41 protein-coding genes and 2 pseudogenes (2 of these 43 cut by a window edge) are annotated in these 57,671 nt (G+C 70.2%); 30 read left to right on the forward strand and 13 right to left on the reverse strand.

Going from position 1 to position 57,671, the window contains the following annotated elements:
• The 5 genes from AB0J66_RS19645 to AB0J66_RS19665 form a co-directional block, all read left to right on the forward strand.
• On the forward strand, positions 1–1,104 hold the 3' portion of the coding sequence (locus AB0J66_RS19645; RefSeq protein ID WP_364662284.1) for a S53 family peptidase. The gene continues 831 nt to the left of window position 1, outside the view; the window shows 1,104 of its 1,935 coding nt (coding positions 832–1,935); its start codon lies off the left edge, out of view; its stop codon occupies positions 1,102–1,104.
• 459 nt (positions 1,105–1,563) lie between these two features.
• Complete coding sequence (locus AB0J66_RS19650; RefSeq protein ID WP_364662287.1) at positions 1,564–1,773, forward strand: hypothetical protein; 210 nt, start codon at positions 1,564–1,566, stop codon at positions 1,771–1,773.
• Between the two features lie 145 nt (positions 1,774–1,918).
• Positions 1,919–4,159, forward strand: coding sequence for a protease pro-enzyme activation domain-containing protein (locus tag AB0J66_RS19655; RefSeq protein WP_364662289.1), 2,241 nt, complete (start codon positions 1,919–1,921; stop codon positions 4,157–4,159).
• 459 nt (positions 4,160–4,618) lie between these two features.
• Complete coding sequence (locus AB0J66_RS19660) at positions 4,619–4,915, forward strand: hypothetical protein (RefSeq protein WP_364662292.1); 297 nt, start codon at positions 4,619–4,621, stop codon at positions 4,913–4,915.
• A gap of 95 nt (positions 4,916–5,010) precedes the next feature.
• Positions 5,011–5,331, forward strand: a complete 321-nt coding sequence (locus AB0J66_RS19665; protein ID WP_364662295.1) for a hypothetical protein — start codon at positions 5,011–5,013, stop codon at positions 5,329–5,331.
• A gap of 59 nt (positions 5,332–5,390) precedes the next feature.
• On the opposite strand, the gene AB0J66_RS19670 is transcribed toward AB0J66_RS19665, so the two are convergent.
• Positions 5,391–5,759, reverse strand: a complete 369-nt coding sequence (locus tag AB0J66_RS19670) for a hypothetical protein (RefSeq protein WP_364662298.1) — start codon at positions 5,757–5,759, stop codon at positions 5,391–5,393.
• 720 nt (positions 5,760–6,479) lie between these two features.
• Between AB0J66_RS19670 and AB0J66_RS19675 the strand changes: the two genes are divergently transcribed.
• Together AB0J66_RS19675 and AB0J66_RS19680 are read left to right on the forward strand one after the other, a co-directional pair.
• Complete coding sequence (locus tag AB0J66_RS19675; protein WP_364662299.1) at positions 6,480–6,884, forward strand: hypothetical protein; 405 nt, start codon at positions 6,480–6,482, stop codon at positions 6,882–6,884.
• A 275-nt stretch (positions 6,885–7,159) separates the two neighbouring features.
• Positions 7,160–7,591: a hypothetical protein gene (locus AB0J66_RS19680; protein ID WP_364662302.1), complete on the forward strand. Its 432-nt coding sequence runs from the start codon at positions 7,160–7,162 to the stop codon at positions 7,589–7,591.
• Between the two features lie 31 nt (positions 7,592–7,622).
• On the opposite strand, the gene AB0J66_RS19685 is transcribed toward AB0J66_RS19680, so the two are convergent.
• A complete protein-coding gene (locus tag AB0J66_RS19685; RefSeq protein ID WP_364662305.1) occupies positions 7,623–8,609 on the reverse strand; it encodes an NADP-dependent oxidoreductase in 987 nt (328 codons plus the stop codon).
• On the opposite strand from AB0J66_RS19685, the gene AB0J66_RS19690 reads away from it, so the two are divergent.
• Positions 8,566–9,561, forward strand: a complete 996-nt coding sequence (locus AB0J66_RS19690) for a helix-turn-helix domain-containing protein (RefSeq protein WP_364662308.1) — start codon at positions 8,566–8,568, stop codon at positions 9,559–9,561. The two genes, AB0J66_RS19685 and AB0J66_RS19690, sit on opposite strands and share 44 nt — an antisense overlap.
• 65 nt (positions 9,562–9,626) lie before the next feature.
• Positions 9,627–10,559 (forward strand): NADP-dependent oxidoreductase, encoded by a 933-nt coding sequence (locus tag AB0J66_RS19695; protein WP_364662311.1) that lies wholly within the window; start codon positions 9,627–9,629, stop codon positions 10,557–10,559.
• A gap of 187 nt (positions 10,560–10,746) precedes the next feature.
• On the opposite strand, the gene AB0J66_RS19700 is transcribed toward AB0J66_RS19695, so the two are convergent.
• Complete coding sequence (locus AB0J66_RS19700; protein WP_364662314.1) at positions 10,747–11,610, reverse strand: site-specific integrase; 864 nt, start codon at positions 11,608–11,610, stop codon at positions 10,747–10,749.
• A gap of 130 nt (positions 11,611–11,740) precedes the next feature.
• Positions 11,741–12,133 (reverse strand): hypothetical protein, encoded by a 393-nt coding sequence (locus AB0J66_RS19705; protein ID WP_364662317.1) that lies wholly within the window; start codon positions 12,131–12,133, stop codon positions 11,741–11,743.
• 759 nt (positions 12,134–12,892) lie between these two features.
• On the opposite strand from AB0J66_RS19705, the gene AB0J66_RS19710 reads away from it, so the two are divergent.
• Both AB0J66_RS19710 and AB0J66_RS19715 read left to right on the forward strand, forming a co-directional pair.
• The gene (locus AB0J66_RS19710) at positions 12,893–14,074 is read left to right on the forward strand and encodes a nucleotide disphospho-sugar-binding domain-containing protein (RefSeq protein WP_364662320.1); all 1,182 of its coding nucleotides are present in this window, start codon (positions 12,893–12,895) and stop codon (positions 14,072–14,074) included.
• A gap of 107 nt (positions 14,075–14,181) precedes the next feature.
• A complete protein-coding gene (locus AB0J66_RS19715; protein ID WP_364662322.1) occupies positions 14,182–14,853 on the forward strand; it encodes an alpha/beta hydrolase in 672 nt (223 codons plus the stop codon).
• A 154-nt stretch (positions 14,854–15,007) separates the two neighbouring features.
• Here the strand turns inward: AB0J66_RS19715 and AB0J66_RS19720 are convergent.
• Positions 15,008–15,900 (reverse strand): annotated as a pseudogene (locus tag AB0J66_RS19720) (IS5 family transposase).
• Positions 15,901–15,978: 78 nt separating this feature from the next.
• Here AB0J66_RS19720 and AB0J66_RS19725 point away from each other — a divergent pair.
• From AB0J66_RS19725 to AB0J66_RS19735, 3 genes and pseudogenes are all read left to right on the forward strand, one after another.
• Positions 15,979–16,266 carry a cupin domain-containing protein gene (locus AB0J66_RS19725; protein ID WP_364662325.1) on the forward strand — a complete coding sequence of 96 codons (288 nt, stop codon included), beginning with the start codon at positions 15,979–15,981 and terminating at the stop codon, positions 16,264–16,266.
• Between the two features lie 129 nt (positions 16,267–16,395).
• Positions 16,396–16,821, forward strand: coding sequence for a nitroreductase family deazaflavin-dependent oxidoreductase (locus AB0J66_RS19730; protein WP_364662328.1), 426 nt, complete (start codon positions 16,396–16,398; stop codon positions 16,819–16,821).
• Between the two features lie 34 nt (positions 16,822–16,855).
• A pseudogene (locus tag AB0J66_RS19735) lies at positions 16,856–17,029 on the forward strand (LLM class flavin-dependent oxidoreductase); the annotation flags it as partial.
• A gap of 220 nt (positions 17,030–17,249) precedes the next feature.
• Here AB0J66_RS19735 and AB0J66_RS19740 read toward each other — a convergent pair.
• A complete protein-coding gene (locus AB0J66_RS19740; protein WP_364662331.1) occupies positions 17,250–18,053 on the reverse strand; it encodes an SGNH/GDSL hydrolase family protein in 804 nt (267 codons plus the stop codon).
• A gap of 524 nt (positions 18,054–18,577) precedes the next feature.
• Between AB0J66_RS19740 and AB0J66_RS19745 the strand changes: the two genes are divergently transcribed.
• The 3 genes from AB0J66_RS19745 (at position 18,578) to AB0J66_RS19755 (ending at position 29,833) form a co-directional block, all read left to right on the forward strand.
• Complete coding sequence (locus AB0J66_RS19745) at positions 18,578–27,007, forward strand: hypothetical protein (protein ID WP_364662334.1); 8,430 nt, start codon at positions 18,578–18,580, stop codon at positions 27,005–27,007.
• Positions 27,008–27,241: 234 nt separating this feature from the next.
• Positions 27,242–28,222: a glycine betaine ABC transporter substrate-binding protein gene (locus AB0J66_RS19750; RefSeq protein WP_364662336.1), complete on the forward strand. Its 981-nt coding sequence runs from the start codon at positions 27,242–27,244 to the stop codon at positions 28,220–28,222.
• Between the two features lie 33 nt (positions 28,223–28,255).
• A complete protein-coding gene (locus AB0J66_RS19755) occupies positions 28,256–29,833 on the forward strand; it encodes a Na+/H+ antiporter (RefSeq protein WP_364662339.1) in 1,578 nt (525 codons plus the stop codon).
• Positions 29,834–29,868: 35 nt separating this feature from the next.
• Here the strand turns inward: AB0J66_RS19755 and AB0J66_RS19760 are convergent, their stop codons facing one another.
• The 3 genes from AB0J66_RS19760 to AB0J66_RS19770 form a co-directional block, all read right to left on the reverse strand.
• Positions 29,869–31,278 (reverse strand): MFS transporter, encoded by a 1,410-nt coding sequence (locus tag AB0J66_RS19760; RefSeq protein ID WP_364662342.1) that lies wholly within the window; start codon positions 31,276–31,278, stop codon positions 29,869–29,871.
• Positions 31,279–31,329: 51 nt separating this feature from the next.
• The gene (locus tag AB0J66_RS19765) at positions 31,330–32,121 is read right to left on the reverse strand and encodes an SDR family oxidoreductase (RefSeq protein ID WP_364662344.1); all 792 of its coding nucleotides are present in this window, start codon (positions 32,119–32,121) and stop codon (positions 31,330–31,332) included.
• Positions 32,122–32,185: 64 nt separating this feature from the next.
• Positions 32,186–33,007 (reverse strand): TIGR03621 family F420-dependent LLM class oxidoreductase, encoded by an 822-nt coding sequence (locus AB0J66_RS19770; protein WP_364662347.1) that lies wholly within the window; start codon positions 33,005–33,007, stop codon positions 32,186–32,188.
• Between the two features lie 118 nt (positions 33,008–33,125).
• Between AB0J66_RS19770 and AB0J66_RS19775 the strand changes: the two genes are divergently transcribed.
• Positions 33,126–34,964 carry a hypothetical protein gene (locus tag AB0J66_RS19775; protein ID WP_364662349.1) on the forward strand — a complete coding sequence of 613 codons (1,839 nt, stop codon included), beginning with the start codon at positions 33,126–33,128 and terminating at the stop codon, positions 34,962–34,964.
• Here the strand turns inward: AB0J66_RS19775 and AB0J66_RS19780 are convergent.
• On the reverse strand, positions 34,915–36,072 hold the full coding sequence (locus tag AB0J66_RS19780) for a cobalamin biosynthesis protein CobQ (protein WP_364662352.1): 1,158 nt from the start codon (positions 36,070–36,072) through the stop codon (positions 34,915–34,917). The two genes, AB0J66_RS19775 and AB0J66_RS19780, sit on opposite strands and share 50 nt — an antisense overlap.
• Positions 36,073–36,326: 254 nt before the next feature.
• Between AB0J66_RS19780 and AB0J66_RS19785 the strand changes: the two genes are divergently transcribed.
• The gene (locus AB0J66_RS19785) at positions 36,327–37,520 is read left to right on the forward strand and encodes a S8 family serine peptidase (protein WP_364662354.1); all 1,194 of its coding nucleotides are present in this window, start codon (positions 36,327–36,329) and stop codon (positions 37,518–37,520) included.
• A gap of 81 nt (positions 37,521–37,601) precedes the next feature.
• On the opposite strand, the gene AB0J66_RS19790 is transcribed toward AB0J66_RS19785, so the two are convergent.
• Both AB0J66_RS19790 and eccCa read right to left on the reverse strand, forming a co-directional pair.
• On the reverse strand, positions 37,602–38,135 hold the full coding sequence (locus AB0J66_RS19790) for a hypothetical protein (RefSeq protein WP_364662357.1): 534 nt from the start codon (positions 38,133–38,135) through the stop codon (positions 37,602–37,604).
• A 144-nt stretch (positions 38,136–38,279) separates the two neighbouring features.
• Positions 38,280–42,200, reverse strand: a complete 3,921-nt coding sequence (gene eccCa, locus AB0J66_RS19795) for a type VII secretion protein EccCa (protein ID WP_364662989.1) — start codon at positions 42,198–42,200, stop codon at positions 38,280–38,282.
• Between the two features lie 178 nt (positions 42,201–42,378).
• Here eccCa and eccD point away from each other — a divergent pair, with 178 nt between their 5' ends.
• The 10 genes from eccD to AB0J66_RS19845 all read left to right on the forward strand — a co-directional run bounded on the left by eccD (position 42,379) and on the right by AB0J66_RS19845 (position 56,149).
• A complete protein-coding gene (gene eccD, locus AB0J66_RS19800; protein WP_364662360.1) occupies positions 42,379–43,761 on the forward strand; it encodes a type VII secretion integral membrane protein EccD in 1,383 nt (460 codons plus the stop codon).
• A 1-nt stretch (position 43,762) separates the two neighbouring features.
• A complete protein-coding gene (gene eccB, locus AB0J66_RS19805) occupies positions 43,763–45,169 on the forward strand; it encodes a type VII secretion protein EccB (RefSeq protein ID WP_364662363.1) in 1,407 nt (468 codons plus the stop codon).
• 76 nt (positions 45,170–45,245) lie between these two features.
• Positions 45,246–45,569, forward strand: a complete 324-nt coding sequence (locus AB0J66_RS19810; protein WP_364662366.1) for a WXG100 family type VII secretion target — start codon at positions 45,246–45,248, stop codon at positions 45,567–45,569.
• A 27-nt stretch (positions 45,570–45,596) separates the two neighbouring features.
• Positions 45,597–45,887: a WXG100 family type VII secretion target gene (locus tag AB0J66_RS19815; protein ID WP_364662369.1), complete on the forward strand. Its 291-nt coding sequence runs from the start codon at positions 45,597–45,599 to the stop codon at positions 45,885–45,887.
• Positions 45,888–45,978: 91 nt separating this feature from the next.
• Positions 45,979–46,464, forward strand: a complete 486-nt coding sequence (locus tag AB0J66_RS19820; protein WP_364662371.1) for a hypothetical protein — start codon at positions 45,979–45,981, stop codon at positions 46,462–46,464.
• Positions 46,465–46,564: 100 nt separating this feature from the next.
• Positions 46,565–49,231, forward strand: coding sequence for a hypothetical protein (locus tag AB0J66_RS19825; protein WP_364662374.1), 2,667 nt, complete (start codon positions 46,565–46,567; stop codon positions 49,229–49,231).
• Positions 49,232–49,257: 26 nt separating this feature from the next.
• Positions 49,258–49,674, forward strand: coding sequence for a YbaB/EbfC family nucleoid-associated protein (locus AB0J66_RS19830; protein ID WP_364662377.1), 417 nt, complete (start codon positions 49,258–49,260; stop codon positions 49,672–49,674).
• A gap of 66 nt (positions 49,675–49,740) precedes the next feature.
• Positions 49,741–50,823: a hypothetical protein gene (locus AB0J66_RS19835; protein WP_364662380.1), complete on the forward strand. Its 1,083-nt coding sequence runs from the start codon at positions 49,741–49,743 to the stop codon at positions 50,821–50,823.
• Positions 50,824–50,906: 83 nt separating this feature from the next.
• Positions 50,907–52,847 (forward strand): hypothetical protein, encoded by a 1,941-nt coding sequence (locus AB0J66_RS19840; RefSeq protein WP_364662383.1) that lies wholly within the window; start codon positions 50,907–50,909, stop codon positions 52,845–52,847.
• The gene (locus tag AB0J66_RS19845) at positions 52,844–56,149 is read left to right on the forward strand and encodes a right-handed parallel beta-helix repeat-containing protein (protein ID WP_364662385.1); all 3,306 of its coding nucleotides are present in this window, start codon (positions 52,844–52,846) and stop codon (positions 56,147–56,149) included. The genes AB0J66_RS19840 and AB0J66_RS19845 overlap by 4 nt, the downstream gene beginning before the upstream one ends.
• A 32-nt stretch (positions 56,150–56,181) precedes the next feature.
• Here AB0J66_RS19845 and AB0J66_RS19850 read toward each other — a convergent pair whose 3' ends face one another.
• Entirely contained in the window at positions 56,182–56,946 is a 765-nt protein-coding gene (locus AB0J66_RS19850) for a DUF427 domain-containing protein (RefSeq protein ID WP_364662388.1), read from the reverse strand.
• A gap of 224 nt (positions 56,947–57,170) precedes the next feature.
• On the opposite strand from AB0J66_RS19850, the gene AB0J66_RS19855 reads away from it, so the two are divergent.
• Positions 57,171–57,671: the 5' portion of an SDR family NAD(P)-dependent oxidoreductase gene (locus AB0J66_RS19855; protein WP_364662391.1), read on the forward strand. 246 nt of this gene lie beyond the right edge of the window; 501 of the gene's 747 nt are visible here — the first part of the coding sequence; its start codon is at positions 57,171–57,173; its stop codon lies beyond the right edge, outside the window.

A 57,671-nucleotide genomic window follows, 5' to 3' on the forward strand; every position in this document is an offset into this window, starting at 1 on the left:
GTCGCCACCTACAACCGCAAGCACGGCCTGCCCGCGTTCCAGCGCGGTCAGTTCCGGCAGATCACCCCGGCGCCGGACGGCTACGACAAGATCGACGAGTGCGCCGGAAACGGCTGGTACGGGGAGGAGACCCTGGACATCGAGGCCGTGCACTCGATGGCCCCGGGCGCGAACATCGTCTATGTCGGTGCTGCCGACTGTGACGCCAGCCTGGACGAGGCGTGGGCCGAGACAATCGACAACCACGTCGCCGACATCGTCACCAACTCGTGGGGTTCGCCCGAGCCCGACGAGGCCAACAGCGGTGTTGCCTTTTACCAGCAGTTCTCGCTGGAGGCCGCGCTCACCGGCATCACCGTCGATTTCTCCAGCGGCGACGCCGGCGACGAGACCCAGGGCAGCACCCACCCCGAGCTCAAGACCGTCGAATTCCCGACCGACCTGCCGTACGTCACCAGTGTCGGCGGCACCAGCGTCGGCATCGACAAGGCAGGCAAGCGGGCCTGGGAGTACGGCTGGCAGACCGCGTACACGCCGATCACGGCGGACGGAACACCCGAGGGCGACGCGGCCTACTCCTCCGGCGGTGGCGGCGGTACGAGCGCGCTGTTCGAGCAGCCGTACTACCAGCGGGGCATCGTGCCAGCGTCGATCTCGAAGTACTTCGGCACGGCCACGCCGATGCGCGCCGTCCCCGACATCTCGATGGCGGCCGACTCGAACACCGGCTTCCTGGTCGGCCAGACGCAGGTCTTCCCGGACGGGAAGTACTACGACGAGTACCGCGCCGGTGGCACCAGCCTGGCGTCGCCGCTGCTGGCCGGCATGCAGGCGGTGGCCAGCCAGAAGGCGCACCACCCGATCGGCTTCGCCAACCCGGCCTATTACCGGGCGGCCGGCACCGCGGCGATCGACGACATCGTGGCGCCGAAGAAGCCGGTCCGGCAGGTCCGGGTGAACTACGTCAACAGTGTCGACCCGAGCGAAGGCCGCACCTATCTGCTGGAGACCGTGGACGTGCAGACGACCACGATCCATAGCACCGAGGGTTACGACGCGGAGACCGGCGTGGGCACGCCGGGGCCGAGGTTCTTCGGTCGCTGACCTTCCCCCACTCTGCGACCCCGGCAGTAACACTGCCGGGGTCGCGCGTCGTGGTGGATTTGTCGTGAACTCGCGGTTGACCGGCACGTCGATCGATGTCATTGGTCCGGGACAAGAGAGCAGTGCGAGATGCGGGCATGGGTGTTCGAGAGGGCTGGGCCATTCGATGGCCGAGGCCGACCAAACAGGCCCGGTGGCCGGTCCGGGTGAGGTCTTCGCCGACGTGCGGGCATCCGGCCTGTCGCCGATCGACGCCGGCGTGCGGGGCGTGGCCGGAGCTCTGGGACTGACGGATCTGGTGTCCGAGACGATCGGGCTGGCCGAATACGAGCCGGACGTCGTTCTCGACTTCACCGGCTCCGATCGCGCCGGCTCCGGACTGACGGCTGAGGCCGTGACGGGGCCGTGCGCAGGGGAGGCCGGGTCGTCCAGGTGGGCGTGCCGCCCACGGAGGCGCCGGTGCCGGTATCGCTGCTGGTCGGCAAGCAGATCCAGTTGTTCCAGATTTTCGGCGGGGCACGTCTGGAGACCGCTGCCGTCCTCGCCCTGACGGCCGTCGGTGACCTGAGGATCGATGTCGAACCAGTCCTTTACGGTCAAATTCCCACCGCCCTCGAAAGGGTGAGCCGTCGCCGGGCGGCGGGGCGCCGCCCGGTGGCCGTTCTCTGACCCGGTGAAGAACTCGCGACCTCGATACATGACGACCCGTCGAACCTGGTGATCGGAGGATCCATACCGCGCCCTGTTCACATGGGCGACGGATCTCCACGGACGGAACGCATGACTCGCCGGGGACCTGAACATCGGCCATCTCATGGACCGGCAATTCGCCCCGCTCTCGGCCGGGCAGAAGACCCGCGTCTCGCCGGCCGGGGCCCTGCTCAACCGGCCCGCGATGCCGCTGCTGGACGAACCGGCCGCCCGCCTCGACCCGGACACCGCGCACTGGGTGCGCGGACTGCTCGAACGCTACCGGCCGATCCCGGTGGTGCGGGAGGGGCAGGACGACGATCAGTACAACGTGTTGTTGATCAGTGACCGCCTGCAGCGACGCGTCCATGCCGGCATGGTTGTCGCGGCATGCCGGAAAAATTGTGAGATGGAACCACCTGGCCGGACGACACAAACCAGAGAGGACGGACGTCTTCGAGTCATGCATCTCTCTCGGCATTTCCGGTTCGGCGGGACGGTGGCTGCTGCCATGCTGCTCGGCAGCCTGCTGTCCGCACCGGCCCACGCCGTCGGCGCCCGCCACTCACTGCCCGACCCCGCCGTCGGCTGGACCAAAGGCCAAACGCCCAGCGGAACGGCCGATCCGGCCCACATCCTCCACCTGCGCGTCTATCTGGCCGGACGCGACGCCGCGGCCAAACGGACGACGGCTCTGGCCGTCTCCGATCCGTCCGGCCCGGCTTACGGCCGGTATCTGAGCCCGGCCGAATTCATGGCACGCTTCGGACCGACCGAGGCGCAGACCCGCGCGGTGACGTCGTGGCTCACCGGCCAGGGCATGACGGTGACGGGTACGACCTCGCACTACGTCGCCGCCGATGGCACCGTCGCCCAGGTCGACTCGGCGTTCGCGACCACCATCAAGGAATTCGGCAGCAGCCTCAGCCCGGTCGGTGGCGTCTCAGTCCCGGCCGAGCTCGCCGGTGACATCGCCGCTGTCACCGGCCTCTGGGGCTCGGAATTCGCGGCCAAGGCCCGGATCAAGGCTCAGACCAAGGCCCGGACCGGCCCCCGGGCCGCAAGCAAGTCGGTAGCCGCGGACTACGGCTGCTCGCAGTGGTGGGGGCAGCATTACGCGCCCGTTCCGACCGCCTACGGGCACACCACCGCGCCGACCGTGATGTGTGGCTACACCCCGCAGCAGTTGCGGGCTGCGTACGGGGTCAAACCGCACGCCGGTCGGGGCACGACCGTCGCGATCATCGCCGTCGGCCACCTGCCGAGCATGGAGGCCGACGCCAACCGGTTCTTCGCCGACCAGCACCTGCCCGGTTTTGCGCCCGGCCAGTACACGGCAACCGCCGGCGCGGGCTGTGACAACCAGTCGCCTATGCCGGTGGAGGAGGCGTTGGACACCGAGACGGTCCACATCATCGCCCCGGAAGCCAAGGTCGTCTTCGTCGGTGCCGCCTGCCCGGGCGACAACGACGACGACTCACAGACGCCGCTGCTGGACGCCGAGACCACCGTGGTCGATCAGCACTTGGCCGACGTCAGCACCGATTCGTACAGCTTCGTGGAAAGTGCCTTCTCGGAGGCCGACCGGGCCGCCTGGGACATGATCCTCGAACAGGGCACGATCGAGGGCATCGGGTTCAACTTCAACTCCGGCGACGGCGGCGACGACTCGACCGGGGAGATCACCTTCCCGGCCTCCGACCCGTGGGCCACCGCGGTCGGCAGCACCAGCCTGCGGATCGGCGCCGACAACCGGATCCTCGGCGAGACCGCCTGGGGTGACAACCTGGACGAAATCGACGGCGCCGCGTACAGCGAGCCGCTGCCGGGCTTCTTCGCCGGTGGCTCGACAGGTGGGCGCAGTTCCGCCTTCGCTCAGCCGGCCTACCAGCGCGCCGCCGTCCCTGAGGCACTGGCCACCGCCGGCGGCACCGGCCCGGCCCGGCGGGTGATCCCGGACGTGTCGGTGAACGGTGGCGAGCTCTGGCTGATCGGCTTCACCGGCGCCGACCAGGTCTTCGAAGACGGTGGTCCCGGCTACGACGTCATCCCCGAAGGCGCCACCAGCGGCTCCTCTCCGCTGCTGGCCGCCCTGGAAGCGGACGCGAAAGAGGTCGCCGGTCATGCCCTCGGCTTCGTCAACCCGGCCCTCTATGCCCGGGCCGGCACCGCGGCCGTGCACGACGTCCTGCCCGTCGACTCGGCCGACCCGCCGATCGAGGTCGGTCCCCAGCCGGGTTCTCCGACTCCGCTCTACCTCAACACGCTCGGGAAGGACTCGTCGCTGACGGCCACGCCCGGCTTCGACAATGCGACCGGGCTCGGATCGGCGACGAGATCGTTCGTCGATTCCTTCCGCCGCTGACCATCACTTGCGCCGACGCGCGGCTGCCCGCATCTTGGGGATGGGGGCAGCCGCCGCTGTTCGTTTCAATTTACTTTCTGGAACGCGTGGAACTTTATGTTTCCTTCGCTTCCGAAGATGGCCGAGGAAGTATTATGCGGGCACAGAAAAGGCCTACGAACTTGCATCGACAGGCCTGCTCCGGCCGGCGCCGCTAAGGTCTCGCCATCGGCTTCACCGTGGCGGTCGCCGCGGCCGGTCTCGCCGCCGCCGGGCAGAATTCGCGCACGCCGCCGACAGCTGTCTCCAGTCCGGCACCGAGAAGACCATCAACCAAGCGCTGAGCGGTGCCGGCGCCGTCGCGTCCCTCTGCCCGGGCGCGGTTTTGACCTGAGCGGTCCGGTCCGGTTCAGCGCCGCAGGCCAGCGCATCGAGACGGCCGGCCGGCCGCCGACCGGCGACACCCGTGCGACGCCGCGGGTGGCCGGCGCCACGACCAGCACCGCCATCGAAGGCGGCGGGCAGAGCCGCATCACGATCCAGAACATCCAGGTCGATGGTCAGCGGCCTCAGCTGGGCCGCATCGAGGGCGGCGGCGGCCTGATGGAACTCGGCGGCGACACCGAGGGCGTCACCGTCCATAACGTGCACGCCTTCGACCCGCGAGGCTGGTCCGCGCTGCACATCGCCGAGGGGGGTCTACGACGGACGGCCCAGGGCCTGCAACCCGACGATCAACCGCGGGGGTACGGTCACCGGCAACACCCTCGAAGGTGACCACGTGGGTACGGCTATGCGGTGAACGGGGTCAGCAACTGGACCGTGACCGGCAACCAGGACGACTCCAAACATGTCGGATTGCCGGCGGGGCCGTGCCGCTGGTACCCAACCCTGACACCGCGGGGGACCGGGAGCAGTGTGTCCTCGCCGACGGGGGTGGCGGCACCGTGGCGCTGCGGTCCCGCGCCAACCAGAGGTTCGTGGACGTGACCGCGAGCGGCCTCCTCCCCGATCAGGACTCGGTCACCGCCGCGACCCGGTTCTCGCTGGTCCGCAACAGTGACGGCACGGTCAGCCTGCGAGCGGCCTCGAACAGCCGCTATGTCACGGCGGGATCCGCCGGCACCGGTGACCTGAAGGCGACGGCGAAGAAGATCGGCGCCGGCGCCAAGTTCAACCTCGTCGCCAAGTGAGCCCGGCCGGCCGAGGGGTCCGTCGGTCCCCTCGGCCGGCTGCGCAGTCTCTGCTCACCTCAGGCGAAGTAATACCAGTCGCCGCAGGTGCGGAGGTCATATCCGTCGATGTACCAGTTGGTGCATGCCCGGAATCCCTTGACCTTCTGATTGAGATCTCTGGACTGGCTGCCTTTCCGGCCGACGGACAGCTCGTCCTTGCTGCCGTCCCACTTCTCGTACTCGATGGTGCCGCCGGTCGCCTTGTACTCGGCCGATCCGTACACCCACACCCAGCCGGCGGAACCGCTGCCCGGGTTGTTGTCCGCGGCCACCGAGGTGCCGTGGAAGGTGGCGCTCGACTGTGCAAAAGCCGGTTGGCCCGTGACCGTGCAGGCGACCGCCGTCGCGGCGACTGCGGCAATGGCGTACTTACTGATTACGTGCACAGTTATTCCTCACTGAATCGGCATTGTTCGGTAACCCAGAGATCGTCGCACGGTAGCTGCCCGGCCGCGGTTAATGGGAAGACAACTCAGTGTTAATCCACTGTCGACAACGCTTCGAATATGCCGACACGGATGTGGGTGTCGAATGTTCAACCTGAGCTCTATGTTATTCCTCATATCGTGCGCTGCTCACTGCGAGGAGTGGTCTTCAGGCCGAATCGCCGCACCGTCCGCACGGCCTGCGCCATCGCCGCCGCTCGATCCACCGGCCGGAGTGACGGAGCTCGGCCGGTGCACCGTGGCCAGCGGGGTGCAATCCCACTGGAGACGAAGGTCAGCTTAAGTGCCGTTGCAGTACTAGGCGTGCTTCGTGCTGAACTGGTTCGCGATCGACGAGCAGGGGCGCTTCGTCTACCGCCGGGGCATGCTGAGCTGGCTCGAGGGCTGGGCAAGGACCCGGCCGGCAGGGCGAACGGGCCGGCGCATGTGCAAGACGATCGCGACAGCACCCGGTAGCCGTCAGCCGACCGGACAACCGCCGTACGCCGAGGGTCCCGAATCCGGAAGGCCGAGCCTGGATACACGCGGCGATGACATCACGTCCACCCATCAGGGACTGGCTCGCCCATACGCGACGCCCTTACGGTGCCCGCACCAGCACTTCCGCTACCGGTGGGCTGTTTTGAGCAGTTCCGTCGCGACCGAGACACGAGGTTTGTCATGACCGTCCCTCCTGCTTACACCGAGCTGTCGGACACGGCCACACCCACGCGCCTGGGTACCATCCGGCGCCTGGCGACGCATTGGATCGCTATTCTCGGACTCGCCGTAGGTTTGCTGCTGTCCGCCGGCTCGGCGGCACACGCTGCGGTGCCGGCTGCAGCGAGTGACCCGTACGCCGACGCGTACATCGCCCGGGTATGTGCGATCCGGGGAGCGTCGACTCTGATCAAGGTCTGCTCGCAGCGGGAACGCAGGACGATCTACCACGTGCGAGTCACTCGGTGTGTCGCCAGTCATCTGATCGCGCCGGTGTCCCCGTCCGTCTGGTCTGCGTCGGTATTCATCACCAAGTTCAACTACTGGTGGGTCCGGTGCTGGAACAACAACGCCGAGGGCTGGTGACCGGCTGACCGGGCACCCAAGGCAGGCATCACTCGCCGCGGGAGCCCTCCAGGAAGTGACGGCCCGAGACTGTTCGAGACACTTGGTAGGCCGTGAGTATGCCGCATCGGCGAGCGGACGTCCGGAACGAGAATAGTGACTCAGCTTCGCCCGGCCGTCCGCGAAGTCCCGGGAGGCCGTCGCGGACGGCCGCGGACTCGCGAGCGGCGGACCGAGTTCCAGTCGTTGCCGGCGGGGGTTGCCGTCGCGGTCCAGCGGGCCAGCTGCGTGAGCGTTTGCCCGACGTCCCGCCGGCCACGATGTGCCGACACGTCGCGGTGCTGGTCGCCGCGGAGGTGGTGGAGGTGGTGGACCAGAAGCGGGTCCGCGGCACCGTGGAACGCAGTTATCGGGTGAGCCGGGAGCAGGGCAGAGTCGATCCCGCGGCCCGGGCGGCGATAACGCGCGACGACCACCGGCGGGCGTTCACTACATTCGCGGCGTCGTTGATGGGCGACTTCGACCGCTGTCTGACCCACGACGACGTCGACCCGCACCGCGACGGTGTGGTCTACCGGCAGGCCGCGGTGTGGCTGACCGCCGAGGAGTTCGCCGAGATGGTCGCTGAGATCGAGCACGCGGTCGTCTCTCGGGTGGCAACACCCACGACGGCGGCCGGATCCGCCGCGGCCGTGCAATTTTCCCCATCGCCGCCGAGCTCCGCCTGACCTTCGAGCGCACTGAGCGGCGGTGCAGGGCTCAGGCCGGTGCCGCCAGAACGATGACTTTGCCAGGCAGAGGCCCCGTTCTGGCCTGCGCGTGGAGGTCGGGTAGGTCGGCCAGGGCCACCCGTTGGGCGACGTCGAGGAGCAACTCGCCGGTGCTGACTCGGGCGACCAGGTCGGCGAGCTGATCGGTGTCGCCGCGTACGAACAGGTCGATACCCCGCACTCCACGCTTCTCGTCCGAGGGGGCGGGCACCCCGGCGGTCGTGCTGACCAGCTTGCCGCCGTCGCGGATCAGGGAGAACAAGGTGTGCAACCGACGCGCGGAGACCGGTGCGAGGTTGAGGACGATGTCGACCGGTTCGGTCATCGCCGTTGTCACGTCGGTGAAGTTGTAGTCGATCACTTCGTCGGCTCCGGCGGCCTTGACCCGTGTTTCGCTGCAGGGGCTTGCCGTGGCGGTTACATGGGCACGGAATTCCTTGGCCAGCTGTACGGCGTACCCGCCGACCGCGCTCCCCGCGCCGTTGATCAAGATCCGGTGCCCGGGCCGGAGGTGGGCGTGGTCGAACAATGCCTGCCAGGCGGTGAGGCCGACGAATGGCAGCGCTGCCATGTCGGTCAGGGGCATGTGCTTCGGCACGCCGGTCAGGGCCTCCGTCGGCGCGAGCACGTACTCGGCGGCCGCCCCGGCCGCAGTCATCGGCAGGAAGCCGACGACGGGATCCCCTACCGCGATGTCGTCCACGGCTGAGCCCAGGGCGTCCACGGTGCCGGCGACGTCGATGCCGGGAGTGTGCGGTAGCCGCACCGGGATGGAGCTCTGCATGCAGCCCGCGCGGATACCGGCGTCGACGCCGTTGAATGAGGTGGCGGCGACCCGGATCCGCGCCTGATGTGCGCCCGGGACGGGCCGTTCAATATCCTCGTACCTCAGCACCTCGGGACCGCCGAACTGATGGAAACGCACTGCTTTCATGGCTGAACCCGCTTTCGTGACGGTTCCGTCCGGTGACGTCAAGCCAAAGTCGCAGCTCCCGGCGAAAACAACCTGGGCCGGATCGGCCCACCTTCAGCCGGGGCGAGGAAATAGAGATCATCCGAGGCACACTTACGACGTGGAACATCAGGAGTTCGGGGCGGCGGTGCGCCTTTTGCGGGAAAGCACGGCGCCCGAGTCGGTCGGTTTGCCCGCGGGCGGCCGGCGAGTGCGGGGCCTGCGGCGGGAGGAGCTCGGTGATCTCGCGGGGATGTCCGCGGACTACGTTCGCCGGCTGGAACAGGGACGCAGCCATCCCTCGGCCGGAGTGGTGAAAGCCATCGCCCGGGCGTTGCACGTACGGCGGGCGGACTACGAACGGCTCTGTGCGCTGGCGGGATACGCCGCCGTGGGCGGCGAGGTTCCGGCCGACCTCGGACCGGGCGCGCTGCGACTGCTCGAGCGCTTCCCGGACACTCCGATGTTCGTTTCCGACGCCGCGATGAACCTCCTCGCGGTCAACAGCGCCTTCCTTGCTCTTGAACACTGGGATCTCACCGGAAGCCGGTGGGACTGGAACGTCGCCTGGCGGACGTTCTGCGATCCGTTCGACGGTTTCCAGCAATCGCAGACGGACGCGAGCGACCACCAGACGATCCTCGTCACCCAGCTGAAGAACGCGCTGTTGCGCTATCCCACCGATGCCGCGCTGGGCGAGCTGGTCGACGAGCTTCGCAGCCGAAGCCGGCTGTTCGACACCTCGTGGCGCGCGCCGCGGCCGGTGGGGGCGTACGAGAGCACGGCGACGTTCGTACATCCGGAAGGCAGTTCTGTCGCGCTGGCCGGGAGCCTGCTCGCCATCCCCGGCGACGACTTGGCCGCCCTGATGCTGACGGCGACGCCCGGTTCGGCCGATGCGGCCCGCCTGGCCGAGGTGGTGGGCGCGGCCGACGGCCCGGCGATCGTCAGGGTGGGCCGATCTGGCCCAGGTTAGTTCCGCTCGAACCTGCGAAGTTGGTTGCCATCACCGGACGGAACATCACGAAAGCAGGTTCAGTCATGAAGGCAGTACGCTTCCACGAGGTCGGCGGTCCTGAGGTCCTGCGGTACGAGGATGTCGAGCAACCCGCCCCCGGCGCCGGCGAGGTGCGGATCCGGGTGGCGGCCGCGGCGTTCAACGCCGCCGACAACGGCATGCGCGCCGGTTTCCTCCCTATCCCGGTCGTGCTGCCGCACGTGCCCAGCTACGACGTCTCCGGCACGGTCGATGCGCTCGGCGAAGGCGTCAGCGACCTTCAGGTGGGGGATGCGGTGATCGGGTTCCTGCCCATGGAGCGCGACGGGGGAGCGGCCGAGTACGTCGTCGTCCCGGCCGACCGTTTGGTCGCCGCGCCCAAGACCATCCCTCTGGCCGACGCGGCGGCCCTGCCGTCGGTGGCCTTGACGGCCTGGCAGGCCCTCTTCGACGACGGCGCCCTGCAGGCGGGCCAGCGGTTGTTCATCAACGGCGCCGGAGGCGTGGTCGGCAAGTATGCCATCGCCCTGGCCAAGCGAGCCGGAGCGTACGTGGTGGCCACCGCCACCGCCCGCAGCCGGGAGGCTGTTCAGGCCGCGGGAGCCGACGAGATCATCGACTACACGACCACCGAGGTGCTGACCGCGATCGAACAGCCGGTCGACGTGTTGCTCAACCTCGCCCCGATCGACCCCGCCCGATTCACCGCGCTGGTGACCCTGGTCCGCGACGGCGGCAAGGTGGTCAGCACCACCGCTTTCATGGCCACGCCGAGCGACGAAACCCGCGGCGTCACCGCGGCGACCGTGTTCGTACTACCCAACCGCGAACGCCTCAGCGAGCTCGTGACCCTGGTCGACAACGGAGAACTGCGGGTCGAGGTCACGCGCCGCATCACGCTGGCCGAGTTGCCCGCTCTGCACGCCGAAGCCGCAGCCGGCCGCATCGAGGGAAAGGTCATCATTGTGCCGGCCTGAATCTCGGCAGGACAGCGTAAGGGCAGGTCACGGCCGTCACGCAGGACCACGATCGTCCGACCGGCGGCGCCGTCGCCATCAAGGCCGACGTCTGGCCAGCACCGCGTAGCTCAGGGCGAAGGCCACCGGTCGATTCACGCGGCCTGACTGGCCGGCGGGGTCATGATGGTCTCGTACTCGATAGGGGTCAACCGGGCAAGGGATCGTTGGCGGCGAGGGCGGTGGCGACGGCTTGGAGTTCGGCTTTGATGTAGGTCGTGGTGGCGGGGCCGGTGCTGTCGGTGTGTCCGGCGTAGGCGCGGGCGATGCCGTAGCCGAAGTTGCGTTCGACCCAGGTCAGGGTGGTGTGCCGGAGCCAGTGGGTGGAGACGGCTTGGGCGGCGACCCAGGGTAGGCGGTCGCCGAGGCGTTTCCACAGGTGGTCGTAGCGGCGGGAGGTCAGCGGCCGACCATCGCGGTACCGGAGTAAAGCGTCGCCTGGGACGGCGGCGCCGCGGCTGGTGGCGTGTTCGCGCAGCCGGGTGGCGAGGTCGAGGCTGACCGGCTGCCAGCGCAGGGTCTCGCTCTTCCCTCGCAGACGCACCACGCCCTGGTCGACGTCGAGGTCCATCAGCCGTAGGGCGAGGGCGCCACCGCGGCGGCAGGCGGTCTCGGTGTGCAGGCGTAGCAGCAGCGCGTCCAAGATGACGTCGTTGCCGCTGGTCCGAGCCGTGGCGTTGATTTCGGCGAGTTCGCGTGGGGTCAGCGCGCGGCGTGGGCTGGGTAGCCGACGGGGTTTGCGGACCTGGTGGGCAGGGCTGGCGCCGACGGGTAGGAGTCCGTCGGCGATCGCGCGGGTGTAGAAGGCGCGGGCGGCGCTGATCACGTTCTCGCCGGCGTGCCGGCCGTCGCGGCCGTTGCTGCGCCGGCGGGCATGCTTGACGCAGTCGCGTTGCAAGGCCTCCATATCGGTGGCGGCGACGGTGTCGATCGGCCAGTCGCCCCACACGGCGGCCATCCGGGTCCAGTAGGTGCCGTACGTGCGGCAGGACGACGGGGTAGCCGCCGCCATGACGCGGGCAGGTATTCGGCGACCGTCGGCGTCCGCCGCCCGTTGTCCGGTGCGGCTTGCGGGTCGGCGACGCTGACACCGAGTTGGGCCAGCAGGGTGCGCGCCGTGGCGACTCGGCTGGGATCAGCGGTCATGGTTCCCGCTCGTCCGCCAGGTCGGCGTAGTGCTCGGGGAGCAGCTGGGTCACCATGGCACGGGCGTGCACCAGGAGCACCATGGCGCCGGCGTGCACCAGGAGCACGTCGTGGTCGAGTACGGCGGCCAGCACGACGTGGCCGTCATTGTCGATGCCGGCCAGGGCTCGGGTGGCGGCGGGCACGGCGAGCTCGCCGCGGCTGCCCACGGCTTGCTGGCCGGTCGGCGATCCGGCGAAGACGACCGCATCACCGACGACGACGGCGTCGACCCGGTGCCCGGGCGGCCAGCCCAGCGATCGGAGTAGCCGGCGGGCGGAGAACCGGCCGGACGCGTCGAGGCGGGCCGTGTCCAGCAGTACGTACGCCGCGTCGCCGCCGATCGGCACCCTCGGACCGGGCGGGAGGTCAGGAACCAGCGGCGCTGCCGGGGGCGGGCGGGATCAGCGCCCCGATGAGCTGCTCGGGACGATGGTCGTGTGGCCCGGCCGGCGAGCCCATGGCACTCATCGTCAGCACATCGCGCTGCACGACGCCGGGGAAACGCGAAAGGTCAGGCCGTTGTCTAACCGCCTGACCTTTGAAGATCCGTTCACACGGATGCGGTGAGGTTCCAGTCGATGAAATTTCACCGTTGTGGTGATGTTCCACCAGTACTGGTGTCCGGAGGAGGATTGGCCACATGAATTCCGCATCTGCGCCAACCGCGCGTAGTCATATCCTATTTTGCACCCGGCGGCGGTCGTTGTGTCGAGCCTTCGCCGTGGCCAGACGGGTAAAACCTGTACGCATGGCGGTCGGGCCCAGCTCTGCCTGCTCGAATGGGACTCGAGCTTCTGAGAACCATCCACTGCGAGGTAAGGGCATTGGGACTTGTTGTTCGGCCCGAGAGACTGAGAACTAGAGAGCGGTAGGAGGCCATCGGTGCCGGCCGTGAGAACCTGAGTAGGGTGCTTTCTCGACGCCAGGGTCGCGGGGATGGGGCCGAAGTTCATCGGCACAACCGAAAAATGTGCGGGACTGAGCACACGCTGTCCGAGCCTCGGCGTCGATAAGACGGCACTAGGCTGCTGAAAAGGCGTCCGTCAGCCGGCGGGCGGTCCCGCGGGCCGCGCCTGCGACGGAGGCGGCGAAGATCGGTCGGCGAAATGAATCGACAGCTGCCGCCACCAATCCAGTCCAGCTTCTTCGATGAGGTCAGCCGTATGCGTATGCTCTTCGTCACCGGTGGCAGCCCAGCCACGGTGTATGCCCTGACTCCGCTCGCCACGGCGGCTCGCAACGCGGGTCACCAGGTCTTGTTCGCTGCCAACGCCCCGACGATGAATGCGATCGCCGCTGCCGGACTGGCCGGGGTCAGCGTGTCCGACATACCGATCCGTGTACACATCGAATTCGACCGAGCCGGAGCGCCGGTGCCGCGCTCCGCCGACCCGGAGGTGCAGATCCGGTCGATCGGGCATGCGTTCGGCCGGATGGCTGCGGTCTATCAAGAGCCCCTGTACGAATTGGCGAAGGCGTGGCGGCCGGATGTCGTCGTCGGTGGCACGCTGATCTACTCCGCCGCTGTTCTGGCGTCGCGCATCGGGGTGCCATACGTCCGTCAAGCGTGGGATTCCGGTGAACCTCAGGTCGTGGATGTCGCGGCCGCCGAGGAGATGCGTCCGGAACTGGAGGCTCTGGGACTGGAGGGGATCCCGGCACAGACGCTGTGGATCGACGTCTGCCCGGCCTCCGTGCGCGACCCTGAGGCTCCCGAGGGGTCCGAGATGCGATGGATCCCGTCCAATGAGCACCCACCGATCGAGCCGTGGATGTATGTCAAGGGTGATCGCCCCCGCGTCGCCATCACTGCGGGAACGAAGACCGCCCCCGGCTACTTCTCCGACTATCTGGTCGAGCTCGTGGCCAAGATGCGCAAGGTGGATGCGGAGATTCTGGTCAGCGCTCCACCGGCGGCAGCCCGTGCGATCAGCGAGGCGACGGGCACGCGGGCCGGTTGGGTGCCGTTCGACATCGTCGCGCCGACCTGTGACCTGCTGGTGCACCACGCGGGAGGCGGTACGGCGCTGACCGGGATGACGTACGGCGTACCGCAGCTATTGATTCCGAACATGCCCAAGCTGGTTCCGCCGTCGAACCGGCTGGCCCGTTACGGTGGGGCGCGGGTGCTTTTGCCCGGCGCGGACTCGGCCGAAGCGGTGGCCGGCGCGGCCGAAGATCTGCTCGCCGACTCCCGGTACCGGGAGCGGGCAGCCGCTCTTGCGGCGGAGGTCGCCGAGATGCCGGCACCGGCCGACGTGATCGGCACCATCGAGAGACTGCAGTGAGCGTTGCGCCGTGAGCCGGCATCGGGCTCGGGCCGGTGAACTAGGACCCTGCCCGGTCCGACGTTGATGTCGGCGGTGGCTTCCGCCAGATCTGAGAGGAGTCATCGATGGCGAGACGTATCCTGCTGGTTCACGGCGTGTGGCATGGGTCATGGTGTTGGGAGGCGTTGGTACCCCAGCTGCGGGCGCGGGGATGGGCACCGGAGACGATCGATCTGCCCAGTGCGTCAGGCGACCCTGAACTCGGCATGCTGGCCGACGCCGCGGCGATCCGTGAGCGGCTGTCTCAGCCTGGGGATCCGGTCACCGTCCTGGCCCATTCCTACGCGGGTATCCCGGTTGGCGAGGGCGCGGCGGGCCTACCGGGCGTCCGGCAGTTGATCTACCTGGCCGCTCACCTGCTGAAGGCCGGCGAGACGGACAAGGACGTGGCCGGCATTGATCTTCCGGATGACGCCTACTTCATGGTGCCGCCGCCGGAGGATGCCGTCGCCACTATGTACCACGATGTGCCGGCGGACGTGGCTGCGGCGGCGGTCAGCCGGTTGCGTCCGCACAGCTCCCGGGTCGTCGTCGACCGCACCACGGAGGCGGCATGGCAGCAGATACCGACCGCCGCCATCATCTGCGACGACGACCGTATTCACGCTGAGGTCTACACCGAGCGCCTCGGTACGTGGCTGACCTCGGTGCGGCACCTGCCCGGCAGCCATTCGCCCTTCCTGTCCCGCCCGGGCGACCTTGCCGCCATGATCGACGAGATTGCTTCGAAGCAATAAGAGCGGGCGGTAAAACGAGGCGGTCGCAACGGTGCGGTCTCGGCCCTACCGGCCAGGGGAGGCAAGGCTGATGGAAATCAACAGACGGCCGGTCGGTACCGTGCGAGGCGACGAACATTCCTCCGGATGGGTGTGGATCGACCATCTGGTGCGGCTAGGTTCTGTCCCGCGGATCATGTCGGTCCGGGACGGCGCGTAGCCAGTCCAGCATTTCGACCAGGTCGAGCGTGGCTTGGTAATTGACGCCGAGCTTGTCGAATCTGGTGGCCAGCCCGCGCCAGTGTTTGCGCCGGTTGAAGCCACGCTCGACCTGATTGCGGTGACGGTAGGCGCCGGGGTCGAACGCGGGTGGGCGGCCACCGCGCGAGCCTCGGCGTTTCCGGTTGGCGATCTGGTCGTTGGGCTCCGGGATCGTCGTGCGGATCCGCTTGCCGCGCAGGGCCTGCCGATTCGCCCGTGACGAGTACGCCTTGTCACCGGTCACGGAATCCGGGCGGCTGCGAGGCCGGCCGATCCCGCCGGGCCGAGGCACCCGAACCTGCTCGAGCAGCGGGATCAGCTGCCGGGTATCGGCGGCTTGGCCCGGCGTGATGAGCGTGGCGAGGGACCGGCCGCGGCCGTCGGCAAGGGTGTGGATCTTCGTGGTCAGCCCACCGCGGGACCGGCCGATACTCTCGCGTTCCCGCGTTTCCGCGATGCTCTGCCCCTTTTAGCAGCTCCGGCAGCGTGCTGGTGGGTGCGCACGATCGTGGCATCGACCTGGGCGTTCCAGTCGATGTCGTCGTCGAGTTCGGCCAGGGCGACGACCGCGGCTTTCAACCTGGCCCAGGTTCCGTCGGCGGCCCACCGGGTGAACCGTTGATGCGCGGTCTTCCAGGGTCCGTAGCGTTCGGGCAGGTCTCGCCATGGTGAGCCGGTGCGTTTGACCCAGCAGATCGCGTTGATGACCTGCCGGTGATCACGCCACTGCCCACCCCGAACGGGCTGCGCTGGCAGCAACGGCTCCAGCACAGCCCATTCCTCACTGCTCAGATCACCACGCGCCACACCAGTTCAACGACCGTCATCCATGATCGCCACGCATGATCCACGGGACAGAACCTAGGGGCAGGATCGACACTGAGCATGCAGTCGGTCCACTTCGCGCCGGGTGCCCGCACCCCGTGGCATTCCCATCGGCAGCGGCAGATCATTCACGTAGTGTCCGGCTCCGGTCGCATACAGGTGCGTGACGAAGGACCGATCTTCGTCATCAGCGCCGGTGACACGGTTGTGGCGCCACCCGGCGAATGGCACTGGCACGGTGCCGACCCGGACTCCGCGATGACGATGATCTCCGTCCAAGACGCGAACGCGGTCGATGAATTCGTTCTCTGGGGCGAACCCATTCTCGACCTCGACTTCGGCGGCTGATTAGACCTGCCTCAGGGAGGGCGCCGCGCACGTCCGCGGTTCCGCCCGGATGGGGCTCATCCGATGGTGCCGCGAGGTGTTCGCCTATTCGCATCTGGGGAAGTCATCGTAGAAGGAGGCCTCCGAGCCATGACCGGCCAGCCGGACTGGGGACAGTTGAACGCTCGGTTCATCGAAGCTTTCCGGGCCAACGGCGGCCGGGTCGGGGGCCTGTTCGAAGGCAACTCGGTACTACTTTTGCATACGGTCGGTGCCCGGACTGGCGCCGCCTATACGGTTCCTTTGACTTATCTGTGGGACGCCGGAAGGTTTGTCGTCTTCGCCTCGAACGTCGGCGCCGAACGGAACCCCGGCTGGTACTACAACGTGCTTGTCAACCCTGACGTGACTCTCGAGGTAGGTGTCGAAACGTTTCCGGCCCGAGCGAGCCTCGTCAAGGGGGCAGAACGTGATCTTTTGTGGGCACGCCAGATTGCTCGGGTCCCCCGCTTCGGCGCGTACGAGGGCAAGACCACTCGGGTGATCCCTGCTGTCGCACTGACCCGCCAGGCATGACGGTCAAGAATCTCCTGCTGACCGAGCTGACGTCTTGCTGGTCCGGCTGGACTTCCCGCCGGCCGTCATCGTAGCCCACGTCGCTGGTTGTACTTCCCGGATCCGGGTCGGCTCCGGGGGAGTGCTGGCCGGAAATCATGCTCCGGTCACCCTGATCGAGCAATTCCGGACGCTCGATAATCTCTATCCCGGTCGGATCGATATGGGTGTCGGGCGAGGGCGGTGGAATTCCGACCCGGCAACTGTCGCTCGACTGAGATGGGAAGCCGCAGCTCGCGGAGATCGCGCGGAGGTGGAACACGTCGCGGGTCGATGGTGCGGGCGAGGAGCCACGCGCGGAACGGCTCACCGGCCACTGCGGTACGCCATCCGGCAAGAAATCCTGGCGATGCCCCGCGCCGATTTCGGCCGGCACGGGGCTGGCCGGGTCAGTGCCGGCCGGCAGCGGTACGCAGAACCGGCAGGTATCCGAGGCGGTAACCAGCGTCGTTCGGGTGGAACGGCCCGGTCGCCGCGGTCAACCCATTCATCCAAGGAGTGGTGCCGCACAAGCCGTGCCCGTCGAACGCGTGCCGGACGTCGACGAACCGGGCGCCGTTCTTGGCCGCCCGCGTGGCGATCGTCCTGTCCAAGGCGTCTACCGCGTCGTTGAGGGCGGTCCGCTTGACCAGATCGAACGGCTGGCCCGCGCAGTCGCCGGTCAACTCGAAGAAGTGGGCGTACCCGGCCACCAGGAGCCGGGCCCGCGGCGCCCGCTGCTTGATCGCGGCATAGACGGCGTCCAGACGGGAGGGCAAAGTGGTGGCGGCGAACTGCTCGGCCGCCACCACCGTGTTCAGACAGTCGGCGTCGGTGCCTTGCGCACAGGTTCCGATCCCGGTCGTGAAGCCGAGGTCGTTGCCCCCGATGGTGATCGTGACGAGGCTCGTCGACGTGGTCAGCGGCGACAACTGATTAGCGGTCACCGCGGCGGTGGTCGCCCCGCTGCACGCGGCGAACGTGAACGAGGAGGCGTGGGAGATGTCGGCGAGCTGCTGCGGGAAGCCGTTCGGGCTCCGCAGGCATACCGGGTCGCTGAATGGCCCGGACGAGCCGACGCCTGACGAGACCGAGTCGCCCAGGGCTACGTAGGAAGGGGTGTCACCTCGGCAGTCGGCCAGCGCCGCCCCGGACGTCGCCGCAAGCAGCGCCGTGGAAGCGAGGACGGAGGCGATGATGCCGCGAACCTTCATGAGTGTCTCCGTTCGTATGCGCCACCGGGCGGTGGCGCACTTGCCGTCGACGCCCTGTTGCCGCCGTTCACGGTCGTGAGGCTGTTCACACGGGTCGCCCGCGTGCCTCGCCGTCAGGCGGCGGATACCGCGTCGACAATGCGAACATCGGGCTCGACCGACGACGTCAGCGGCAATTACCAGCTTGGCTGAACCAACGGCGGCTACTGGCAGCGGTACACCGTGAACGTGGCGGCGGCGCGCACGTACAGCATCGCCTATCGCTATGCCGCGCCCAGCGTGGTCACCGGCGCCCTCTATCTGTCGTCCGTCGAGCGGCGTCAACCAACTACTTCACGGTGAGCTGACAGTTCTCGTGCTCCGGGCTGGAGCTGCCCTTCGCCCCCCGGCGTGGGCGGCCCGAATCGGCATCGAATGATCGCCGGGGTGAACCCTGACCGTCGATCTCCGACGTCACGATCACGACCATTGCGACGGCGAGCCTTTTCTTCGCCGAGGAGTGGACGCCGACCTGAGGAAGGCACATGGCACTCGAGGCGAGCGATGAGCTGAACCGCTTTCAGCTCTGGCTGTCCGGTGAGCAGTTCCCGAGCGCGAACGAGGACCGTTTACGCGCACAGGCGCAGGCGTACGACGACGCGGCGAACGCCATCGAGACGGTCATCCCGATGTTCGCCGCCGCGGTGTCCGACATTCGTTCCGGGGTGTCTGGGGAGTCCGAGCGGGCGTTCGCCGATGCCATGGAAAAGTATGTCGGCGATAACGGGCTGCTCACCTTCTCCGGCAAGTATGTGCATCGTCTGGGCAGCGGCATGGATGACCTGGCGACCCAGGTCGAGTACACCAAGCTCATGATCATCGTGATCTTGATCGAGTTGCTGATCGAGTTTCTCTCCGCGATGGCCGTCGCCTGGCTCTTTCCCGGCATCATGGCTCAGTTGACGGCCCGCCTGCTGGTCGGCCGGTCGATGATTCTGGCGTGGCTCGTCCGCCTCGGTGTCTCGGTCGCCTCGGCCGAGCTGATCGGCATCTCCATGCAGGTGCTTATGGATCTCATCGTTCAGGAGATCCAGATCCAGGCGGGTCACCGCAAGGGTGTCGACCGGCGCAACGTCGTTCAGGCGGTCGAGGTGGGCGCGCTCGGTGGCGCGATCGGCCTGACCGTCGGCGAGCTGGGTGCCCTCGTCAGCAAGCTCGCCCAGCACACGGGAGTGGTGCTCCCGCACGGCGCCGGAATTGAATACGTCGAACATGTCAGCCACGAGTCCGCGTCGGAGTTCGTGACCGAAGGTACCTGGAGCGAGATCCAGGGCGGCACCTGGGATCTGGGAGCGTCGATCGGCGGCCTGTTGTCGGGCTCCGCGTCCGCCTCGGTGGAATTCGCCGGCGAGCGCGCGGGAACCGCTCTGCGCAAAGCGACCGGGATGGCCCAACCGGGCGAGTTCGCGGACCACGAGTCCCCGGTGGGTGACGAGCCGGATGAGCCGTTCCCAGCGCCACCGCCCTCGTATCCGGAGGCCCTGGCGGAGCCCGCGTACCTGCCGCCTCTCGGTGAGGCCGGGGCCGGGGCCGAGACGGCCGAGAGCGCTCCTCCACCCCGATATGCCGAGACGGCCGCCGGCGCCGATCGGCCTCGGTCCGTCGCGGCGGAGGGGCCCGTCGCCGATGGCCGGTCCGCCGACGCGATCTCGCGGTCCTCGATTCCGGGCCGGCCGGAAGGCCGATCGGCAAGCGGTTCAATTCTGTCGTCGCGACTGCGTCAGCCGGTGACCGAGGCCGTAGTCACGATGGGCGGCGTGGGAGAGGACCCGCGCCCGGTGCCGCGGATCCTGCACATGGTCGTCGCCGGCCCGGAACCCGTGACCACCGAGGTCCGTTCCCACATCCGGTCCTGGGCCACCCGGGCGGCCGCAGAGGGATGGAGTGTCCGCGTCTGGGTCGATCAGGCAGCGGCGATCGCCAACCCGGACCTGGCCGGCGTCCTCGGTCGGCAGGTCACCGTTTCCGAGTTCGAGCCGCCCACCGTGGCCGACGCCGAACCGGCTCAGCCGGCTCGGCCGGTGACCGGCGACGTCATGGCGATCACCGTTCTGCACGAGCACGGCGGCGTTCTGGTCGACGTCACCGTGCCACCGGCTGGCGTCCGGCTTCCGGACGTGGAACTGGTCATGGGTACCGGTCCGGCCGACGTGCCGTTCTTCGGCGGATCGATCCAGGGCCGGTCCGTCGTCGGGCACGGCGCTCCCATCGTGGTGTCGCCTCCGCGCACCGCGTTCCTCGACGAAGCCCGCCGAGCCGTTCTCCAGCCGGAGCCGGTGGCGGTGCCCGCGTCGCTGACCGGCCCGAGCGCGACGATGGTAGCGGTCCTCACCGAGCGCCACGGCGTGGATGTGGCCCCCGACCCCGCGCTCGCCTACCAGTTCGAACCCCACCCACGGCCGGCGGAAGCGGTCGATGCTCCGGCACCGCCGAGGGCCGCCTGGCCCGCCCCGCACCCGTCCCCCGGCTCCCCGATCCCTTCGGCGCTGGCCGACGACGAGGCCGCCCGCGCCGCTCACCCGGAGCTGGCCTCGATGAATCCCGAATCGACCACGACCAGCTGTGTCCTCACCGCGATCGTCCTGGACATGAACCTCGAACCGGGCGAGGCCATGACGTGGAACACTCACGACGCCGGTCCCCTGCCCCTGCTCGACCTGGTGAACTATCAACGCCAGCAGCTCGACCTGGCCGACGACCAGTCACGGCTGTACCGGATGGATGTCGCATCCATCCGCGCTGCTCTCGCGGTCCACGCCGGCGCGCGCGGCATCGTCATCGCCGGCGGCCCGGATGCGGTCATCCGGCACGCCTTCAACGTCGTGCACGACGAGCACGGCGTCAGCTTCCTCGACGGCCAGCGGGCCGGTCTCGCACGCCTGCCGCGCGGTGGACGCGATCTCATCTTCGTGCCGCTGACCCCGCAGGTCGCGGATCTCGGCGCCCCCTCGGTCGAGCCGCATGAGCTCGCCGGTCTGGTCGGCGGTCTGATCGGTGTGGAACGTCAGCTCGAAGCGCTCGCCATCGGTGCGCCTCGGCTCAGCGGTACGAGCGGCAAGGTGCTTCTGCTGAGCGCCCGCAACGGTCTGGTCAAGGTCTACACCGACTGGGGTTTTCGGTTCGAAGGCACCGACGGCCGGTTTTACGGCGACCGCTCGCACCTACCCCCGGGCGTCGGCGTGGTTCGTCTGACGCCGTTCCTGGTGCCCGAGATCGTCACTGCCCCGTGGACCCTCCTGAGGGGCGAGTACGGGAACATCGCAGCCGATGTGCGGCAGACCGAGAACGTCATCCGCGCCGCCTTGATGTCGTCCGACGGCCGGACCCTGTCCGAGATCTTCCGCGGCAACAACGCCATCAAGGTTCACAAGAACTGGGCCATCCACCAAAGTGGCCTCTTCCCCCACGGCAACAGCGTCATGCAACACGTGACCGTCGGCGTCCCGATCGCCGCCGGGCCCGGTATCATGGCCGAACTGCTTCCGCTGATGACTCCGGGCACGTCGACGACGATCGCCGAGGAGGGCATCCGCTTCGGGAACACCGTTGCCCAGCGGTATCTGCGGTTCGCGGGATGGGGAGAACAGACCGGTGACCGGCTCCGCCTCGCTTTGCTGACCAACCGGCGCGCGTCGTCCATCTTCACCGTGACCGCTCTCGCCTACATGCACGCGGCGGCCGAGGCCTACAGCCGAGGTCGTGGTCGCCTGGTGAAACAAGCCATCCCGCTGGCGCTCCGCGAATCCCTGCTGACGGTACGGAACCTGATCCACCCGGAGGCGCAGTCGTTCCTCATGGCGAACCGGTCGGTGATCCGATCCGACTTCGTCGACATCTTCCTGCGGAGACGGCCCCGCTTCATGCAGGAACACGGGAACCCCGGGCAGTCCCCGGTCGATGTCGTCCTCGATGGCCGACTTCCGCAGGACCCCATCACGCCGGGGATGTACCTGGACCAACTGCTGAGTGGGCAAAGCCCCGCCTACGATCAGACGGAGCTGTTCTCCATCGCGCCGGTGCAGCCCTCGGTCGGCCGGGCGGGCGGCGACTACCTCGCCATCGTCGAGATCCGGAACATCGGTGCCCACCAGAATTGGTATTCGACCGAGGGCGAAGCCGACCACAACGTCCGACTCATCTCCGAGCTCATGCAGCGAGGCGACGTCCAAGCCAACCTGATGATGGCGTCGGAGAACCCCGCCGATGCCGTCGCGGTGGGAATCGCCGACACGGTGCGCGGCCTCCTGACGAACGGGCCCGCGTACGCCTCGGCCTGGGCCGCCAACGCGTCGTATTGGCTCTCCGCCTATGCCATCCGAGGTCACGAGCAGTCGGCGCACGCGAGGATGCTGTCCGCTCTCGTCGCGGCCAGTCTGCCCGCCGCGGGCGGGGTACCGGCACCCGACGGCCGGGCGGGCGCAGCGGCTTCCGGTCGGCCGGTGGGGTCGGCGTTGTCGGCCGCGGAGATGGCCCGGGCTTTTCCGTGGTTGTCCGGGGTGAATCCCGATCGTGGTCGGGGTGGGGAGTATCTGACCAACTGTGTGGTCACTGCGATCGCGACTGATCTGAGTCTTCGCGAGGGGGTGTTGCACGAGGCGCCGCCGGCGTCGGCGTTGCCGGTCGAGGATTTGGTGAATTACCAGAATCAGGTGCTGGGCCGTCCTGGCGCGCGGTTCGTGGTCAGCGATTTCGCCGAGCTGACGGAAGTTCTCGGCCGGTCTCAGGAAGGCAATCGTGGCGTCGTCGTGGTGCGGGGAGCGGGGGAGGAGATCTCGCACGCGTTCAACATGATCGTGGGTCCGGAAGGCGTGAGTTATCTGGACGGCCAATCCGGCGGTCCGGCCCGCCGGCCGGACGACATGAATGAGCTGTTCTTCCTGCCCTTGACCGACGGCGCCGAAGTGCTGGCCCGCGACGCGTTGCCACTCGCGGCGGACAGCGCCCCCACCGTTCGCCTCGTCGGTGCCCCCAGCATCTTCGCCAGTCTCCGCTCGACGTTGCGCACCGGAGCCGGCGGCCGGGCCGCGCATGAGTTGGTGCCCTCGTCGAGTGACGACCTGGCCGGCCCGAGTGGTCACCTGTCGACGAGTCATCCGATCGGCGGCCCGGATCACCGGAGTTACCCACGGCGCAGCGCTCACCGCCCAAGCGGGAGCCGGCGGATCCACCACCAGACCGACGCGTACATGGTGTGGCGACGCGACGTCGGTACGCTGGCTCAGGCGTTCGACACGACCGGATATCTGGGATTCGACAGCCGGCCGCCGTCCGGCCGATCCGGTGATGTCCTGATCCGTATCGCGATCGCGGCGGACGCGGGCCGGCTGTCGGCCGATGCGAGCGAGGTGTGGCTGAGCGCCGACCACTTGGACCAGGCCTTCATAGCCGACCTCACCCGCGTCGGAACCCTGGGCCGCCGGCAGCGACTGGCCGAGTCCTCCGTCCAAGGGCAGCGCCTTCGGGACCTCGTGGACGGTGTCGTACACGCGCCCGACTCCCGGCTGCATCCGTCGGCGCGCCCACGAATTCCGGTCGATCACCTCAGAGCCGCGGCCGTGGGCGCCGCTCGTGCGGCCAACGTGATACAGAACCGCCGGCCACTGCCCGGTACCCCCTTGGTCACCTCGGCTCACCACGTCGGATCGCCGGCCTTCTCGACGGCCCCGATAGGCATCAGCTATCTCACCCGCCCGGAACACGAGCTGTTCTCGACGATCTGGCCCACCGATCCCCAGCACAGCTATCGGGTCGACACCGGGGTCGACGGCGCACCGGAACACGTCCGAGCGTTGCCGTTTACTCTCGATGAACAGATGTTCGTCGTTCTCACCCATGCCAGTCAGTACGGCTTGTGGATGTCGACGAACCGCGATCCGGCCCCTTCGGTGAACCGGTATGTCGACCGTCTGCGCGACTACCTGCCGGTGAACGGAGGGACGCTGGCCCAGCACGTGTTGGCCGATCCCACCTACCAACAGCATCTGCGCCGATGGGGAACCCGGACGAGCATCCTGCTCACCGCCTGCCGAGCCCTGCCTGACGCCCAGGCCTTCGCGCGCTCGATGGGCCGCACGGTGTGGGCCTCGGACGGCTTCGTCACGGTCCAGACCACTACTCTGGGACTACAACAACAAGGGCGGGATGAACCGCGCTGGTATCAGGTTCTGCCCGACGGCAGTTTGCACAGCGTGACACCCCGGACGCCGAACATCGAGCTGGCGGAGTACAGCCCGGTGCAGTTCGCCGACGTCGCGCTTCCCTCCGAGGATGGTCCCCCATCGCCGCCGGGCCGGCGAGACCGCCCCGGGCGGCCCCGGGCGTCGTCGGTGACGCACCACGGGTACCACCCGGCGCCGCATGGGGAGCAGCAGAGCGATCCTTTCCCCGTCGACGTCATGACCGAACGGGCTCGGAGCCTGCTGAGTGCTGCCCTGCACAACCCGGGCGGCGACCTGGCTCGGTGGATCGACACCGCCGGACTGGACAGCAATCAAGCCGACTGTCTTCCGCTGGCGTGGGCCGCATACATCACCCGTTACGGCCGAGCCGGCAACAAAGCCGTCACCGGCCATTCCTACGATGATTTCCTGGAAGCTCTCGGCGGTCGATGGAGCCCCGGCATGTCACCCCGTCACCTGCTCGGCGTGCTGCGGGAGCACCCGGGGTCGTCGGCGCTGATTCACGAGCGCACCAGCCGCTCGCACCTCTTCTGGCTGATGACCGATCCCGACGGGACTGTCCGCGTCGTCGATCCGCAGACCCCTGGTCGCTACCGCACGCCCTATGCCTACGACGTCAGGTCGAACGACGCCTGGACCAGGGCGCTCCATTCACCCGACAGCCGGGTCATGCTCGTCGACGCCGGCGGTCGCCCGTTCGACAAGGCGGCTGGGCAACCACCCGGGGACGCCGCCCGATTCGGTCCGCAGCCCCCGGTCCGTCTGCGATCACAGGATCTGACCGCGTTGGTGGACCGCGTCGTGACGACGACAAAGGCAACGGCCGGCCTGACGCTGGCTGACTGCGTCACTCTGCTCAGCGAGGTGCAGGGCGGGATCTATGCGAACCGTCAGGCAATCGGCCGTCCGGTCGGCGCCGTCGACGACTCCGCTGTCGGTACTGGGCGGGTCGAGGACCGACTGGCCCCGGGCGGTAGCTGGTCGGCCGCCGCCAGCTGGTCTGACATCGAGACGGCAGTCCGGCGGTCCGGCCCCGGGAGCACCGCGCTGGTGCTGGCCAGGTACCAGTCCGGGATCGGCCACGCCTTCGCGCTGCACCACACGATCGACGATGGTGACGGTCTTCGGTGGATCGAGCCCCACAACGCGCCAGGCGACCGTCTGATCGGCGCCGAGCGCCTGCGGGTCGCCGGCCAGACACGATTCGTGGTCCTGGACGCCGCCGGTCACGCCGTACCCGTGGCGCCACGGTCATCGACCACAGGGGCCGGGGCCCTGATCGATGTTCCCCCGCACCTGTCGTACGGCCGGGGCGGCCTCGAGGTCGAGGTGCACAGCGCATACGTCGAAATACCGGACGGCGTGCACGACCAACCCGGCATGCCCGTGGCCTGGCATGAGCAGACCGGCGTTCAGGTAGTACTGGACACCGGCACCTTCTACGGGTTGATCGGCGAGGAGTCCCTGCACCAGGAGTCGGCGCTCCTCGACCGAACGCGACTCGAGCCCGAGACCTATCGGTCCCGGATCCTGGAGTTCGTCAACCGCTACCCCTTCCAGGTCCTCCGGCACGAGCACGCGGTGGTTCCGAACCCCGCACTCGATCTGATTCGCCGCGTGACCAACAGACTCGAACGCCGGGGTCCCAATCGCCGGACCAGGCTCACCGATCTCCTCCCGTCGCGGGACGGCTGGACGTTGTCCGCGGAATTCGATCAGGCCGCGGTCATCTCGGTCGATCCTGGCGGCATCCCCGATCTGGCGGTCCACTACACCATGGGCGTACCGCTGCGGGCGGTCAATCAGTTCCTGAGGTACCTGGAACCCGGTATTCATCCGGAAACGCCGTACTACGAGTGGCAGAGGACGATCGTCCGGGACGCCACGCGCTTCAGTACTGCCGTCGGGGACGTGCTCTCGGATTTCCATGACTCCCTGCGATCCGGCGACCGTGCCGACATCGAAGGGCTGCTCGCCCTGACATACGTTGTGGGCGCCACCCAATTGTTCGGGCCGATTCTCGAAGTGGGTCTCGCGCGATACCTCATGGCGGCGGCGCCTCGTCACAATCTTCTGGTGGTCCGGAACCAGCTCAGCGATCGGGCGCGGGCTCTGCTCGGGGTTCACCGGGAACAGATCGCAGCCGCGTTCGACGACCGCATCCTGGAGGCCATGCCCGAATTCGAGTCGCGGGAACGCGCCACGTTCGCAATACGTCACCGGCGCGCGCTCAGGCCGCATCGTGAACATCGCGCGCGTGAGCTGTTCGACTACGTGATCTCGGGGAATCCGCCCCCGCACGGGTGGAACATCGACTCAGGGGTTCACACCCAGTTCGCCGACCTGGACGCATCGCGGGGGCCGGCCCGGCCGCCATTGGTGCTCCTCGAAATCAGGTCGATGGCGGGTGGGCTCGCCGACATGCTGAGCGTCGAGCAGTACTACGCCCAAGTCAGCGACATGGCGCGGCAGGCCACCGATGAAACGGAAGGCCATGCGCGTCCATGGGTGCCGAGCTCCGCCCTGCAAAGTTCGTCCACGCCTCCCGCCCATGCGAGATTCGGGGGCAACCATCCACTGAACCGGCCGCCGGGGCTGGTCGGCACCCCGGAATTCGCCACGCCGCCGTTCGGGGGCAGCTACCCCCGTCCTCGGGCGCATTCAGTCACCCACGGCGGACCCTACGGGGCGCCGCGTGGCCGTGACCGAAACGATCCGTCCCCGTCCGGGTCGTGACATTTCACGCTCGTGCCGTTTGGCGCACTGCCCTGGAGGATCCAGGCGGTGACCTCGCGTCCGACCACCTCGGTGTGGGGGCGATGACATGGCGCCGATTGAACTCCGGGCGGTGCGTCACGACGAGTCTGAGGTGCGCCGATCGGTGGGTCGGCCGCCCACCAAGTACTCCGGATGCCACGTTAGGACAACCGGTGCGGTCGAGCAGACCGGCCGGACAGGAGAGGTACCAGTATGGCTCGACGCCTTTTCACCGCGGCTGTCACGATGACAGCGACGATTCTCCTGGCCGGCTGCGGTAGCGCCGGCTCCTCCGGGACGGAGGCACCCCCTTCCGCCGCGGCGAACGGCGGGTGCGCCCCGGTTTCCGGTAGATCCCTTCGGGTTCTCGTCGACGACAAAAAACTCCAGAACACCGACAATGTCGTCCCGGCCGTCAACGCGAAGGCCTCGTCGCCTGAGTTGATCGCCGTGCTTGACCGGGTTTCGGCGGCTCTGGACACCACCAAGCTGATCGCGTTGAACAAGGCGGTCGACATCGACCGTAAGTCGCCGAAGGCGGCGGCGGAGCAGTTCGTCACCGACAATCATGTGACGGCCGGAATCGCCAAGGGAGCGGGCGGCACCCTCACGGTCGGCGCCGCGAACTTCAGCGAGAGCGCGACATTGGGCGAGATCTACGGATTGGCCCTGACCGCGGCTGGTTACCGGGTCAAGGTTCAACAGATCGGCAATCGCGAACTGTACGCACCCGCTCTCGAGAAGGGGGACCTCGACGTGGTCCCCGAGTACGCGGCCACCTTGGCCACCTTCCTGACGGGCAAGAGCGCCGATCCCTCCTCGCCTGATCTGAACACGACCATGAGCCACCTGCGGATGCTTGGTCAGAAGGTGGGTCTCGTATTCGGTGCGGCCTCGGCCGCTCAGGACCAGAACGCCTTCGCCACCACGACGGCGTTCGCCGACAAGTACGGCGTGAAAACGCTGTCCGACCTGGCCGCCAGATGTTCCGGGGCGGCAACCGTTCTGGGCGGTCCGGCGGAATGCCCTCAGCGTCCCAAGTGTGAACTCGGTCTGGCCGCCACCTACTCGTTCCGGCCTGGTCGGTTCGCCAGCCTCGATGCCGGTGGCCCGCTGACCAAGAGCGGTCTCGAACAGGGCACCGTCAGCGTCGGCCTGGTGTTCAGCTCCGACGGCGCGCTGACGGCCGGCTGACGGCGGATACCCGGGGCGGAGCCGGAACTGGCTATGCTCAGTCTGGTCCTTTTGGTGGCGTTGGGGGCGGTGCTGCTGTCCGCCGAGGTGGTGGCGCGCCGGCTCCGCGTCGTACCGCCGGTGCCGCTGGTGGCCGGTGGTGTCGTGCTCGGCTTCCTGCCCGCGCTGCGTGGGGTGCAACTGCCGCCGGAAACCGTGTTGCTGCTGTTCTTGCCGGCGCTCTTGTTCTGGGAGAGCCTGACGACGTCCTTGCGCGAGATTCGCAGCGATCTGCGCACTGTGGTGCTGATGAGTACCGCTCTCGTAGTCGTTACGGCAGCAGCGGTCGCTGTCGCGGCGCGGGCGAGTGGACTGGCATGGGGACCGGCTTGGGTGCTGGGCGCGGCGGTCGCCCCGACGGACGCCACCGCGGCCGGCGCGCTGACCCGCCTCCTGCCACGCCGGATGGTCACCTTGCTTCGCGCGGAGAGCCTGGTCAATGACGGTACCGCGCTGGTGATCTATGCCCTGGCGATCGGCATCACGGTGGGCGGACAGCGGCTGAGCGTGCCGCACGCCGGATGGTTGTTCTTCCTCGCCTACGGCGGCGGGGCGCTGGCCGGCGTCGTCACCGCCTGGCTCGGTATCCGGATGCGGCGGCGACTGGATGACCCGATGCAGGAGAACGTCGCCATCCTGTTGATCCCGTTCATCGCCTACCTGCTGGCCGAAGCGATGCATGCCTCCGGGGTGGTGGCGGTCGTCATCTGCGGGCTGATCATCAGTCAGGCCGGGCCGAGAATCGGGCGCGCCGGTACCCGTCAGCAGACCATAGCTTTTTGGTCCTTCGCCACCTACCTGCTCAACGGTGCGCTGTTCGTGCTGATCGGGTTGCAGGCACAGGCAGCGGTCCGGGGCTTGACCAGCGTCGCTCTGACCCAGGGAGTGATCAGCGTCGGGGTGGTCGCGGGGACCGTGATCGGGGCCCGGTTCGGCTGGTTGTTCACCGCTCCGTATGTGATCCGAGTACTCGACCGGCGGCCACAGCAGCGCCAACGCCGGGTCGGCGCCCGGGCCCGGGTGGTCAACGGGTTCGCTGGTTTCCGGGGCGCGGTCTCGCTCGCAGCAGCTCTCGCGGTTCCGCATACGGTGGTGTCCGGACGGCCGTTCCCCGATCGTGACCTCGTCATCTTCGTGACCGCCGGTGTCATCCTCGTCACTCTGGCCGGGCAGGCGTTGCTCCTGCCGGTGGTGGTGCGATGGGCCCGGCTCCCACCCGACACCGGCGTCCGGCAGGAGCGGCACCTGGCGGAGACAACAGTTCTGCGAGACGCGCTCGAGGCGCTACCGCGAGTGGCGGCCGAACAGGACGCGGGACGCGACGTCGTCGAGCGCCTGCGTGACGAATACGAGATGCGTCTGCAGGTCCTGCACGTCCATGGCGATGAGGCAGACGACAGGGCCGCCGTGTGCTTCGATCGTCAGGACCGCGCGCTGAGACTGGCGATGGTCGCGGAGAAGCGTCACGCTCTCGTGCGCCTGCGGGACGACGACCGCATCGACGACGTGGTGCTGCGCCAGGTGCAGTCACGCCTGGACATGGAGGAGCTGCGCCTCTCGGGGCTCTCTTGACCGGCACCGGCGTTGCCGACATGCCGGGCCGGGCCTCATCGGCCGTAGCCTCCGAGGCCACGGCGCATCGCGACGAGGACCGCCGCGCCCACACCGGAACCGATCAGCAGGAAGACCCAGACCCGATGGACCGCGGCCAGCGAACTCGGGTCGGACGCGCCGGACAGCAGGGAGACCGCGACGGCCACGCCCACGGCCGCACCGATCTGCCGCGCGGTGTTCAGCACCGCGCTGCCGGTCGTTGCCCGCTGCGCCGGCAGGGTCGCCGCGGAGGACAGCAGGGGAGCCTGGATCAGGCCGCTGCCGGCGCCGGCCATCACGAGCGTCCACACGAAAACGCCTCCGTACGCTGGGCGCGACGGCACCCACGCGATGGCGAGCGCGAAAGCCACCATCAACGACAGCAAGCCCACCGCCGGGGGGATCGTACGCCCGAGCCGCTTGCTGACCGCGCTGCTGTTGACGGCCACGATCGCCGTGCACAGCGGTGCGGGGAGCATGGCCACTCCCGCCTTCAACGTCCCGTAGTGCCACACCTCCTGCAGGAAAAGAACGGTGACCAACAGCCATCCCGCCAAAACGGTGTAGTAGGCGAAAAGACCGGCCGCGGACGAACCGAACTCGCGGTTGCGGAACAGGTGCGCCTCAACGAGGGCCTGGGGGTGCCGAATCGCGGCGGCGACCACCCCCGCCAGGGCTGCCGCCCCCGCGACGTACAGCACGATGACGCGGGAGCTGCCCCAGCCCCAGCTCGGCCCCTGCACCGTGGCGAGGACCAGCAACGTGACCGTGGTCAGCAGCAAAGCGGTCGACACCGGCTCCGGCAGCCGGCTGTCGGCATGACGGGGCAGCCGGGGAAGGCACCACATGCCCAGCAGGAACGCGGCCACCCCGATGGGAGCATTGATCAGGAAGATCCAGCGCCAGTCGGCCTCGCTCAGCACACCGCCGATGACCGGGCCGGATGCCGCGGCGACGGCCGCGACCGCGGCCCACAGACTGATCACGAGGGTGTGCCGGCGTACCGGGAAAGCGGGCAGCAGCAGGCTCAGCGAGGTAGGTACGACGATCGCCGCGCCGACGGCCTGCACCCCCCGGCTGACGATCAGAGCGGCCAGGCCAGGCGAGAGCGCGCACAGCGCCGACCCGGCGGTGAAGACGATGAGGCCGGTGAGGAGGAACCCCCTCCGGCCGAAGTGATCGGCCAGGCGCCCGCTGGGCACCATCAACGCGGCGAAGACGATTGCGTATGCCGTCAGCACCCAGGACACCGGTACCAGGTCGGTCTGGTGGAAGGATCGGGCGATGGTCGGGATCGCGACGTTGACGACGAACAGGTCCAGGTTCGCCATGAACGACACGGCGCCGAGAACCACCATGATCCACCATCGGCGAGCGTGGCCGACGTCGTCGACCGGAACCGGAACAAGCGTTCCCGTGCTCATGTTATTTTCCTCCAGCGTGCTCAGTATCGAGGGAGAAAGAGACGTCGGCGGCTAACCACGGGCGTGCACGGAACCCCAGCCCCCGTCGACGTTGAGCAGTTGTCCAGTGAGATAGGCGCCGGCCGGGCCGGCGAAGAACAAAATGGCCTGGGCGACGTCCTCGGGCTCGCTCAGCCGCCCCAGCACGTACTCCTTGGTCAGCGTCTGGACCAGCGCGGTGTTGCCCGTGATGGAGGCGGAAAAGTCCGTGTGGACCAGCCCCGGGCGGACCGCGTTGACTCGCACGTTGCGCGACCCCCACTCCGCCGCCATGGCCAGCGTCAGAGCGTCCACGGCGCCCTTCGTCGTGGCGTACAGCGTCACGCCGGCCATGCTGCGGTCGCTGCCCACCGCGGACGACACGTTGACGATGCTGCCGCCGCCGGCTGCCGCCATGTGGGCGGCCATCTTGGAACCCAGCAGGAGCGGGGCCCGGACGTTGAGCGCCCAGAGCGCGTCGGCCTCGGCCGCCGGCAGGTCGGGCGTCGGGGTGAAGCTTCCCGCCTCGCCGGCGTTGTTCACCAGCACTTCGACGCGTTCGAGTCGCTGGAGGAGGGCCGTGGTCACCCGGTCGGCGGCGTCGGGCTCGGACAGGTCGGCCGGCACTACCACGGTGTCAGCCGGCAGGCTGTCGGCGGTGGCTCGCAACGACTCGATCCGGCGGCCGACTAGTGCGACGCGCGCGCCGGCGCGGGCGAGCAGCACGGCGGTGCTGTGGCCGATGCCCCGGCCGCCGCCGGTGATCACGGCGGTCCGGCCGGCCAGCGGCCGGGAGGGCAGCGCATTCATGGTGTGTTCGGTCATCGTGGTGTACCACTTTCTCGTGTAGGGGTGGGTTGATCCGGGGATCCGGAGCAGCCGGCGGGGGTCAGCGCAGCAGTGGGATCACCGCGGCGAACGCGGCCATGTGCGGTTCGAGCACGCTGATGTAGGACAAGCCCCACTCCTCGCGGTAGCGCAGGAGACGCTCGGCGAGTTCGGCCGGTGATCCGGCGAGGACACCGGGCATCTCGGCGAGCTGCTGGGCGGTCATCCCGGAGGCCTTGCTGATCATTGAAAGGTCGACCTCGTCGATCGTGTCGCCAACGGCCGCCACGAACAGGTTGAGCTCGATGTCGCGTCCGCCCGCCGCCGCGCGGACGACCGAGACGCGGCGGCCGAGACCGGGTCCGAACCCGGCGTGGATCGGGAAGCTGATGATGTCGGCGTGCGCCGCGGCCATCGTCAGGATCCGGTCGCCGACGCCGGCCACCATGATCGGCGGCCGGGGCTTGTCCGCCTGGGCCGCCAGCAGGACGCGGGTCTCGGTGATGAGGGAGGTCAGCTTGCGCAGACGGTCTCCCGGCGTGCCGAAGGGCACCCCAGCCGCCTCGAACTCGGCCTCGACGTAGCCGGCGCCGAGCCCGAGCTCGAACCGGCCACCGCTGAGCCGCCACAACTCGGCGGCGTCACGGGCCAGGTAGCCGGGGCTCAGCACACCGCCGTTGAGCACGTAGGTGCCGACGGTGAGGTTCGGCGACACTTCGGCCGCGGCGGCGAGGGCCGGGAACGGCGCCACCATCCCGAGGTGATCAGGGACCTGGAGGACGTCGTAGCCGAGATCCTCCACCTGCCGGACGCGGGTGGCCCACAGTGGTGTCGAGCCACCTTGCAGCAGACTGACGCCGAAGCGGAAAGGGCGCTCGTTCATGCCCGTACGGTCGGCCGGGGCCCAGCCGGGTTCATCATGATCCGGGTCACGGCTCGGAGCGGCCGCGGATTTCCGGTCTCGCGTGAACTTGCCGCGCCAGCGTACGACGGTTGACGACGTGGGAGCTACTGCGCCGGACCCCGATCCGATGCCTCAGGTCCTGGCCTACGGGGACTCCCTGGTCCTTGTCCGTGGTCTCGCCGGGCCGTCGCCATCGATCGTCCGCCGGATCGCCCGGGAGGCGGGCCGGCCTGTCGTCGTGGTGGCGGCCGACCCTCCGCTGCCGGTGGCGGAGTTGGCGAGCCACCTGGCCGAGCGGCTTCCGGTGGGTACCCGGGCGATCCGGCTGGTGCTGTCGCACGCCGGCCGCCGCGAGGTGGCCGGTCGCCTGTCCGAGTGGCTCCGTGTCGAGGTGGTCGCGCCGACCGATGTCGTGATGCTGCTGCCGTCCGGTCTGCTCTTCGTCGTCGGCGGCCGGTGGGAGACCTACCGTGGCGGGGCGGCCGTCGGCCGGTCGGGCGCGCGTCATCCCGCGCCGTCGTGGCAAGAGGTTACGGGCGAGGTCCTGTCGTCGGGGCCCTTCACCGCCGTCCCGGCCGGCTTCCTGTGGCATCCGCGCGGCGCGTCACCCGCCCCGGATGTGGGGATCCTGGCGCTGGAGATGGATCCGTCTCGGCCCGCGCTGATTCTGGGCCGGGGAGCCCAGGCCGACCTCGAGGCGGTGCCGCGAGCGTTGCGCCGTCGCGTCGCGCTCGTCCCGTACGCGGGCGGCCAGGCCCGGGCGCACCGCCTGGCCGAACGTCTCGCGGCCCGGTACGGGGGAGACGTGGACGTGGTCGGCGGTGTTCCGGGCGACCTCGCCTGGCAGCCGTTCGGGCAGCGGTTCGCCTACCACGCCGGCGTGGCCCCCGTGCTCACCCGATGGGCCGGACAGGGTCCGCCGTGGTGGCGGATCGGGTCCGGATGGGCGGTGGAAGTCGTGCGCTGCGGCTTCTGGCTGCGGAACGCCGAGGACACCTCGGCTGCCGACGTCGCCCGCCGCGTCCCGATGGACGACCGCCACCCACTCCTGTTTCTGGACCCGGGCCTGCCCGCGGACGCCGGTGTGGTGGCCTCACTGCTCAGCCAGGCCCTGGCCTACCTGCCCACCGATCTCGCCGCCACGCTCCGGTTGGTGGTGGACCGCACCGACGCGGATCGCTGGGCCGGCGCCGATGCCGTCACCGCCCGGTTCGGTCCGATCTTCACACTCACCCCCGACGGTTCGCTGATCGCGCCGGCCGAGGAGCCCGCGACCACGGCAACGGCCGCGGACGGGTCAACGGTCACCGCCGCCGAGCCGCCGCCCGCCCGTCTGCCGGTTGCCGAGCCGGTGCCCGAGCCGTCACCGGTTGCTGAGCCGGTACCTGAGCCGCCGTCCACACCAGAGGCGCCCGAGGTGAAGCCGCCTACTCCGGCACCGTCCGTGCCCGCGCCGCCGGCCGCCCTCAGGCCGCCGGCGGGCGAGGTCACCGGCAGGTTGCGGGCGGCCGACGAGAGCGCGCCGGCCCCGAAGGCGGCTGACGGGGGTGCCGGCTGGGCCGGTCCCTTGCTGGCCGCCTGGGAGGTCGACGACGTCGCCCCGGGGCAGACCCTGGTTGCCGCGGAGGCGCTCATCGCCGGCCCGGTGCCCGTTGCTGGACCGCTCACCGCCGTCTGGTCGGTCACTGGACGACGGCTGCCGGGACAGTCCGACGCCTACGTCTTCGCCGCCGGAACCCGCTTCCACCTGGTCGAGTTGGACGAAGCCGACCCGGTCGTACCGAGGGTCGCCCTGGTCCGGGAGGTCGACGGATCCGAAGCGGGGCTCCCGGACCCGGCGGTCCGGGAGGCACTTCGCCGGCTCGTCCTCGCCTACCGTCGGGCCGTCACTTCGGAGGCTCCGCCCGCTGGTCGGCCAGCCCCAGCGAGTCGATGATCGAGGTACAGGCCAGCAACCAGGCCCGGCGGGTGGCGACGGCCAGGTGGTCGTATTCGATCCGGCCGCCCGAGCGGACGTACGGATCATGGGGGATGACCACGACGTCGCGTACCACCTCCCGGTAGCGCTCGGTGATCTGCCGCAGGAGTTCGGGGTCGGTCCTCGGGTCGGCGCAGGAGACGACCGCGACGGCGTTGGCGGCCAGCTTCTGGTGACCGCTGCGGCGCAGATGGTCGAGCATCCAGAGGCCGCTGTCGGCCACGTCGCTCTGCACTGTCGTGGGCACCACAAGGCAATCGGCCAGATCGGTGACGGCTCGCCAGTTCGCGGATCGGACGTTGTTGCCGGTGTCGACCACCAGGAGGCGGTAGTACCGGCTGAGGGCGGTCCACAACTTGGCGACCGCGGCATCGTCGATGATGTCCATCGCTCCGGGTTTGTCATCCGACGCGAGGACGTCGAACCGGGCGCTCTGCGGTCGCAGATAGCCCGACAGCCGTCCCACGCTGGCCGATACGGACAGGAAATCGTCGATGTCCTGGAGCAGGTCGACCACGGTCCGCCCGTGCGGCGCGTCCTCGGCGCGGATGCCGAGCGTGCCCCGGGTCTCATTGTTGTCCCAGACCAGTGTGTAGCCGCCACGGTGGAAGCCGAGCGTGGCCCCGGCCAGCAGCGCAGTCGGCGTCTTGGCCGCTCCCCCTTTCGGGTTGGCGACGACCACGGTCATCGCCCGTTTGAACGGACGGAGGAGCCGACGGCGCGCCGCCCGGTGCAGTCGTTCCTCCGGACCGGCCCCGATGGTGAGAGCCCCATGCGCGAGGCGGTTGGCGCGTCCCCGCCAGCCCCACTGCGCGGGGCGGGCGTCGAGGCCGATTGGCGATGGCGTACCGCCGAGGGAGGGGGCGGACACCGGGGCGGGTGCCGTCCACATGGTGGAGTCCGGTTCCGGCGCGCGGACCGGGCGGCCGGTCGGTGACGGCGGAACGCCGCCGGAGGCTGCGGCCCGGTCGGTCACCTCGGCCGCGATGGCGTCGCGGTCGAACTTCGCGGTACCGAAGTCGTCCGGCTCGTTGAGCGGAGGTGTGCCCTCGATGTGCGCGGTCATGGTTGGTCGGCTCCCTGTCGGTCGGCGGCCGGTGTGCCAAGGCACGGCGGCTCGCAACGGTGAGGGGAGGCGGCAAAGGGAACGGGACGAGGACGGGTGTGGGGTCCGGCTGTCCTCGGCATCCGACTGTACGTCATCACCCGCCGTGGGCCCACGCGACGTCGGCCAGGGATAACCGCCGCGCGTCGATGAACTCCGGTCGGTGCCTTCCGACAGTCGGATGGGGACCGGCGGCGAAGGGACGGGGTCAGCAAGTGGGGCGAACCGCGGCAAGCCGCATCGGTGTCGCGATCATGGCCGGGGTGGTGGTCACGCTGGCCGGCGCCCCGGCGCCGGGGGTGCCGCCACGGTATGCCGGTGACGCGCCGCCGGCTCTGCCCGACGCGACTGCCGGTGGGTGCGTCGGGCCGTCGCCGATCACCGCCGGCCGGCCGTCGTGGGCGTTCCAACGGGTACAGCCGGTCGACGCCTGGCCACTGACGCGAGGTGCCGGCGTACGGGTCGCCGTGGTCGACACCGGCGTCAGCTCCCGAGCCGGCGGCCTGTCGGGGGCCGTCGAGCCCGGCCGCAATGTCCTGACCGGCGGCTCGGGTGATGCCGACTGCCTGGGCCGGGGCACGGCCCTGGCGGCGATCGTCGCCGCCCGCCCGGCTCCCGGCAGTGTGCTCACTGGTGTGGCCCCGGCGAGTTCGATCTTTCCGGCTCGGGTCGTCGATCAGCGGGGCAAGGTTCCCGACGGTGCGCTGGCCGAGGGGATCGAGGCGGCGACCGCCGCCGGAGCGAAAGTGATCCTGGTCGGTATGGGCACGGCGACACCCGATGCCCGGCTACGGGCGGCGGTGCGGACGGCGATCGCCCGCGACGCCGTCGTGGTGGCCTCGGTGGCCGATCAGTCGCCGGCCGACAGCGCCGGCGTCGGCCGGTCCGCGCCGGTCTGGTATCCCGCCGCCGACCCGGACGTCCTGGCGGTGGGTGGCCTGGACGCCTCAGGGGCGCCGGTGCAGTCGCTCTCCCCGTCGTCGGGCCTCGACCTGCTGGCGCCGGGCAGCGACGCGTTCAGCGTGGGCCCGTCGGGCAGCGGGAACTACACGGTCGGCGGCCCGGCCGTCGCCGCCGCCTACGTTGCGGGGGCCGCCGCCCTGGTCCGGGCCTATCGGCCCGATCTGCCCGGGGCCCGGGTACGGCACCTGCTCACCGCGACGGCTCAGCCCTCGCCGGTCGGTCCGGAACTCGACCTGTACGCGGCGGTCAGCGGGCCGGAGGTTGCGGTGTCTTCCGCGGCGCCCCGTCCGGTCCGGACGCTCGCCGCTCCCCACCCGCCGCGTCCGAGCACGGCCGGGCGGACAGCGGGCGTGGTCGCCCTGGGTGGTGTCACCGCCGCCGCGGCGGCCTGGCTGGTCGCTGTCGCCGTGCGTCAGGGACGCCGGCGGGGATGGCGCCGTCCCTGAACACCGCCGGCTCCCGACCTCGCCCGGCGCCGGCGGCCTGATCATGAGGCCAGGATCTCCGTCAACCGCAGCGATCGGCCCTCATCGTAGGCGGTGGCGAAGTCCGCTTCCCCCCATGGCGACGGCCAGGCGCTCGCTGAGGCCGTCACGGACGAGGGCGTCGTCCGGATCGAGTACCTTGCCGACGGCGGTCATCGACTCGTCCACCGCGCCGAGCCGCCGGGCCGCGGTGGTCACCTGGCCGTCATGTTCGGCCAGGACGGCGCTCAGCAGGGCCAGCGCGGGCAGCAGCGAAGCGCTGTCGCCCGCGGCCACGAGGTACCGGCGGCTGGCGTCGAAGAGCTGTCGGGCCCGCGCGACGTTGCCGAGGTCCAGCTCGACGTGGGTCAGATTCAGCTGCTCCATCGCGACCCCAGCGGCATCGCTGAGCTCGCTGTGCAGCGCGACGCTTTCCTCGAAGGCCCGCCGGGCCGCCGGCAGGTCACCCGACAGCCGGGCGATGCTGGCCATGACGTGAAAAGGCAGTTTCTCCAGGCGGCGTTCGCCCGTAACACGGGCCCGGTCGTGCATGGCGGCGGCGATGTCCCCGGCGACGTCGTACCGACCGCGGCGCACGGCGACGCGCGCGAGGTTGGCCAGCGCGCTGACCTCGAGGGCCGCGTGGCCGGACTGCCGTGCCCGAGCCAGGTCGAGCCGAGCGAGGCACTCGGCGTTCCCGGTGTCACCGCGTCCGAAGGCCTCGAGGGCCGGCCCCGCGATCTAGCTGACTGTCTGCTCGAGCCGGTCCTCGGCCGGCTGCCAGGCCGTCTGGATGAGCCGGCCACCGCGCCGGGTGCACAGCAGCGCCCGTCCCGGCGGCAGATGGCGGGGCTTCACATTGCCCAGCAGCGGGCCCTCGTTCGGCGGGCACGACAGTGCCAGGTCGGGGGTATTGGTCTCCTGCATGCGCCGGATCAACGGGTCCATCGACATCCGCATCACGTTGGCCGCGCCGCGCGTCACGACCAGATGGAAGCCGATGTCGGCGCCCTGGGCGAGATAGGGCAACAGGGGCAACAGGGGCGATTCGTGGCCGGCCAGCAGATCGTAGTCGTCCACCAGGACGAACAGTTGCGGGCCGGTCCACCAGTCGCGGCGCCGCAGCTGTTCGGGACTGACGTCGGCGCCCGGCATGCGCGGGCCGAGCCCGGCGACGGCGTCGCTCACCGTGGCCCGGGTCGAGTCGGCCGACACGGAATAGCCGAGCCGGTACGGCTCGGGGATGGCGTCGAACAGTTGGCGCCGGTAATCCACGAACAAGATGCGGGCCTGTTGCGGGGTGTAGCGCTCGGTGATCGCGTGGGCCACGCGTCGGAGCACGTTCGTCTTGCCGCTCTGGCTGTCACCGAGCACCGTCAGGTGCGGAAGCTCGCCGAAGTCGTGCCAGACCGGCTGCATGCGGTCCTCGTCCAGGCCGATCGCGATCCTCACGTCCCCGGTAGGCGCCGGAAGCGTCCGCGCCTCCAGCACCGTGGGCAACGTCCGTACCGGGGGCGCCTGATCGCCGTCCCAGAACTCGTCGATCACGGTGACCATGTCCCGCAGGCCGTCGGCGAGGTCGTCGGCGCCGGGGACACCGTCGATGCGGGGCAGCGCCGCGATGAAGTGCAGGCTGTCCATGGTAAGCCCGCGCCCGGGCAGCTGCGGGACGGTGGCGGCCAGGCGCAGGTCGATGGCCGAGTCCACCGGGTCGCCCAGGCGCAACTCCAGTCGGGTGCCGATCTGGTCGCGCATGCCGTGGTAGACCTCGGACCATCGGGCCGCCGTGAGCAACAGATGGACGCCGAAATTGAGGCCCTGAGCAGCGATCTGGCGGATCCCCGCGTCGAGTGTCTCGAACTCCGAGCGCAGGGTGAACCAGCCGTCGACGACGAGAAAGACATCGCCGTACGGGTCGTCCGGTACGGCACCGCCGGCCCGCATCCGCCGGTAGGTGACCATGCTGTCCACCCCCAAGTCGGCGAATCGGCGTTCCCGCTGCGAGATCAGGTTCAGGACTTCGCTGACCGTGCGGGAGACCCGGTCGATGTCGAGGCGACCGGCGACGCTGCCGACGTGGGGGAGTCCGGCGATCGAGGCGAGGGCGCCGCCGCCGAAGTCCAGACAGTAGAACTGGATCTCGCGGGGGCTGTGGGTCAGCGCGAGCGCGCAGATCAGCGTGCGCATGAGGGTGCTCTTGCCGGTGCGGGGGCCACCGGCGATACCGACGTGGCCGCCGACGCCCGCCAGTTCGACCACCAGCAGGTCGCGAACCTGTTGAAAAGGCTTGTCGATGAAGCCGATCGGCGCGATCAGCTTGCCGTTGCCGGCCCATTCGGGGGCAGCCAGCCCCAGCTCGGGGTCGGGGGCGAGGGTGGGCAGCAACTCGTCCAGCGTTGGCGGGTTGCTCAGCGGGGGCAGCCACACCTGGTGCGCGGGCGGCCCCTGGTCGACCAGCTGACCGATGACCACGGACATGACGCTTTCGCTGAGCGCCTCGTCGGCTTCGGCCGGAGCAGGCACGACCTCGGCCGTCGGCAGGGGTACCTCGTCGAGCACGTACGGGACGACCTGGCGCTGCACCAGTTCCTGTGGGGCACGCTGCGTTCGCGGCCGGTACGCGCCGGAGACGTAGGCCGCCTTGAAGCGGATCAGCGTTGACACGTCGGTCCGCAGATAGCCGTTGCCGGGGGCGGGTGGCAGTTCATAGGCGTCCGGCACCCCGATGACCGACCGGGACTCCATGGCGGAGAAGGTCCGCAGCCCGATCCGATAGGACAGATGGGATTCGAGCTGCCCGATCCGGCCATCGTCGAGCCGCTGGGAGGCCAGCAACAGGTGCACGGCCAGTGATCGTCCCAATCGGCCGATCATGACGAAGAGCTCGATGAAGTCGCGGTGCGCGGCCAGCAGCTCGCTGAACTCGTCGACCACCACGAAGAGCGTGGGCAGCGGGTCGAGTGGCGCTCCCTGGGCCCGGGCCCGTTCGTACTCGAGAGCTGAGCTGTAGCCGCCGGCCGCCCGCAGCAGCTCCTGCCGGCGCACCATCTCACCGTGCAGCGCGTCCTGCATGCGCCCGACCAGCGCGGCCTCGTCGGCCAGGTTGGTGATGACGGCCGAAGTGTGGGGCAGCCGGTCGAGTCCGAGGAAGGTGGCACCGCCCTTGAAGTCGACCAGGACGAGATTGAGGGTTTCCGAGGAGTGGGTGGCAGCGAGCGCCAGCACGAGCGTACGCAGAAGCTCGCTCTTGCCGGAACCGGTGGCTCCGATGAGCATGCCGTGGGGTCCCATGCCACCGAGTGCCGATTCCTTGAGGTCGAGCTCGACCGCCGCTCCGGTGCTGTCGACCCCGATCGGTACGCGCAGCCGGTCGGCCGGTGAGCGCGGCGCCCACAGCACGCCGGTGTCGACCCGGGCGAGGTCCTCGATGCCCAGCAGCGTGCCCAGGTCGAAATCGGTCTTCAGGCGGTCGGTGGTCGGCTCGGTGATGACGCCGAGCCGATAGGGCGACAGGATCCGGGCGAGGGACCGGGCGCCGGTCTCACTGAGCCGGTCCGGGGTGGCCATCCGGGTCGTCACCTCGCCGCCGACCCGGTCGCGACGCACCATGAAAAGGTCGTCGCCGTCGACGCGCAACGTCATCTGACCGTTGCCGGCCGCCGGGGATTCGTCGTCGAGATCGATCAGCACCGCGTTCCGGTAGCCGCCGGTCGCCATCCGGGCGCCGTTGGCGATACGACCACCGTCACGGACCACGATCACGTACGGTTCGTCCTGGGTCGGTGCGCTGCCCGTCTCGAAGCGGGGCCGGGCGACGAAGTCGGGGCCGAGCAGGCGTTCGAGCGCGGCTTCGGTGCCGGCGGCCAGGCGGACCGACCCGGCGCCGTCCTGGTCGGTCTGGTGCTGGCAGTGCGGCAGCCACTTGGCCCAGTCCCAGGCGGCGGTGCCTTGCGCGTCGAGGCAGAAGGCGACGCGGACTTCCTCGGCCGCGTGGAAGGCGACGACCTGCGACAGCAGCGCTCGTACGACCGCGCGGGCGTCGTCGCGGCCGGCCGCACCGACCCGGATGACGGCGAAGCCCCGCAGGAACAACCCGACCGGCTGGCCGTCGATGGCGTTGTAGGCGTGGATGAATCGGCGCAGTGACTTGGCCGCCAGAGGCTCGAGGTCCTCGACCGGTTTCGTCTGCATCGGCGTCATCCGTACGGCCAGCCGCTGCCGGCCGGTGCCGACGCGGACTTCCAGGAAGTCGGGATGGGTGGGGCGGCGTTCCCATCGCCGGGTGGTCATCGTCAGCGACCACAGGGACCGGGGGTCGGGGTGCTGCCATTGGGCGGCGTCACGCTGACCGGCCACATTGGCCCGCAGCCGCTTGCGGTTCTGTGCCAGGTAGCGCAAGTAGTCGCGCCGGTCACCCCCCACCCGCTGCCGTCGGTCGGCGCTGCCGAACGCGACCTGGGCGGCGGCCATGCCGCCCATGGCCACACCCATCATGCCGAGCATCATCCAGGTGAGCGGGCCGCGTGAGGTCCCGACGAACAGCAGCAGCATGACGCCGGACATCAGGCCCATCGGCAGCACCATCAGGGCCGAGCGCATGCCCTGGTTCTGTGTCTCCGGCAATGCCGGTGGTTCCTGCAGCTGCAGTTCGCCGCTGGGCATGGCCGGCCCACCGCGCCGGGCGGGCCGTTTGAACAGCACCGTGCTCACCGAGACCTCCATCCGGACGGGTCGGCGGACCCGTCCGGCATCTACATCGGTCGCGGTGTCCGGTAGATCATCGAATGGAGAAAATATTCTGCCGGATGAACCGGGCGTCCCGGGCTCCGACAACAGGGTCGTGACGGTTGCAACCCGTGGGGAGATGTGCCGCCTGGTGGTGCATGGCCGGGATCAGCGCATCGAGATCGCCGTGCCGGCCGGGCTGGTGGTGGCCGACCTGTTGCCGGCCCTGCTGCATCATCTCGGTGACGCAGCCGCCGACGCCGGGCTGGCGCACGGTGGCTGGGTGTTGCAGCGGCTCGGTGGTCCACCGCTCGACGAGGACGCCACCGTGGAGGCACTCGGGCTAACCGACGGCGCCGATGTCTACCTGAGACCACGCTCCGAGCAGCTGCCCGAGATCCACTTCGACGACCTGGCCGACGGGCTGGCCGCCGGGGTGGCCGACCGGGCCGGCCGATGGCGGCCGGAGATGGCCCGCTGGGCGTCGGCCGCGGTGGCTGTCCTGGCCGCGCTGGCGGCGATGCCCGCGATCGCCGCCCCCGGCATGCCCGGCCTGCGGGCCGCGGCCGCCGCCCTCGTGGCGGCGGTGAGCCTGGCCGCCGGGTTCGTCTTCGCCCGCTCCTTCGGCGATCGGCTGTTCGGCCTGACCGCCGCCATGATCGGAATCGGGTACGCCGGGCTGGCCGGCTTCATCGTCCCCGGCGAGTCGCCGGGGGATGCCGGTCCGCGGCTGTTCTGCGCGGCGGTGCTGCTCGGGGCGGCGGCGTCACTGGCCGGAGTCCTGATGGGATTCGCCGGGCCGATGGTCGCGGGTGTCATGGCCGCGGCCGTGTGCGGGGCCGCGGGCACGGCCCTGATGACCTTCGGCGTCACCGGCGGCCCCGGCGCGGCCGCTGTCGTGCTCACGCTGAGCACCGTGGGCATCGTCCTGGTTCCGGCCACGGCCGTGCGTCTGGCCCGGATCCGGATCGCGCCGCTGCCGACCCGGCCCGAGCATCTGCAGGAGGACATCGACCCCGAACCGGCCGAACTCGTCCTGGCCCAGGCGCTCACGGCCGACAACTACATGACCGCCCTGCACACGGGTCTGGGGCTGGCCGGTACCGCGGCGGCCGTCGTGCTGGGCGACAGCCCCGGCTGGGCTCCGGTCACCCTGGTGGGGCTGGCCGCCGTCGCCCGGCTGCTGGCGGTCCGCCCGATGACCAGCGGATGGCACCGTCTCGCGGTGGCGCTGCCGGCGCTGGCCGGTCTGCCGCTGAGTGCCTTGCACCTCGTGGCGGCCCTACCGCAGCGAACGGGTCTCGGCGTGGCGGTCGTCGCGGTCGTCGTCGTCCCCCTCGGGGCGCTGACGACCGGTCGACGCTGGGACGGCCGGCGGGCGATGCCGATCTGGGGCCGGCTCGCCGATGTCCTGCAAGTGCTGGTGACCGTGGCTCTGTTGCCGGTCACGGCGGCCGTTCTCGGTCTCTACGGCGCCGCCCGCGCGATCGGCGGCTGAGATGGCCCAGTCGCGCCGGGACCAGGTCCAGGCCCAGTCCTACGTGTGGAGCCGGCTGGTCAACGCCCTGGTCGTGGCCGACCCCGACACCCACGAGAGCCCGCACCGCCGGATCGTCACCGGCACCGTCGTGGGCCTGCTGATCGCCATCCTGATCATCGTCGGTGTCACGGTGTACGGCTTCGTCCGACCCGGCGGAGCCAGCGGCTGGCGCAAACCCGGGGTGCTGGTGGTGGAGAAGGAGACCGGCAGCCGGTTCGTCTACCTCGACGGCCGGCTGCGGCCGGTCCTCAACTACGCGTCCGCCCTGCTGCTGCTCGGCACCCGCCCTACGGTGGTGTCGGCGTCACGGAAGTCGCTCAGCGAGGTGGCGCACGGCCAGCCGGTGGGCATCGTCGGCGCCCCGGACGCGCTGCCCTCACCCGGTCTCGTCACCGGCGAGGTGTGGTCGGCGTGCGCGGTCCAGGACACCGGCCCGACCGGTGCAGTGACCCCGGTGACCACCTTGAGCATCATGTCGTCGGGCCGGCCGGCCGGTCCCGCGCTGGGTCCCTCGCGGGCCTTGCTGGTCACCGCCGGAGGCGACCAGTATCTGGTCACCGACGAGCGGCGTTTCCGGCTGGGCGCCGCCTGGCTGCCCCGGGTGCTCGGCGCCGACGGTCCCGCGGCCGAGGTGCAGCAGACGTGGCTGGCGACGATCGCCGCCGGTCCGGACCTGCTGCCACCGGTCGTGCCCGGCCGCGGTGGCGCCGGCCCGCGGGTGGACGGGCACCCGAGCCGGGTGGGCCAGCTGTTCGTGGCCACCTCCGAGACCGGTGAGCAGCGCCGGTTTCTGCTCCAGCGTGACGGTTTGATGCCGCTCGGCCCGCTCGCCTACGCGATCGAGATCGCCGACCCGGCCGCCGCCGCGATGGACGGCGGCCGGCCGGCGCAGCCGGTGCCGCTGAGCCCGGCGGCGTTGGCGGCCCTGCCGGTCTCCCGGATGACCGCGTTGCCGACGGGACTGCCGGCGGCGCCCCCGCAGCTGGTCACGGCCCCGCCGGACGGTGCTGCCTGGTGCGTACGCCAGCGGATGTCCGACGGCCGGACCGAGGTGGCGGCCGACGCCCCCGCTCCGGCCGGTGACCTGGTCACCCAGGATCTGGCGATCCGGCTGGACTCCCGGACCGCGGCCGCGGTGACGGTCGAGCCGGGGCAGGGCGGTCTGGTCGTGGCCGGCCGGATCGACCAGGCGCTCGGTTCGACGCGCTACCTGGTCACCGACGCCGGTGTCAAATATCCCGTCCCCGGCAGCGGTGACGCGAGCCGTCTGGGCTTCTCCGTCCTCGAGGCCCGCCCGGTTCCGTCGCCGTTGCTCGACCTGCTCCCCACCGGGCCCGCGCTTGCCGTGGCGTCCGGATCGGGGTGATACGCCGGGCGGGCACGTCACCGCCCGGACCCGAGCCGGCCCGCCGTGGGCCGGTCGACGCGAACGAGGAGAGGTAATGGCAGGCGACCAGAAGAAGATCGATGAGGCCTCCACCCGGGCCCTGCTTCAGGCGTTCCAGACGGCGGCCGAGGACCAGAACGCCGCCCGCAACAGTGGCGTCACCGTCCAGGGCACCCTGTCCGGTGCCTGGCAGGGCAATGCGGCCGACCGTTTCCACCAGGGCATGACCGAGTGGCTCGACGGGCTCAACCAGGTCCGCAACGCCTTGGCCGAGATCGACGGCAGCATGCAGTCGTTCGCCCGCCTGACCACCACCACCGAGGACGACAACATGGCTCAGGCCGCGGCCGGTGCGCTGTCCGGCGCCAGCTGGACCTGATCGCCCCACCACCCGAAAGGACCCATCATGGTCAGCTACTCCGCGAACATCGCCGGTCAGCAGGAAGCCATCTCGCAGATGCAGGCCCTGACCTCGAAGCTGCAGGACTCGCTGCAGCAGCTCCAGCAGCGGGCCCAGCAGTACAACGCCGAGAACGCCGGTAACGCGATCGAGAACTACGCCGACGCGCAGGCCCGGTGGAACCAGGGCATGGCGAAGATGCAGGACGCCATGACCACCAAGATCGGCGCGCTGAACACCATCTCCGACAACTACCTGAACGCCGACGCGCAGGGCGCGAGCCTCTTCGCCCGGTGATCCACGACGCCGCCGGTGCGGGCCGGACGTGCGTCCCGCGCCGGCGGCTGCGCCCGGCTTCAAATGAGATTCGAGCTTGTGAGGAGAAACCATGGCAGCCGGTTCCCACCAGAGCATCAAAGTCGACTCCACCTTCATCTCCGGTCTCCGTGACCACCTGAACGACCTGCGCAATCAGGTGACCCCGGTGCGGGGCGGCCAGAACCCGAACGACGTCGCCCACCCGCACGGCATGCCGCTCAACAGCGTGATGCTGGTCGCCGGTCACACCAACTTCGCCAACGGCCAGCAGCTCAAGTCCCGGGTGACCGCGGTCGCCCAGCAGATGGACCAGACGCTGACGAAGATCGCGCAGAATCTCGACCAGTACTCCCAGAATCTCGATCACATCCTCGCGATGTCCGACAAAGCCGAGCTGGACAATCTTTCGCTGTCCGACGTCCAGCCCTACCTTTCCGGGTCGTCGGGCGCGTCCGGAAGCCTCCCCGCGCCGCCGACGCCCCCCGCTTCCGGTACCGGGGCCGGGTCCGGGTCCGGCGTCACGGGCGGCACGACCACCTCCAGCCCGACGGCCTGACCCGGCTCCCCGCACCGCCGCTCGCCGCAGAGTCCCTGTAACGCCGGAAGGAACGACCGTGTCTCAACCGATGGACCCGAGCAAACCCTGGGAGTCAGGGATGATGACGGTCCTGGGCGCCCAGGCCATGGACCGCAACGCTTTCGTCGGTATGCCGTGGATCAGCGCCACGAACGTCTACGCGAGCAAGAAACCTCCTACGGGCACCCCCGGCGCGAATCGGTTCAACTTCTACGCTCCGATCCTCAGTGAGGCCGAGTACTACCCGGCCGGATACGGCGGCACGCAGATCGTGGCCCCCTACCTGGTCGTGGAAGGCCTGGTGAACTGGTACGACGGCGGCACGGGCAACTCACCGCACGACCACTACGTGGCCGAGTTCCTCACCCACACCAACAACGCTCTCGGCAGCGGGCCCACCGGATCGGTGCTGAATCCGGCCAGCATGGACACCGCGGCCGAGGGCTTCTATAACACGTGGGTCTGGCTCGGGCAGGCCCAGCAGCGGATCCAGCAGCAGCTGTCGCAGGTCGACAGCAGCGGATCGGACTTCCAGGGCTCGGCCGCGCAGGCGTTCAGCACCATCCTCAAACAGTTGCGGGACCAGCTGAAGATGCTCGAGACCGACATCAAGACCAACAAGGACTGGGTCCAGATGCTGCACGACAACGCGGCCGCGGCCCGGACCTTCTGGAGTCAGGTCCAGTCGGCTTGGAACAACTACTACCTCTACAAACCCGACCCGTCGCGGATCGTCGCCGACGCGCTGAACCAGATCGAGGCCCAGGCCCGGTCGAGTCCACTACGCGACCGCCAGAACTGGCCCATGACCCTCGACTTCGGCAACGGGGCCCGCACCTACAACATGCTCGACAGCGGGGTCTTCGCGCAACTCAACACCGACATGCAGAACTTCTGGCGCAACGAGGTCAACGAGCTCGACCAGACGATGACCAACCAGGTCGCGGCGCTGATGAACAGCTTCGACGACACCCGGCTCAACATGACCGACATCCGCGCGTACAACCCGCCGCCACCCTCGTCGGGCACGGGATCATCGGCCGGCGGATCGGCTCAGCTGCCCGGATCCGGCGGGTTCGATGCGGGTGCCGGATTCACGCCGCCCGACGGAGGCGGAGGCGGAGGCGGTGGCGGGGGCGACGCGGCAACGCCTCCGGTCCTGGGTGGTGGTGGCGGCGCCGGGCCGGGCGACGCCGGAGTGGGCGGCGGGAACTCCTTCGCCGGCGGTTCACCGGTGAGTCCCGGTGGTGCGGTGACCCTGCCCGGCGGCGGGTCGTCGGGGGGCCTGGGTGGCTCGGCGACGCCGGGCGCCGGGTTCGGCGCCGGCGCCGGGTTCGGCGGCGGCGCCGGCCCGGCCGACCGGGGCGCGTCGACATTCGACCCGGACGGCGTCGACCCGTCCGGCGGCGGCGTGGGCGCCCTGGACGGAACCGCACCGTTCGGCGCGGGCGACACCGGCACGTTCGCCGGGACCGGGGCCGGTGCGCTACCGGCCTTCTTGTCGGCCCGGCCGACCGCCGACCGGCGGCCCGCGGCCACCGGCGGCGGTGTGGTCGCCGACGGCCTCGACGATTTCACCGACGACGGGAGCGTCCACGGTGCCGACCCGGCCGGCGGCGGCATCGGGACCGTGTCACCGGCCGCGGTGGATCCGGCCGCCCTCACCCCGTCGATCGACGGTCTGACGCCCGGCGGCCCGGTCCCGGCCGGGGGCGGGACATCTGCTTCGCCGGTCGGTGGCACCGGCGGTTTGTCGCTCGCGGTACCCGGCGCCGACCCGTCGGGCGCGGGCTCGAGCACGGCCCCGTCGCTGTCCGCGCTCACGACGTCCAGCCCGTTGGGCGGTCAGATCGATCCCGGCGCGTCGGTCCCGGCCGGTGGCGGCGCGTCCGCCCCGCCCATCGGCGACGCGGGTGTCTCCTCATCGGCGGTGTCCGGCGCCGGTTCGTCCGGTGCGGGCTCTCCGGGGCTGCCGTCGTTGCCGGCGACCGGCTCGCCCGCCGGTGACGACGTCGGAGGCATCGGTGCGCCGGGCGGCTCCTCGGCGACGCTGCCGGATCTCGGCTCGAGCACCCCAGCCTCGCTCGCTGGCGGTCATGGCGGCTCGGCCGGTGCGACGCCGGGATCGTTCGATCCGGGGTTCGGCCCGTCGGTGGCCGGAGGCACGAGCGGCGCTCTCGGTGATGGCGGCATCCCGGACACGTCGTCACTGCTCGGGTCGAACGGTCAGCAGCCCACGTCCGGCTTCTCGGTCGGCCCGCTGGGAACGGTGCCCGGCGGCGGGTCCGGCCTGGCCGATCCGGGCGGACTCGCCGGAGGGTTCGCCGCCGGCGCCGCCGGCTCGGCCGCCGGCTCGGCCGGCGGAGCGGCCGCCGGTGCCCTGGGCGGTACGGCCGCGGGCGCCGCGGTGGCCGGTCTCGGGGCCTCAGGCCTGACCGGAACGGCGGGTTCGGCCGGAGCGGCCGGCGCCGGGACCGGTGGCATGCCGATGATGCCGCCGATGGGTGGCATGGGGTCGGTGGGCGGACCGGGCCAGGAGAAGGAGCGCGAACGAACGACCTGGCTCACCGAGGAGGAAGAGATCTGGGGCACCGATCCCGATCTGGTTCCCTCGGTCTTCGGCCGCGACGACACCGACGACTACGAAATGGCCGATCCCACACCGTGGCAGCCCCAGGCGCCGGCGCCGTCCAGCCCACGGACACCGGCGCGCGGCAGCGGCCGCGCGACCGGACGGTCTCGTTGACATCTCGCACAGCAGGAGGACCCTTCATGACCAGCCCGCTGCACAACCGACTCGAACAGGTTCTGGCCGACTTCGAGAAGCGCAAGACCGCCATCGCGGGGTTCGAGCAGGATCTACGGGACGAGAGCACCACGGTCACCGCCAAGAACCGCGCCGTGATGGCCGTGGTCGACGGCCAGGGACAGTTGTCCGAGGTGAAGTTCCTGACCAACGCCTACCGGAGCATGGCGCCGGCCGAGCTGGCCGCGCTGGTCGTCGAGACGGTGAAGTCGGCGCAGCACCAGGCCCGGGAGAAGGTCGCCGCCAAGTTCCAGAGTCTGCTCCCGGAGGGCACCCCCAGCCTGGACATCATGTCCGGGCCGGTCGACTTCGACGCCGCGATGAAGCGGATCCTCAGCACCTTCGACGAGGTCAAGCGACCGTTTCCGGGAGCCGGTCAGTAACCGCGGCCCGGGTCGGCGGTGAACTCGCGGCCGCCGTCGACGACGAGCAGGGAAAAGGAGGTGGTCGTGACCCCACTGGAAATCGTCGACATCGGCGCGTGCCATCGGTTGTTGCTCCGGTTGGCCGGCCTGATCGGTGACGATGTGCTGACCGAAGCCCGGTTCTGGCTGGACGCGGGCGCGTTGCCCGAGTTCTCGGGAGCCGTCGTCTTCGCCGCCACCGCGGCCCGGGTGCCGGTGACGCCGAAGGACGCGGCTCTGTTGCGGTCGCTGCTGCCCGATGTCCGGGCGGCCGACAGCCTGCACGAGGCAGCGGTCATGCCGGTGGCGCCGTTCGCGTTCGCGCCGGTCCCGCCCGAGCAGTTGGAGCTCGTGGCCGAGCGCCTGCCCTACTGTCTCGATCTGACCGGCGGATATGACGGGCCGGGCCGGGCCGACGAGATGGATGTGGCCGTGGCCCGGGCGGTGGCCGACCTGGAACACGTCACTCCGGTCGCTGTGTGGCGGGCGTGGCGTTATCCGGCGACCGGCGTCTCGTGGCCGGCGCCACGCCGGATCTATCTGGTCGAGGTCGGCGGCGCCGACGACGCCGACCTGCCGGAGGTGACCGCGGTGCTGCAGTCGGTTCTCGAACAAGTGGGCGAGGCGACTCCCCAGGTGGAAGCGTTCAATGATGCCGGATCGCTGCCGCCGTTGCAGCGCACGGCGCTGAGCTACTCCGCTCTGGTCTGGGCGAGCTCACCCCCGGCGCTGGTCCGCATCGCCGCGCTGTTCGACGAGCGCACCACCGACGGCCAGGGCGCCTTCCATCCTCTGCACCGGCGGCTGGCGGACGACGAGGCGGAGCGGGCCGCCGGCTATCTGGCCGCCGGAACGCCGCTGCTGGCCGTCCCGCACCGGGCCGCCGACGTCCTCGACCCCCGGGCCGGCCCATCGGTGCCGATGGGCTACCGCACCGACGGCCGTTGGATATGGACGGACGCCACCGTCTACTACCTGGCCCGGTACGGTCTGGCGCCCGAGGAGGATCTGCTCCGGCACATCGCCGATGCGGGCCATGCCCCGCCCCCGGTCGGCAGCGTCGCCCTGCACCGGGCGCTCGGTGCCCTCTACGACCTGCCGACATGGGCTGCCGCCGGGCCCCGATGAACTTCGGCGTCCGTCCATCGACGATCACCTCGGACCCGCCGTACCCCTGGCGGTGGGGCGGCCGACACTGAGGAGGACGACAGATGCCGGCGGCGACCGATGACGCCGGGTGGGAGATGCGGGCAGTCGGGAAGGGGTTCACGCCACGGCCGACGCGGCGGCCGCCCCTGGACTGGCGGCCTTTCCTGCCACCGGTCCGTTCCGCGGCGCCGGCGGCCGAATCCGCGTCCGGCGACATCACCCTGCCGGGTTCGGCCACGCCCGCCGGGTGGTCGTTCCTCGAGGGCGATCCGGTGGTGACCATGCCGGTCACGGCCGGTTTCCTTATCGAATGCGAAGTGGCCGGGTCGGGCTTCCGGCTCGGTCCCCGGCCGCTGGCTCCCGATGACTTGGCGGTCCTGGTCGCGCGGGCGGCGGCGGTGGGCCCGGCGGTGGGCGCGGTGGTGCTGCTGCCGGTCGGGCCGCCGGGCGGCTTGCCGCTCGGCGCGCTGGCCGACGCTCTCGGGCAACCGTTCGTGGTGGGCGGCGACGAGGTCGCGGTCACCGCCGGCGGCCTGTTGCTGACCCGGGGCACCTTCCGGCGGTTCTGGCCGCTCGCGGCCTCGGATCGCGGTCCTCGCCGGATCGACGATCTCGGCCCCGTGCTGCCGCCTCGAGCGCCGTCACCGGCCGGGCGGGCCGGGTCTCCGGGGCCGGCCCAGCCGGAACCGGTGACGACGTCGCTACCGGACGCCGGCCCGCGGCTCGGGCTCGGCCACGCCGGTTCGGCCGGGCCCGGCGCGCGTGGACCGGCGGCCGTACCCTCGCTGCCGGCTGTCTTTCCGGGACCGCCCGGGGAACCGGTCGCGCCGCCGGCGGCGCCGGCGAAGCAGGTCGGAGCCCGCCACGCCGCGGTCCGCGTCCTCGCCGACGCGGGACCGGCGGGCGTCGTCACGCCCGAGCCGGCCGCCGAGGCGGAACCGGCGGCCGTCGTCACGCCCGAGCCGGCCGCCGAGGCGGAACCGGCGGCCGTCGTCACGGCCGAGCCGGCCGCCGAGGTGCTGCCGGTCGCGCTGGGCGCCGACTGGCTGTCCGTACTGGCCAGCGCCGCGGCGCCGGCCGGGCCGTGGCTCTCGCCGGTGCCGCCGCCTCCGCCCGCCTCTGCCGGCGACCGTTCCTCCGCCCCGGCTCTCCCCGAACCGGCTTCGGTCGAGTCCGATGAAACGGTCGGGCGCCGGTGGTCGCCGGCCCGGCCGCTCTGGCTTCCGGCCGCCGACGCGGCCGGCGATGATCCCGGTGCCCGGCGTACCGCGTTGCGCCGGGTGCTGGGTGGACGGTACGACGCCCACGCGCGGGTGGTCGCCAAAGCGCTGGCGGAACAGCCGGGCCTGCGAGCGGTGGCCCTGGCCGGCGGGGACGTCACCACCGGTCTGATCGCCCTGCGGGCCTATCTCGACTCCGAGCGTGACGCGCTCAACGCGGGCCTGCGCGGCGAGTCCGAGGAGGACCCGGAGCGGATCGAGCTGTTGGCGCGTGAGGCCGTTCTCGGACTGCGCCGGTTGCCGCCGGTCTTCGGCCCGGTCTATCGCAGCGTGCCGGCCGCCCGGGAGGTGCTGGCCGGTTACCGGCCGGGGGAGGAGCTGGTCGAGCCCGCGTTCCTCGACGGGGACCGGCTCCCGTCCGCTCCGGGCGGGGGCGAGATGGAGGTCGCGATCTGGTCGGCCGGCGCCCACCGGCTGTCCGGGCTGGGCGCGGCGGAGGGTGCCGTGCTGTTCGCACCGGGCAGCCGCTTCGCGGTGCTCGCGGTCGACGAGAACGACGGCGTACCCGTCCGGGTCCTGCTGCGTGAACTCTCCGCCGCGCGGGCCCGGCGCCCCGCGCGGCCGGCCCCGCCCGACAGCGTGGATCGCATCCTTTCGAAGCTCAGGGAGACGCCGCGGCGGCGACCGCCCGCCCGCGCCGAACACCGGACGATGTTCGCCCCCGGACTGGACGCGGCCGGACGGCCCTATCGCGACCGACGAGACGAAGGTGGAACAGCGTGAGCAACGACCTGGTGACGGTGTCCCGGACCGATCCGGGCAGCCATCCGAGCATCGCTTCGGCGCTGGCCGCCGCCGCGCCCGGGGCCACGGTGGTGGTGCAGCCAGGCACGTACCGAGAACAGGTCCGGCTGTCCGGGACGGTGACCGTAGTCGCCGAGGACGGGCGCGGCACGGTCACGGTGGACGGAGGCGACGGCCCGGCGGTCTTCGCGGCGACCGGACGGGCGACGCTGCGGGGGCTCGTCCTCACCGGTGGCGGCGACTCGTTGCCGGCCGTCCAGGTCGGCCGGGGGACGCTGACGATGATCGACAGCGAGATCAACGGGCGTGGCGTCCTGGCCCTGCACGTCCCGTCCGGCCGGCTGGACATGACCGACTGCACCGTCAGCAGTCCGGCCGGTGCCGGGATCCTGGTCGACGGCTCCGCGAACGCGGCGGTCACGAGCACCGTGATCCGTGACGTGGCCTCGACCGCGATCGTCGTCAGCGGCGGCGCCGACCCGGCGTTCGTGGCCTGCACGGTCACGGGCAGCCGAGGGATCGGCGTGCTGATCACTCGCGGCGGCCGGGGCCGTTTCGAGCGGTGCGATCTGAGCGGTTGTGGCGGGGCGGCGGTCGCGGTCGAGCCGGACAGCGCAGCCGTCCTCGTCCACACGGTCGTCCACGACACCCAGGGCCCGGGCATCGTCATGGCCGGCGGCTCCTCGTCCGTCCACGACTGCGAGATCCGCGGAGTCGGCGGCCACGGCCTGGTGCTCTCCGGCAGCGCCGACCCCTCGGTGGAGCGGACCGGGATAACCGGCGCCGGTGGGCACGCGGTCCTCGTCACCGGCCGGGCCACGGGGCGGTTCGCGGACATCCGCGCCTCGGCCGGGCCGGGGTCGGCCACCCTCGCCGTCACTGATTCGTCCCGGCCGCACCTGTCCCGGGCCATCATCGAGGGCACCGGCGACGCCGCCGTCCTCTACCTGGGTTCCGCGGGCGGCACGATGACCGACTCGGCGGTCACCGGCGGCACGTCGAGCGTCGTGATCGGTGGAGCGAGCACGCCCGTCGTCGAGCGGCTCACCGTTCGCGAGTGGTCCGAATACGGGATCCGACTGGCCGAATCGGCGCGGGCCGTCGTGCGGCTGGCCACCGTGGAGGGCGCCGGTGCCGCCGCGGTCGTGGTCGCCGACCGCGCCACGCTGACCGCCGACGAGCTCACCACGCGCGGCGCCCGCACCGGGCTCAACGTGACCGAGGGTGGGTCGGTGGAGATCACTTCGAGCGACATCGCCGAGGCGAAGGAGGCCGGCGTCCTGGTCCGGTCGGGTGGCTGGATGAACGCACACCGCTGCCGGGTGCACGGCAACGACCTCGGAGTGCGTTTCGCGGCCGGATCCGGTGGCCGGCTCGAGGAGTGCGAGGTCATCGACAACGGCGGCGACGGCGTGCTCCTCGAGACTACCGAGCCGGTCACGGTCGTCGGTGGCCGGCAGACAGGCAACGCCGGCGAGCCGATCCGGCACGCGGTGCCGGGCACCGCGCTGGTGACCCGGGAAGCACCGGCTCCACCCGTGACGACACCCTCGCGGCCCACGGCGGCCGGCGTCACGGCGGCCCGGCCCGGCGCCGCGGCCCGGGCCGAGCTGCCGGCCGGCGACCCGGCCACCCCGCTGCTGGCCGAACTCGACAAGCTGGTGGGGCTGGCCGGTGTCAAGCAGGAAGTCGCCACTCTCGTCGGCCTGCACCGGGTGAGCATGCGCCGGGCCGCTGCCGGGCTGCCGACCCCACCGATGTCCCGGCACATGGTCTTCGCGGGCGCGCCCGGTACCGGCAAGACGACCGTCGCCCGCCTCTACGGCCGGATTCTGGCGGCGCTGGGAGTTCTCAAGGGCGGCCAGTTGGTCGAGGTCTCCCGGGCCGATCTCGTGGCCGAGCACGTGGGTGGCACGGCGGTCAAGACGCAGGAGCGGTTCGCCGAGGCGATCGGTGGGGTGCTGTTCATCGACGAGGCGTACACGCTCTCGTCGAGCGAGGGCGGCAACGGGCCCGACTTCGGCCGGGAGGCGATCGACATGATCGTGAAGCTGATGGAGGACCACCGCGACGAGGTCGTCGTGATCGTGGCCGGCTACTCGGCCGAGATGCGGTCGTTCCTTGGATCCAACCCCGGCCTGGCCTCCCGGTTCGCCAAGACGGTCGAGTTCGAGAGCTACTCCACCGCCGAGCTGGTGACGATCGTCGAGAACCTGTGCAGCGTGCATCACTACTCCCTCGAGTACGACACCCGGGTCGCGCTGCAGGCGCTGTTCGACGGGATTCCCCGGGACGGGAACTTCGGCAACGCCCGCGTCGCGCGCAAGGTGTTCGAGGAGATGATCGGCCGCCAGGCGTACCGGTTGTCGCAGAACAGCAGCGGCGGCGGGGTCGAACTGGCTCAGTTGCTGCCCCAGGATCTCGGCGCGCAGCCGGCCGGACGGCTGCGGGACGGGGGAGCTCATCAGGCCGAGGACGTGGACGCCTTGGTGGCCAAACTGCACACCATGATCGGCCTGGCCGGTGTCAAGCGGGAGGTCTCGGAGCTGATCGATCTGCTCGTGACGGTCCGCAACCGCGTCGCGGCCGGACTGCCTGCGCCGTCGCTGTCGCGGCACGTCGTCTTCTCGGGACCGCCCGGTACGGGCAAGACCACCGTGGCCCGGCTCTACGGCGAACTGCTGACCGCGCTGGGCGTGCTGGCCGGGGGCCAGTTCGTCGAGGTCGCCCGGGCCGACCTGGTCGGCGAGTACGTGGGCCATACCGCGCAGCGCACGCGGGAGGCGTTCGATCGGGCTCGGGGCGGGGTGCTGTTCATCGACGAGGCCTACACCCTGGCGCCGGCCGGGGCGCAGAACGACTTCGGCCGGGAGGCGATCGACACGCTGGTGAAGCTGATGGAAGATCACCGCGACGACGTCGTGGTCATCGCGGCCGGCTACGAGCGTGAGATCGAGCAGTTCCTGGCGGCGAACCCGGGCCTGGCGTCCCGGTTCTCCCGGCGCATCCATTTCGCCAACTACGAACCCGACGAGCTGGTGGCCATCTTCCAGCAGTCGGCCCTGGCCAACGGCTACGAATGCCCGGGGGCCACGCTCGCGGCGATCCGCCGGCACTTCGAGCTGGTCGAGCGTGGCGCGACGTTCGGCAACGGCCGCTACGCCCGTACGGTCCTGGACCAGGCCATCACCCGGCAGGCCGGCCGGCTGCGCGCGCTGGCGTCCCCCACGGTCGACCAGCTGCGCATCCTGACCGTCGAGGACGTCTCGATACCGGTCTGACCCGGTGCCCGGCCGGGCGATCGCCGCGCGGACTACTTGAAGAAGTGGGTCACCGGCCGTTCGAGCGGCCGATCGTCCAGGAACATGTCGACCTTCTCGTTGTAGAAGCTCACCAGGCCGGCGATGGCCGACACGGCCGGGGTCGGGTAGGAGTAGGACCAGGCCAGATCGCGGTACGTGTCCACCGGGGTCCGCACCGACCAGTAGTCGCTGGTGCGACCCTTGTACGGGCACGGCGTCATCGTGTCGGTGCGCTCCAGCGCGGCGAAGTTCACGGCGGTGCGGTCTAGGTAGTAGCGCGTCGGCAGCCCGGTCTCGAACAGCATGACGGGCGACGCCGAATCGGCCAGGACCATGCCGTCCAGTTCCACCCGGAACCGGCGGTTGGAGCGCATCGCGTCGACCCGGGTGTACGGATTCCGCGGATGGACGAGTACCTCCTCGTCCTCCTCGAACCAGGCGTCGAGCGCTTCCCATTCGAAGCGGACCAGCCCGGCGAGCCCGGGAAGGGAGTCCGCGGTGTAGAGCCGGGCGGCCTTGGGCCGCACCACGTCGCCGGCCCGGAGCCCGAAGCGGCGCGTGCGTCCTCGGCTCAGCCGTTGTTCGTGGGCCTCGTCGACCAGCACGCCGGGCACGATGTCGTCGAGCGGGATGTAGTACTGCGGATAGTGCGGCCACTCCCACAGATAGACCGCGCGGGTGGTGTCGATGACGACTCGGCCGTCGAGCGTCGCCCGGATTCGCCGGGGCACCGGCGCCATCTGATTCACCGTGGCGATGCTGGGAGGAAAATTCATCACGTGGAGCACTCCTTGGTTGTCGCTCTTTGCTCACCTTGGTGTCCTCGTCCGTGCCGATTCTTACCTGGCCCGATCCCTCCGGTCGCCGGGCCGGCCGGTCCCCCCACCGCTGATGACCGCCCATAAGCGCGCCTTATCGCGGCTCGGATGGTGGCGGCGCCGGGCCTGGTTACATCGCCCGGAGACCCCGACCGGGGTCCGGGACAGAAAAGGTGAGCGTGATGGCTGCAGAGCTTTCCGGCAAGGTGGCGCTGGTGACCGGTGGCAACAGCGGTATCGGGCGGGCCGCCGCGACGGCGCTGGCCGCGCGGGGGGCGACGGTCGTGCTCTCGGGCCGCGACGGTGAACGGGGTGCGCGGGCGGTCGAGCAGATCGAGCGGGCCGGCGGATCGGCGTTCTTCGTGCCGATCGATCTGCGGGACGAGGCGTCGGCGCGGTCGCTGGCGACCCGGGCGGTGGAGTTGGCCGGCCCGGTCGACATCCTGGTCAACAGCGCGGGGATCTTCCCGTTCGGCCCGACCGAGAAGATGAGCGAGCAGCAGTTCGACGACGTGTTCGCGCTGAACGTCAAGGTGCCGTACTTCCTCGTGGCGGAACTGGCTCCGGCCATGGCGGGACGCGGGCACGGTGCGATTGTCAACGTGACCACGATGGTGGCCGAGTTCGGCGCGGCCGGGATGGGGCTCTACGGCTCCAGCAAGGCGGCGATGGTGCTGTTGACG

The organism is Actinoplanes sp. NPDC049598 (assembly GCF_040675435.1).
In the GTDB taxonomy this organism is placed as follows: domain Bacteria; phylum Actinomycetota; class Actinomycetes; order Mycobacteriales; family Micromonosporaceae; genus Actinoplanes.

Excerpts from the sequence above, each read along its gene's own strand:
- AB0J66_RS19655 (WP_364662289.1), top strand. The coding sequence starts at position 1,919 with ATGGACCGGCAATTCGCCCCGCTCTCGGCCGGGCAGAAGACCCGCGTC.
- AB0J66_RS19675 (WP_364662299.1), top strand. The coding sequence starts at position 6,480 with ATGACCGTCCCTCCTGCTTACACCGAGCTGTCGGACACGGCCACACCC.
- AB0J66_RS19690 (WP_364662308.1), top strand. The coding sequence starts at position 8,566 with ATGGCTGAACCCGCTTTCGTGACGGTTCCGTCCGGTGACGTCAAGCCA.
- AB0J66_RS19695 (WP_364662311.1), top strand. The coding sequence starts at position 9,627 with ATGAAGGCAGTACGCTTCCACGAGGTCGGCGGTCCTGAGGTCCTGCGG.
- AB0J66_RS19700 (WP_364662314.1), bottom strand. The coding sequence starts at position 11,610 with ATGGCGGCGGCTACCCCGTCGTCCTGCCGCACGTACGGCACCTACTGG.
- AB0J66_RS19710 (WP_364662320.1), top strand. The coding sequence starts at position 12,893 with ATGAATCGACAGCTGCCGCCACCAATCCAGTCCAGCTTCTTCGATGAG.
- AB0J66_RS19715 (WP_364662322.1), top strand. The coding sequence starts at position 14,182 with ATGGCGAGACGTATCCTGCTGGTTCACGGCGTGTGGCATGGGTCATGG.
- AB0J66_RS19725 (WP_364662325.1), top strand. The coding sequence starts at position 15,979 with ATGCAGTCGGTCCACTTCGCGCCGGGTGCCCGCACCCCGTGGCATTCC.
- AB0J66_RS19730 (WP_364662328.1), top strand. The coding sequence starts at position 16,396 with ATGACCGGCCAGCCGGACTGGGGACAGTTGAACGCTCGGTTCATCGAA.
- AB0J66_RS19740 (WP_364662331.1), bottom strand. The coding sequence starts at position 18,053 with ATGAAGGTTCGCGGCATCATCGCCTCCGTCCTCGCTTCCACGGCGCTG.
- AB0J66_RS19745 (WP_364662334.1), top strand. The coding sequence starts at position 18,578 with ATGGCACTCGAGGCGAGCGATGAGCTGAACCGCTTTCAGCTCTGGCTG.
- AB0J66_RS19750 (WP_364662336.1), top strand. The coding sequence starts at position 27,242 with ATGGCTCGACGCCTTTTCACCGCGGCTGTCACGATGACAGCGACGATT.
- AB0J66_RS19755 (WP_364662339.1), top strand. The coding sequence starts at position 28,256 with ATGCTCAGTCTGGTCCTTTTGGTGGCGTTGGGGGCGGTGCTGCTGTCC.
- AB0J66_RS19760 (WP_364662342.1), bottom strand. The coding sequence starts at position 31,278 with ATGAGCACGGGAACGCTTGTTCCGGTTCCGGTCGACGACGTCGGCCAC.
- AB0J66_RS19765 (WP_364662344.1), bottom strand. The coding sequence starts at position 32,121 with ATGACCGAACACACCATGAATGCGCTGCCCTCCCGGCCGCTGGCCGGC.
- AB0J66_RS19770 (WP_364662347.1), bottom strand. The coding sequence starts at position 33,007 with ATGAACGAGCGCCCTTTCCGCTTCGGCGTCAGTCTGCTGCAAGGTGGC.
- AB0J66_RS19780 (WP_364662352.1), bottom strand. The coding sequence starts at position 36,072 with ATGACCGCGCACATCGAGGGCACACCTCCGCTCAACGAGCCGGACGAC.
- eccCa (WP_364662989.1), bottom strand. The coding sequence starts at position 42,200 with ATGCCCAGCGGCGAACTGCAGCTGCAGGAACCACCGGCATTGCCGGAG.
- eccB (WP_364662363.1), top strand. The coding sequence starts at position 43,763 with ATGGCCCAGTCGCGCCGGGACCAGGTCCAGGCCCAGTCCTACGTGTGG.
- AB0J66_RS19810 (WP_364662366.1), top strand. The coding sequence starts at position 45,246 with ATGGCAGGCGACCAGAAGAAGATCGATGAGGCCTCCACCCGGGCCCTG.
- AB0J66_RS19815 (WP_364662369.1), top strand. The coding sequence starts at position 45,597 with ATGGTCAGCTACTCCGCGAACATCGCCGGTCAGCAGGAAGCCATCTCG.
- AB0J66_RS19820 (WP_364662371.1), top strand. The coding sequence starts at position 45,979 with ATGGCAGCCGGTTCCCACCAGAGCATCAAAGTCGACTCCACCTTCATC.
- AB0J66_RS19825 (WP_364662374.1), top strand. The coding sequence starts at position 46,565 with ATGATGACGGTCCTGGGCGCCCAGGCCATGGACCGCAACGCTTTCGTC.
- AB0J66_RS19830 (WP_364662377.1), top strand. The coding sequence starts at position 49,258 with ATGACCAGCCCGCTGCACAACCGACTCGAACAGGTTCTGGCCGACTTC.
- AB0J66_RS19840 (WP_364662383.1), top strand. The coding sequence starts at position 50,907 with ATGCCGGCGGCGACCGATGACGCCGGGTGGGAGATGCGGGCAGTCGGG.
- AB0J66_RS19850 (WP_364662388.1), bottom strand. The coding sequence starts at position 56,946 with ATGAATTTTCCTCCCAGCATCGCCACGGTGAATCAGATGGCGCCGGTG.